50 protein-coding genes and 1 riboswitch (2 of these 51 running past the window's edge) are annotated in these 57,671 nt (G+C 46.2%); of the genes, 35 read left to right on the forward strand and 15 right to left on the reverse strand.

What is annotated here, in order from left to right:
- The 15 genes from iolB to MKZ16_RS01875 all read left to right on the forward strand — a co-directional run.
- On the forward strand, window positions 1–694 hold the 3' portion of the coding sequence (iolB, locus tag MKZ16_RS01805) for a 5-deoxy-glucuronate isomerase (RefSeq protein WP_038568337.1). 137 nt of this gene lie to the left of the window's left edge; the window shows 694 of its 831 coding nt (coding positions 138–831); its start codon lies beyond the left edge, outside the window; its stop codon occupies window positions 692–694.
- 185 nt (window positions 695–879) lie between these two features.
- Entirely contained in the window at window positions 880–1,890 is a 1,011-nt protein-coding gene (locus tag MKZ16_RS01810; RefSeq protein ID WP_076101202.1) for a LacI family DNA-binding transcriptional regulator, read from the forward strand.
- 262 nt (window positions 1,891–2,152) lie between these two features.
- Window positions 2,153–3,163, forward strand: a complete 1,011-nt coding sequence (gene iolC / locus MKZ16_RS01815) for a 5-dehydro-2-deoxygluconokinase (protein WP_076107390.1) — start codon at window positions 2,153–2,155, stop codon at window positions 3,161–3,163.
- Between the two features lie 109 nt (window positions 3,164–3,272).
- Window positions 3,273–4,733 carry a CoA-acylating methylmalonate-semialdehyde dehydrogenase gene (locus MKZ16_RS01820; RefSeq protein ID WP_076107392.1) on the forward strand — a complete coding sequence of 487 codons (1,461 nt, stop codon included), beginning with the start codon at window positions 3,273–3,275 and terminating at the stop codon, window positions 4,731–4,733.
- Between the two features lie 26 nt (window positions 4,734–4,759).
- Window positions 4,760–6,715 carry a 3D-(3,5/4)-trihydroxycyclohexane-1,2-dione acylhydrolase (decyclizing) gene (iolD, locus tag MKZ16_RS01825; RefSeq protein ID WP_076107394.1) on the forward strand — a complete coding sequence of 652 codons (1,956 nt, stop codon included), beginning with the start codon at window positions 4,760–4,762 and terminating at the stop codon, window positions 6,713–6,715.
- Between the two features lie 39 nt (window positions 6,716–6,754).
- Complete coding sequence (iolE, locus tag MKZ16_RS01830; protein ID WP_076101267.1) at window positions 6,755–7,651, forward strand: myo-inosose-2 dehydratase; 897 nt, start codon at window positions 6,755–6,757, stop codon at window positions 7,649–7,651.
- 281 nt (window positions 7,652–7,932) lie between these two features.
- Window positions 7,933–10,182 (forward strand): helix-turn-helix domain-containing protein, encoded by a 2,250-nt coding sequence (locus MKZ16_RS01835; protein WP_038568352.1) that lies wholly within the window; start codon window positions 7,933–7,935, stop codon window positions 10,180–10,182.
- Window positions 10,183–10,561: 379 nt separating this feature from the next.
- A complete protein-coding gene (locus MKZ16_RS01840) occupies window positions 10,562–12,172 on the forward strand; it encodes an extracellular solute-binding protein (protein WP_038574040.1) in 1,611 nt (536 codons plus the stop codon).
- Between the two features lie 76 nt (window positions 12,173–12,248).
- Window positions 12,249–13,151: an ABC transporter permease subunit gene (locus tag MKZ16_RS01845; protein ID WP_038568353.1), complete on the forward strand. Its 903-nt coding sequence runs from the start codon at window positions 12,249–12,251 to the stop codon at window positions 13,149–13,151.
- Window positions 13,152–13,176: 25 nt separating this feature from the next.
- The gene (locus MKZ16_RS01850) at window positions 13,177–14,049 is read left to right on the forward strand and encodes a carbohydrate ABC transporter permease (protein WP_076101211.1); all 873 of its coding nucleotides are present in this window, start codon (window positions 13,177–13,179) and stop codon (window positions 14,047–14,049) included.
- A gap of 34 nt (window positions 14,050–14,083) precedes the next feature.
- Window positions 14,084–15,034 carry a TIM barrel protein gene (locus MKZ16_RS01855; RefSeq protein ID WP_076107395.1) on the forward strand — a complete coding sequence of 317 codons (951 nt, stop codon included), beginning with the start codon at window positions 14,084–14,086 and terminating at the stop codon, window positions 15,032–15,034.
- Window positions 15,034–15,720 carry a hypothetical protein gene (locus tag MKZ16_RS01860; protein ID WP_038568362.1) on the forward strand — a complete coding sequence of 229 codons (687 nt, stop codon included), beginning with the start codon at window positions 15,034–15,036 and terminating at the stop codon, window positions 15,718–15,720. The genes MKZ16_RS01855 and MKZ16_RS01860 overlap by 1 nt, the downstream gene beginning before the upstream one ends.
- 28 nt (window positions 15,721–15,748) lie before the next feature.
- The gene (locus MKZ16_RS01865; RefSeq protein ID WP_076107397.1) at window positions 15,749–17,497 is read left to right on the forward strand and encodes a hypothetical protein; all 1,749 of its coding nucleotides are present in this window, start codon (window positions 15,749–15,751) and stop codon (window positions 17,495–17,497) included.
- 365 nt (window positions 17,498–17,862) lie between these two features.
- Complete coding sequence (locus MKZ16_RS01870; RefSeq protein WP_339815276.1) at window positions 17,863–18,432, forward strand: RNA polymerase sigma factor; 570 nt, start codon at window positions 17,863–17,865, stop codon at window positions 18,430–18,432.
- Window positions 18,393–19,355 carry a hypothetical protein gene (locus MKZ16_RS01875; protein WP_076107399.1) on the forward strand — a complete coding sequence of 321 codons (963 nt, stop codon included), beginning with the start codon at window positions 18,393–18,395 and terminating at the stop codon, window positions 19,353–19,355. Before MKZ16_RS01870 ends, MKZ16_RS01875 begins: the two co-directional genes overlap by 40 nt.
- A 403-nt stretch (window positions 19,356–19,758) precedes the next feature.
- Here MKZ16_RS01875 and odhB read toward each other — a convergent pair whose 3' ends face one another.
- Together odhB and MKZ16_RS01885 are read right to left on the reverse strand one after the other, a co-directional pair.
- On the reverse strand, window positions 19,759–21,045 hold the full coding sequence (gene odhB / locus MKZ16_RS01880) for a 2-oxoglutarate dehydrogenase complex dihydrolipoyllysine-residue succinyltransferase (RefSeq protein ID WP_076107400.1): 1,287 nt from the start codon (window positions 21,043–21,045) through the stop codon (window positions 19,759–19,761).
- A gap of 52 nt (window positions 21,046–21,097) precedes the next feature.
- Window positions 21,098–23,965 (reverse strand): 2-oxoglutarate dehydrogenase E1 component, encoded by a 2,868-nt coding sequence (locus tag MKZ16_RS01885; protein WP_076107402.1) that lies wholly within the window; start codon window positions 23,963–23,965, stop codon window positions 21,098–21,100.
- Between the two features lie 470 nt (window positions 23,966–24,435).
- A riboswitch (cyclic di-GMP riboswitch) is annotated at window positions 24,436–24,520 on the forward strand.
- A gap of 27 nt (window positions 24,521–24,547) precedes the next feature.
- On the opposite strand from MKZ16_RS01885, the gene MKZ16_RS01890 reads away from it, so the two are divergent.
- A complete protein-coding gene (locus MKZ16_RS01890) occupies window positions 24,548–24,703 on the forward strand; it encodes an anti-repressor SinI family protein (protein WP_232061118.1) in 156 nt (51 codons plus the stop codon).
- A gap of 107 nt (window positions 24,704–24,810) precedes the next feature.
- Here the strand turns inward: MKZ16_RS01890 and MKZ16_RS01895 are convergent, their stop codons facing one another.
- The 8 genes from MKZ16_RS01895 to MKZ16_RS01930 all read right to left on the reverse strand — a co-directional run bounded on the left by MKZ16_RS01895 (window position 24,811) and on the right by MKZ16_RS01930 (window position 31,580).
- The gene (locus MKZ16_RS01895) at window positions 24,811–25,140 is read right to left on the reverse strand and encodes a helix-turn-helix domain-containing protein (protein WP_036682795.1); all 330 of its coding nucleotides are present in this window, start codon (window positions 25,138–25,140) and stop codon (window positions 24,811–24,813) included.
- A 169-nt stretch (window positions 25,141–25,309) separates the two neighbouring features.
- Window positions 25,310–25,918 carry a TasA family protein gene (locus MKZ16_RS01900; protein ID WP_036682781.1) on the reverse strand — a complete coding sequence of 203 codons (609 nt, stop codon included), beginning with the start codon at window positions 25,916–25,918 and terminating at the stop codon, window positions 25,310–25,312.
- A gap of 90 nt (window positions 25,919–26,008) precedes the next feature.
- Window positions 26,009–26,599 (reverse strand): signal peptidase I, encoded by a 591-nt coding sequence (locus MKZ16_RS01905; protein WP_076107404.1) that lies wholly within the window; start codon window positions 26,597–26,599, stop codon window positions 26,009–26,011.
- A 1-nt stretch (window position 26,600) separates the two neighbouring features.
- Window positions 26,601–27,773 carry a hypothetical protein gene (locus tag MKZ16_RS01910; protein ID WP_076107405.1) on the reverse strand — a complete coding sequence of 391 codons (1,173 nt, stop codon included), beginning with the start codon at window positions 27,771–27,773 and terminating at the stop codon, window positions 26,601–26,603.
- A gap of 379 nt (window positions 27,774–28,152) precedes the next feature.
- Window positions 28,153–29,130 carry an aldo/keto reductase gene (locus tag MKZ16_RS01915; RefSeq protein ID WP_036682775.1) on the reverse strand — a complete coding sequence of 326 codons (978 nt, stop codon included), beginning with the start codon at window positions 29,128–29,130 and terminating at the stop codon, window positions 28,153–28,155.
- A 52-nt stretch (window positions 29,131–29,182) separates the two neighbouring features.
- Complete coding sequence (locus MKZ16_RS01920; RefSeq protein ID WP_051491260.1) at window positions 29,183–29,398, reverse strand: hypothetical protein; 216 nt, start codon at window positions 29,396–29,398, stop codon at window positions 29,183–29,185.
- Window positions 29,399–29,487: 89 nt separating this feature from the next.
- Window positions 29,488–30,048 carry a PadR family transcriptional regulator gene (locus MKZ16_RS01925; protein ID WP_254848742.1) on the reverse strand — a complete coding sequence of 187 codons (561 nt, stop codon included), beginning with the start codon at window positions 30,046–30,048 and terminating at the stop codon, window positions 29,488–29,490.
- An 11-nt stretch (window positions 30,049–30,059) separates the two neighbouring features.
- Entirely contained in the window at window positions 30,060–31,580 is a 1,521-nt protein-coding gene (locus tag MKZ16_RS01930; RefSeq protein ID WP_076107407.1) for an MDR family MFS transporter, read from the reverse strand.
- Between the two features lie 259 nt (window positions 31,581–31,839).
- On the opposite strand from MKZ16_RS01930, the gene MKZ16_RS01935 reads away from it, so the two are divergent.
- The 9 genes from MKZ16_RS01935 to MKZ16_RS01975 all read left to right on the forward strand — a co-directional run bounded on the left by MKZ16_RS01935 (window position 31,840) and on the right by MKZ16_RS01975 (window position 39,595).
- On the forward strand, window positions 31,840–32,187 hold the full coding sequence (locus tag MKZ16_RS01935; RefSeq protein WP_051491259.1) for a metal-sensitive transcriptional regulator: 348 nt from the start codon (window positions 31,840–31,842) through the stop codon (window positions 32,185–32,187).
- 53 nt (window positions 32,188–32,240) lie between these two features.
- Window positions 32,241–32,441, forward strand: a complete 201-nt coding sequence (locus MKZ16_RS01940) for a copper ion binding protein (protein ID WP_076107409.1) — start codon at window positions 32,241–32,243, stop codon at window positions 32,439–32,441.
- Between the two features lie 113 nt (window positions 32,442–32,554).
- Window positions 32,555–35,017 carry a heavy metal translocating P-type ATPase gene (locus MKZ16_RS01945; RefSeq protein WP_076107410.1) on the forward strand — a complete coding sequence of 821 codons (2,463 nt, stop codon included), beginning with the start codon at window positions 32,555–32,557 and terminating at the stop codon, window positions 35,015–35,017.
- A gap of 31 nt (window positions 35,018–35,048) precedes the next feature.
- Window positions 35,049–35,801, forward strand: a complete 753-nt coding sequence (gene nfsA / locus MKZ16_RS01950; RefSeq protein ID WP_076101226.1) for an oxygen-insensitive NADPH nitroreductase — start codon at window positions 35,049–35,051, stop codon at window positions 35,799–35,801.
- 195 nt (window positions 35,802–35,996) lie between these two features.
- Window positions 35,997–36,905 carry an ABC transporter ATP-binding protein gene (locus MKZ16_RS01955; RefSeq protein WP_076107412.1) on the forward strand — a complete coding sequence of 303 codons (909 nt, stop codon included), beginning with the start codon at window positions 35,997–35,999 and terminating at the stop codon, window positions 36,903–36,905.
- Window positions 36,906–36,907: 2 nt separating this feature from the next.
- Window positions 36,908–37,642 (forward strand): ABC transporter permease, encoded by a 735-nt coding sequence (locus MKZ16_RS01960; protein WP_036682760.1) that lies wholly within the window; start codon window positions 36,908–36,910, stop codon window positions 37,640–37,642.
- 4 nt (window positions 37,643–37,646) lie between these two features.
- A complete protein-coding gene (locus MKZ16_RS01965) occupies window positions 37,647–38,801 on the forward strand; it encodes a sensor histidine kinase (RefSeq protein WP_036682757.1) in 1,155 nt (384 codons plus the stop codon).
- A complete protein-coding gene (locus tag MKZ16_RS01970) occupies window positions 38,798–39,400 on the forward strand; it encodes a response regulator transcription factor (RefSeq protein WP_036682756.1) in 603 nt (200 codons plus the stop codon). Before MKZ16_RS01965 ends, MKZ16_RS01970 begins: the two co-directional genes overlap by 4 nt.
- A gap of 18 nt (window positions 39,401–39,418) precedes the next feature.
- Window positions 39,419–39,595 carry a histidine phosphatase family protein gene (locus MKZ16_RS01975; RefSeq protein ID WP_143758693.1) on the forward strand — a complete coding sequence of 59 codons (177 nt, stop codon included), beginning with the start codon at window positions 39,419–39,421 and terminating at the stop codon, window positions 39,593–39,595.
- A 533-nt stretch (window positions 39,596–40,128) separates the two neighbouring features.
- Here the strand turns inward: MKZ16_RS01975 and infC are convergent.
- Together infC and MKZ16_RS01985 are read right to left on the reverse strand one after the other, a co-directional pair.
- Entirely contained in the window at window positions 40,129–40,647 is a 519-nt protein-coding gene (gene infC, locus MKZ16_RS01980; RefSeq protein ID WP_076107414.1) for a translation initiation factor IF-3, read from the reverse strand.
- 61 nt (window positions 40,648–40,708) lie between these two features.
- Complete coding sequence (locus tag MKZ16_RS01985) at window positions 40,709–41,614, reverse strand: LysR family transcriptional regulator (protein WP_036682751.1); 906 nt, start codon at window positions 41,612–41,614, stop codon at window positions 40,709–40,711.
- Window positions 41,615–41,724: 110 nt separating this feature from the next.
- Between MKZ16_RS01985 and MKZ16_RS01990 the strand changes: the two genes are divergently transcribed.
- The 6 genes from MKZ16_RS01990 to MKZ16_RS02015 all read left to right on the forward strand — a co-directional run bounded on the left by MKZ16_RS01990 (window position 41,725) and on the right by MKZ16_RS02015 (window position 47,855).
- Complete coding sequence (locus tag MKZ16_RS01990) at window positions 41,725–42,129, forward strand: tautomerase family protein (RefSeq protein ID WP_038568393.1); 405 nt, start codon at window positions 41,725–41,727, stop codon at window positions 42,127–42,129.
- 1 nt (window position 42,130) lies between these two features.
- The gene (locus tag MKZ16_RS01995) at window positions 42,131–42,460 is read left to right on the forward strand and encodes a carboxymuconolactone decarboxylase family protein (RefSeq protein ID WP_036682746.1); all 330 of its coding nucleotides are present in this window, start codon (window positions 42,131–42,133) and stop codon (window positions 42,458–42,460) included.
- 85 nt (window positions 42,461–42,545) lie between these two features.
- Complete coding sequence (locus tag MKZ16_RS02000; protein WP_256715562.1) at window positions 42,546–42,713, forward strand: helix-turn-helix domain-containing protein; 168 nt, start codon at window positions 42,546–42,548, stop codon at window positions 42,711–42,713.
- Window positions 42,710–44,119, forward strand: coding sequence for a sigma-70 family RNA polymerase sigma factor (locus MKZ16_RS02005; protein WP_256715563.1), 1,410 nt, complete (start codon window positions 42,710–42,712; stop codon window positions 44,117–44,119). Before MKZ16_RS02000 ends, MKZ16_RS02005 begins: the two co-directional genes overlap by 4 nt.
- A 265-nt stretch (window positions 44,120–44,384) precedes the next feature.
- Window positions 44,385–46,775, forward strand: a complete 2,391-nt coding sequence (locus MKZ16_RS02010; protein ID WP_076107416.1) for an ABC transporter permease — start codon at window positions 44,385–44,387, stop codon at window positions 46,773–46,775.
- Window positions 46,776–46,877: 102 nt separating this feature from the next.
- Window positions 46,878–47,855 carry a phosphotransferase gene (locus MKZ16_RS02015; RefSeq protein ID WP_076107418.1) on the forward strand — a complete coding sequence of 326 codons (978 nt, stop codon included), beginning with the start codon at window positions 46,878–46,880 and terminating at the stop codon, window positions 47,853–47,855.
- A 47-nt stretch (window positions 47,856–47,902) separates the two neighbouring features.
- Here the strand turns inward: MKZ16_RS02015 and MKZ16_RS02020 are convergent, their stop codons facing one another.
- On the reverse strand, window positions 47,903–48,796 hold the full coding sequence (locus MKZ16_RS02020; RefSeq protein ID WP_076107420.1) for a helix-turn-helix transcriptional regulator: 894 nt from the start codon (window positions 48,794–48,796) through the stop codon (window positions 47,903–47,905).
- Between the two features lie 145 nt (window positions 48,797–48,941).
- Between MKZ16_RS02020 and MKZ16_RS02025 the strand changes: the two genes are divergently transcribed.
- From MKZ16_RS02025 to MKZ16_RS02035, 3 genes are all read left to right on the forward strand, one after another.
- Window positions 48,942–51,194, forward strand: a complete 2,253-nt coding sequence (locus MKZ16_RS02025; RefSeq protein ID WP_076107422.1) for a glycoside hydrolase family 127 protein — start codon at window positions 48,942–48,944, stop codon at window positions 51,192–51,194.
- A 306-nt stretch (window positions 51,195–51,500) separates the two neighbouring features.
- Window positions 51,501–53,216 (forward strand): ABC transporter ATP-binding protein, encoded by a 1,716-nt coding sequence (locus MKZ16_RS02030; protein WP_076107423.1) that lies wholly within the window; start codon window positions 51,501–51,503, stop codon window positions 53,214–53,216.
- Window positions 53,217–53,252: 36 nt separating this feature from the next.
- Window positions 53,253–53,735 carry an NUDIX hydrolase gene (locus tag MKZ16_RS02035; RefSeq protein ID WP_076101239.1) on the forward strand — a complete coding sequence of 161 codons (483 nt, stop codon included), beginning with the start codon at window positions 53,253–53,255 and terminating at the stop codon, window positions 53,733–53,735.
- A 65-nt stretch (window positions 53,736–53,800) separates the two neighbouring features.
- Here the strand turns inward: MKZ16_RS02035 and MKZ16_RS02040 are convergent, their stop codons facing one another.
- Window positions 53,801–54,697: a LysR family transcriptional regulator gene (locus MKZ16_RS02040; RefSeq protein WP_076107425.1), complete on the reverse strand. Its 897-nt coding sequence runs from the start codon at window positions 54,695–54,697 to the stop codon at window positions 53,801–53,803.
- 228 nt (window positions 54,698–54,925) lie between these two features.
- On the opposite strand from MKZ16_RS02040, the gene MKZ16_RS02045 reads away from it, so the two are divergent.
- Window positions 54,926–55,597 carry an O-methyltransferase gene (locus MKZ16_RS02045; protein WP_076107427.1) on the forward strand — a complete coding sequence of 224 codons (672 nt, stop codon included), beginning with the start codon at window positions 54,926–54,928 and terminating at the stop codon, window positions 55,595–55,597.
- Between the two features lie 164 nt (window positions 55,598–55,761).
- Here MKZ16_RS02045 and MKZ16_RS02050 read toward each other — a convergent pair whose 3' ends face one another.
- On the reverse strand, window positions 55,762–57,671 hold the 3' portion of the coding sequence (locus MKZ16_RS02050; RefSeq protein ID WP_038568418.1) for an ABC transporter permease. It continues 37 nt past the right edge of the window; the window shows 1,910 of its 1,947 coding nt (coding positions 38–1,947); its start codon lies beyond the right edge, outside the window — the gene reads right to left on this strand; its stop codon occupies window positions 55,762–55,764.

The raw sequence follows: 57,671 nt of genomic DNA on the forward strand, positions 1-57,671 counted from the left end.
CGCGGAAGGGAATGAAATCTGTCTGGTGCTGCTGGCGGGCAAGGCGGATGTGAGAGCAGGCGCCCAGTTGTTCGCCGGGATCGGTGAACGTATGTCTGTATTTGAGGATTTGCCGCCGTATGCGGTGTATATTCCGGCGGGAGGGCATTATGAAGTTACGGCCTTGACGGAGCTGGAACTTGCGGTTTGCCTTGCACCAGGAACGGGCAAATATGCGCCACGTTTGATCACTCCGTGCGATACTGTAGCCGAAGCCCGCGGTTCTGGCAGCATGTCACGGCGAGTGGTCAACATTTTGCCTGAGCAGAGTGAAGCCGAGAGCCTGCTGGTCGTGGAAGTGCGTACGGGTGGCGGCAATTGGTCCAGCTATCCTCCGCACAAGCATGACTGTGACAATCTACCTGCTGAGTCTTATCTGGAAGAGACATACTACCACCGGGTTAACCCGGCTCATGGTTTTGTAGTGCAGCGGGTGTATAATGATGACCGCAGCCTCGATGAGACGATGGCGGTGTCTGACCGCAGTATTGTATTGGTTCCGGAGGGCTATCATCCTGTATCGGCACCGCCGGGTTATGATTCTTATTATCTCAATGTGATGGCAGGTCCGGTCCGCACATGGGTTTTTCATAATGATCCGGAACATGAATGGCTGTTCGAGATGCAGCAACACCAGAAGGATAAGAAGGAATAGTGTAGCAGCACGCACGAAAAGGGGGCTTCCGCAAGGCGGAGGCTCCTTCTTTGTGTCGATGTATTGACCAAATGTTCGCCACAGTAACAGAGTCCCTTGCACCGCTTAATAGACACTGTCAGAAGAGTTCCTTATAATCTAGGTATAGGATTGATTGTACGAACGTAAAGGCGGGCTCACTAACGATGAAACCTACGATATATGATGTGGCACGGGAAGCGGGAGTCTCCATCGCTACGGTGTCCAAGGTGTTGAACAAGAACGGGAGAATTAGCGATAAGACACGGGAGAAGGTTCATCGGATCATGGAGGAGCTGAATTACCAGCCGAGTCTGGTGGCCTCTGCGCTGACGAGTCGCCGAACGGGAACAATCGGGTTGATGATTCCCGATATTTCCAACCCCTTTTTTGCTGAGGCGGCCCGAGGTATTGAGGATTATGCTCAGGAGCAGGGAAGCGACTTAATTGTATGCAGTACAGACCGGGATGATGAGAAGGCGGCCCGGTATATCTCACTGCTCCTGCGCAAACGGGTGGACGGTATAATCATTGCTTCTCATACAGGGAATCCGGATATGGTCCGCCGCCTGCTGGCTGATCACGTGCCGCTTGTGTTATTTTCGGCTGATATCCGGATGATGGAGAGCAACAGCGTCACGGTGGATGACTATAAGGGAGGCTATCAGGCGACAGAATATCTGTTGTCCTTGGGCCATCGCAGGCTCGGCGTTATCTCTGACAATTTACCGGGGAGTAAGCTGCGCGTGGAAGGCTTTATGGATGCGCTCAAGGCAGCAGGTGTTGGCTTTGACAATCCGGCTAATCTCACGCATACCTCAGCCACGCTGGAGAACGGCCGCAAAGCGGCTGCCGCGATGCTGGCTCAGGCGCAGGAAGACCGGCCGACCGCGATATTCGCTTGCAACGATCTGCTCGCGATTGGGATATTGAAGGAGGCGCGCAGCGCAGGCTTGTCAATTCCCCGTGATCTGTCCGTAGTGGGTTTTGACAATACAATGCTGGCTGAAATTTGCCATCCTACCTTGACCAGCATTGCTCAGCCTCTGCGTGAGATGACGGAACAGGCGATGATTCTGCTGAACGAATCTATCGACAATCCCGATAGTCCTAAGCGCAAGATCATGCTGATGCCGGAACTGATAGTCCGCCATTCCACTGGACCGGCACCGCATTAGGAAGACACAAACTCTACAAACGGAGTAAGAACGCCGACTCCTATCTGAAGACCTGTACTTCGCTTAGCGGCGAGGAACAGGTCTTTTCTTTGTTTTTTTCTGGTACATGAGTTCAGATCCCAACTTCGTTTAAGTTCAGGATTGCCAAACTCCAATTTCTAAACTATACTAATGGAAATTAGGTTAAGCGCTTAACCCACCCCCGATGATTGTTGTATCTCATTAATCCATTTCACTGAAGTTTTCTCAAGGAGGCGTCATAATGAACGGTTTACAGTTCGATCCTGCACGACCGCTGGATTTAATCGCTGTCGGTCGGCTCTGTATTGACTTGAACGCTAATGAAACCGGAAGACCCATGGAAGAGACACTGACCTTTACCAAATATGTTGGCGGCTCTCCTGCCAATATCATAATTGGAGCAGCACGGCTAGGGATGCGCACTGGCTTTATCGGTAAGATATCCGATGATCAGATGGGCCGTTTTATCCGAACTTATCTGCAAAGGAATGGCATTGACGATAGCCAGGTGAGTGTTGACCAGACTGGTGCAGTGACTGGGCTTGCTTTTACTGAAATAAAGAGCCCTCAGGAGTGCAGCATTCTGATGTACCGGGATCATGTGGCTGATTTGCTGCTGAGTACGGAGGAGATCTCGGAAGAGTATATTCGGAAGTCCAAGGCACTGCTGATCTCAGGTACTGCACTGGCACAAAGTCCGTCCCGTGAGGCTGTGTTTGTCGCTTTGGAGTTCGCCCGCAAGCACAATGTCACTGTATTTTTTGATCTCGATTACCGCCCCTATACGTGGAAGTCAGCCGCAGAAACAGCGGTTTATTATAATCTGGCAGCTGAGAAATGCGATTGTATCATCGGTACCCGTGAGGAATTTAATATGATGGAGAGCCTGTACAATGTAACAGATGCAGATGACGAAGCAACAGTTAACCGCTGGTTCTCGCACCAAGCAAAGCTGGTCGTTATCAAGCATGGCGGGAGTGGTTCAATCTCCTACACGGCGGATGGGCAGAAGCATCGGAGTGGTATTTTTCCCGCTAAAGTATTGAAGACATTTGGAGCCGGGGATTCCTACGCCTCAGCCTTTATTCACAGTCTAATGCGGGGTGAAAGCGTCGGTGAGGCCATGCGCCGCGGCAGCGCGTCGGCATCCATTGTCATCTCCCGCCACAGCTGTTCGGATGCCATGCCAACCTTGGATGAATTGGAAGCGTTTTTATTGTCTAACGAGGAAATCATTTCAGGTGCAGAGTAAGTAGCCGGAGGTTGGAGAGGACACAACTCAAACAACCCCAGATCGAATAGTTATGCAAGATTAGATTACATTCGCAGGATCGCATTAATGAGATGAAGGAGTGAGTAGAATGGCACAGCAAACCGTGCAAGTGCTGAACAACTATATTGACGGGCAGTGGGTAGAGGCGGCTACGGAGCACTTAGAAACGGTATACAATCCAGCGTCTGGTGAGGAGATGGCAAGGGTTCCGCTGTCCAGCAGAGTCGATGTTGATCGGGCAGTGGCGGCGGCAAAGGCGGCTTTTGCAGGCTGGTCCAAGACACCGGTGCCGCGCAGAGCACGGATCTTGTTCAAATATCAGCAGCTGCTGGTGGAGCATTGGGATGAACTGGCGAAGACGATCACGCTGGAGAATGGAAAAAGCTTCAAAGAGGCCTACGGAGAGGTGCAGCGCGGCATTGAGTGTGTGGAATTTGCGGCAGGTGCGCCGACGCTGATGATGGGCCGGCAGCTGCCCGACATCGCGACAGGCATCGAGTCTGGGATGTATCGCTATCCCATCGGTGTAGTCGCCGGGATCACACCGTTTAATTTCCCGATGATGGTGCCTTGCTGGATGTTCCCGTTGGCTATCGCCTGTGGGAATACCTTTGTGCTGAAGCCCTCCGAACGCACACCGCTGCTGGCAGCGCGTTTGGTTGAATTGCTAGAGGAAGCCGGGCTTCCGAAAGGTGTGCTCAATCTGGTTAACGGTGCGCATGAGGTGGTAAACGGCCTGCTGGAGCATCCTGATGTGAAGGCGATTTCCTTCGTTGGCTCACAGCCAGTGGCCGAATATGTCTACAAGAAGGGTACGGCGTGTTTGAAGCGGGTTCAGGCGTTGGCAGGGGCGAAAAATCACTCTATTGTGTTGGCCGACGCGAATCTTGAGGCTTCAGCAACACAGATTGTCAACGCAGCCTTCGGCTCGGCGGGAGAGCGCTGTATGGCTTGCTCCGTGGTAACGGTGCAGGAAGAGGCTGCTGATGAGCTGATCTCCATCCTCCTGCGTGAATGTGAGCAGATGAACATCGGCGATGGCTTGGACGACGACACGTTTCTTGGGCCAGTTATCCGCCAAAGTCATAAAGACAAAACGGTCGCTTATATTGAACAAGGCGTGGCTGAGGGTGCTAAGCTGCTAAGAGACGGCCGGGCGGATGCTGCGGTGCAGGGACAGGGTTATTTTATCGGCCCAACGTTGTTTGATGGAGTGACCCGGGAAATGAAAATCTGGCAGGAGGAAATTTTCGCGCCTGTCCTGGCAGTGATCCGCGTCAAGGATGTAGAAGAGGCGATTGAAATTGCCAATGCCTCTCGTTTTGCCAACGGGGCTTGTATTTTTACGAATGACGGCGGGAAAGTGCGTTATTTCCGGGAAAATATCGAGTCAGGCATGTTGGGTGTCAATGTCGGAGTGCCAGCACCGATGGCCTTTTTCCCTTTCTCCGGCTGGAAGGATTCCTTCTATGGCGATCTGCATGCGAATGGAAGCGACGGGGTTGAATTTTATACACGCAAAAAAGTCGTCACTGCCCGCTGGCAGTAACAAAAACGGCGAAAGGGAGGCTTCACGTGGATACGATTAGATTAACGACGGCGCAGGCGCTGGTGAAATTTCTGAACCAGCAATATGTGGAATTTGGCAATGGACCGGAGCGTTTTGTACACGGTATATTCACCGTTTTCGGCCATGGCAATGTACTTGGACTGGGGCAGGCACTTCAGGAAGCGCCGGGTGAGATGACGGTCTATCAGGGGAGGAATGAGCAAGGAATGGTGCATGCGGCGACTGCCTTTGCCAAGCAGAGCCGCAGACGGCGAATCATGGCCTGCACCGCTTCGGTAGGGCCGGGTTCAGCCAATATGCTGACAGCCGCTGCCACTGCGACGGCGAATCAGATTCCCGTGCTGCTGCTCCCCGGCGATACCTTTGCCACCCGTCAACCGGACCCGGTACTTCAGCAAATGGAGCACACCTACAATCTGTCGATAACGGTCAACGATGCCTTCAAAGCGGTGAGCAAATACTGGGACCGGATTTATCGGCCAGAGCAGCTGATGACAGCATTGCTGAACGCGATGCGTGTGCTGACTGATCAGGCAGACACCGGGGCAGTCACGATTGCGCTGCCGCAGGATGTGCAAGGGGAGGCCTGGGACTATCCACTTGAGTTCTTCCGCAAGCGCATCCATCGGATCGTTTCCCGTACTCCGCATCCGGATGAGCTTGCTGCGGCAGCTGATCTTATTGCCAGCAAACAGCGACCTCTGCTGGTCTGTGGGGGTGGAGTCCGGTATGCAGATGCAGGGATGGAATTACGTGCATTTGCAGAGAAATTCGCCATCCCATTCGGTGAGACGCAAGCCGGAAAAAGTGCCGTGGCAAGCGACTGTGCCTACAATCTCGGTGGCATAGGAGTTACCGGGAATGGCTGTGCTAATACGTTGGCCGCAGAAGCGGATCTGGTGATCGGTGTGGGTACCCGGTTTACGGACTTCACGACAGGTTCGAAGAGTTTGTTCGCCCATCCCGAGGTGGAGTTCCTGACAATTAACGCTTCCCTCTACCATGCCTCCAAGCTGGATGCGCTGGCTGTGGTCTGCGATGCTGCCGAAGGTCTTAGAGCGCTGTCTGCCACGTTGGAGGAGCGTGGTTACCGCACCGCTTATACAGATGAAATTGTAGTGGCAAAAAAGGCATGGGAAGTGGAAAGAAAGCGTCTATCTGACGTGGAGTATACGGTGAATCAGGAGGCAGATCGTTCTTCAGTTTCCTTCGTGCCGGAGGTTGCCGGACATCTTGACGAGAAGCTATCTGAATATGCGGCGAAGTTGAACACTTCGCTGGCGCAAACACAGGTACTCGGGATCCTCAATGAATATCTTCCGAAAGACGCCATTGTGATAGGAGCCGCAGGCAGCTTACCGGGCGACATGCAGCGGATGTGGAATTCCACTGTGCCGGATACTTACCATATGGAATATGGCTTTTCGTGTATGGGGTATGAAATCTCCGGTGCACTCGGTGTGAAATTGGCGGAGCCGGACCGGGAGGTATATGCATTGGTGGGCGATGGCAGCTATCAAATGCTGCATTCAGAACTAGTGACGAGCCTTCAGGAGAACAAGAAGATCAACGTCATTCTGCTAGATAACATGGGGTTTGGCTGCATTAACAACCTGCAGATGGAGCAAGGACTGGATAGCATGGCGACTGAATTCCGCTACCGGGGCCCGGAAGGTCAGCTGAGCGGCGAACTGATAGGCATAGATTATGCAGCAAGTGCCGCGGGATATGGAGTGAAGACCTTCCGTGCGTCAACGGCTGAGCAGCTGCGTGACGCTTTGAGGGAGGCTCAGCTGCAGGATCGTTCCACCCTAATCGACATTAAGGTGCTGCCCAAGACAATGACACATGGTTACGGAGCCTGGTGGAATGTTGGTGTTCCAGAAGTGTCCGGCAGTGAGGCCGTTCGGGCTGCCCACGAGCAGAAGCTTGAACAGCTTGGAAAGGCCCGCAGTTATTAGTATTAGTAATACTGTGAAACGGAAGGGGTAGAATCGATGATGTTCAAAGAACATGCGGTCAAGCTGGCGATTGCTCCTATCGCTTGGACTAATGATGATATGCCTGAACTGGGAAAAGACAATACCTTTGAACAGTGCATTAGCGAAATGGCGCTTGCCGGGTTTCAGGGAAGCGAGGTGGGCAACAAGTATCCACGCTCTCCGGAACGGCTGCGCCGGGCACTGGAGCTTCGTGGACTTGAGATTGCCAGCGCTTGGTTCAGCGCGTATCTGACTGTGCGGCCATATGAGGAGACAGCGGAGGCTTTTTGCGCGCATCGTGATTTTTTATATGAGATGGGTGCGAAGGTGATTGTCGTCTCAGAGCAAGGGCGGAGTATTCAGGGACAAATGGATACGCCGCTATTTGCTAATAAACCTGTATTCACAGAAGCGGAGTGGGCCGCACTTGCCGATGGACTGGGTGGGCTTGGCCGACTGGCTGCTGAAAAAGGTATGGCGCTTGTATACCATCATCATATGGGGACAGGGGTGCAGACTGGGGGCGAAATTGCTAGGCTAATGGAGCTCACGGAACCGGAAGAGGTGTCCCTGCTGTTCGATACCGGTCATCTAGCTTTTGCCGGTGAGAATCCCTTAGAAGTGCTGCACATCCATTTACCTCGAATTAAACATGTCCATTTGAAGGATATACGTCCGGAGGTTGTTCAGCGTGTGCTGCGGGATCAGCTCAGTTTTCTCCAGGCTGTAAAAGTGGGCGCATTCACCGTACCTGGCGATGGATGTATATCCTTTGCGGAGATTTTCACCGAATTGGCAAGTTACTCTTATACGGGATGGTTTGTAGTGGAAGCGGAGCAGGATCCGGCACTTGCCGATCCACTGGAATATGCGATCAAGGCGCGCCGTTATATCAGAGATCTGAGTGGTTTATAGGCCAAGGAGGGCTACCACTTGGTGCTTGGCGGCTGCTCGGACAGATTTATATGCGGGGGTTCACGGCTATGGCTGTGCGCACCTCGCCTTTTTAATGAGCAGGTGTAAAATACGAATGGCTTCGTTGGTCGGGTTCATGTTGTATGTGTTATAATGGCAGCAAATTAGGCGGAAGAGTTTCCATTTCCATGATGGTGCAGCCAAATATCTATGAACTACTCGTGCATTAACGGCTAAACCGTGGCCGGGTATCCTAACGGTTGTACAGAGGGGGTTATCTATTGTTCCGTTCCTGGTATCGCCGATTACTGCTGTCCTACTTTCCTATTTTTTTGCTTACTGTGACGATACTGATTTTTGCCTCTTTTGTATTTATTAATGATATTTCACGAATGGAAACCAAAAAAGCGGACCGTATCACCGCCAGCTATCTTATGGATAATGTGGACCGAACGATCAAGGAAGCTGAATTGTCAGTGCTGGAGGCTGCTGAACGCAGCGATGCTTATAAACGTTATTTTAACAATCAAGGCCAGATTGATATGGCGACCGTCTACGCTGTTGCCCAGAATCTACGCAGCTTGACGCGTGAATCGCCCTATATTCAGTCCATCTATCTTTATGACAAGAGAAATGAAAGCGTTTTAACAGAAACTGGATTAAAGGACCTTTCAGGATTTGTAGACGAGGATTGGATTGGCCGCATCACCTCCGGCTCTTTATCGGAAGGCTGGCAGCCTGTTAGGGAATACAAAGATGAATTTCAGCGTACGTCTATACGTGTGCTTACCATAAATAAAGGTATGCCGCTGCCCTTCGGCTCGGAGGGAGTGCTCGTAATCAATCTCAAGATGAGCGGAATGGAACAGATCGTCGACGGTATGGTCAACGAACAGTTGTCCTTTCTGACCATCTTTGGCGCAGATGGACAGGTGGTCTATCAGGCCCATTCGGACAGTGAAGGTGCCAAGAATGGGAAGCAGTTGAACACTTTATATATGGAAAGGCTTGGCTGGACGTTTTCCAGCGGGATCAAAACGGGCAGTCTATTCAGCTGGGTGTCGGTGATTTCTTACCTTTGGGTAGCTATTGCCTTAGGTACGGTTGTGTGCGCGATTTTTTACCTGATCTATGTTACGCGGCGGAACTATAAACCAATTCAGGTGATTATGAACCGGATTGAAGGCCATCAAATTCGCAAGCTGGACCAATCCAACGACAGACCGGACGAAATGATGCTCATTGACGGGGTGCTGGAAGATCTAATCAACCATATGACGGATTATGATAAGAAAAGCAGAGAGAATCTGCTGTTACAGCGCAGCAAGCTTTTCAACGATCTCTTGCAAAGCGAACGGTTGGACAATGTCGTCCAGCGGATGGAAGAGCTGTCGCCGCTCTCCGGAGCTCATTCCACATCCCGCTTTATGGTTGTGCTAAGCGAAATCAACCGCTACGACAAGGTTTTTCAAGATCGGTATACAAGGGGCGATCAGAACACGCTTAAATTTGCCCTGATGAATGTCTTTCAAGAATTGGCGCGGAGTGCGGAATTGCAGGCTTGGGCGGAGTGGATTGGGACTGACCGGGCGGCAATTCTCTTCCTGACCACAGGAAGTGATGAAGAGATGGCAGAGAAAATCCGTGTATTCGCTGAGGACTGCCGCACCTGGGTGGAGCAGAATTTGCGCCTCTCCCTAAGCTTCGCTATCGGGCCAGTGGCGGCTGGGCCAGGGGAGATTCGCGATTCCTATGCGGCAGCGGAGAATGTGATGCAGCACAAGCTTTTAATGTACGAAGACATCGCTTTAACGGAATTTGGAGAAACGCGCCAGCCGCTTCTTGAGACATTCAAGTATCTACAAATGATTGCTGAGTTTGTTAAGCAGTTCCGGATGTCGAGCGGCCAATGGCGGGAACTGCTGGAAGGTGTTTTTGATGGTTTTAAACAGGATTATTTACAAGATGATGATATTCGCTCTCTAATTCAGGCCATGCTACAGATGCTGAGCCGGGAAGTGGCTGTCATGTCTGAGCAGCTGCAGGATGAGCTGTCAGCGGAAAATGCGGAGAAGCAGCTGAAGCGGCTGGAAGAGGCAGAATCCATAGATGAAATGAAGGGGATTTTGTTTGAGTATTTGACTGATTTATTCCGCACTTATGTTTCTGTCAGTGAGACTAAAAGCTACCGGGCGATGGTAACCGAGATGAAGAACTATATAGAAGAGAATTTTACAAATCCCGATCTCTCCTTAAAGCATTTGAGCGACCGGTTTCAGGTATCCGGCAAATATGCCAGCTATCTATTTAAAACAGAATTTAAAATGAAATTTGTTGATTTTCTAACAGAGCTACGCATGAAGGAAGCCGAAAAGCTTTTAGTGGAAACGGAATGTTCGCTGCAGGATATTGCACTCCAGGTGGGGTATGCGAATGCAATTACATTCGGCAGGGTATTCAAACGAGTATTAGGAATCACGCCGGGTGACTACCGTTCTTTAAAGCGCGGGCGCGGGACCTCCAGACTATAGGCTGCCGACTTTATTAATCCAATAGCAAGTGAACAATAGTTTTTTATAACCGCATCTGTGCACGCCAACCTCTATGATGGGGGCGCGAACACCGATGCGGTCTTTATTTTCACACTTTTGAAAGCGGTTTATTCTACGAAAATGGTTTGTATGGATAAACCGGAAGTCCGATTTTGCTGGGATATGAGCATCCGAAAGAGGTTTATTGTCAGACTGCCGAAATTCGTGAAATACTGTGGGCATCCAGAACAACAAGCGACCCAGTAGCACGGCAGTAAAAAGCATCACGAGCTATGGATTCCGCTGGGGATGGATAGAGTTAAGGCTAGGGGATCATAAATACACCATTAAAGCCTGCAAGGGCGAAGGGGATGGAAAAATGACAGTGAACGTACATCAAGGAGTTCTGAAGAAAGCAATCGGGATCGGATTAACCGCAATAATGGGCGTTTCTCTGCTAGCAGGCTGTTCCAATGATTCTAAAAACAACACAGCATCCGAGGGTGCCGCAGCCGGCGAAAGTGCCAAGCGCGTTACATTAAAGGTGGAAGTGTTTGATCGCGGCAACAGCCCAGCCCCTCATACCATTACCAATAACTACTTAACTAAACTAGTGCAGGAAAAGTTCGGAGATCCGAATAACATTGATGTGGAATTTGTACCTATCCAACGTTCTGAGGAAGTTACCAAGCTGAATGTTTTGATGGCGAGCAATACGGATGTGCCCGATATCGTATTTACGTATGATTCCAGTGTGTTTTATCGGTATGCCCAGCAAGGTGGCTTGACTGATGTCGGAGAAATTCTCGATGAATATGGCCCGAATCTGAAAAAGTTTATTGGCGAGGATACGCTGGCGTTCGGCCAGCTTGAAGGCCAACAGTATGCGATCCCTGGTAAACGGGCGATCACAGGCCGTTATAGCTCCTACATCCGTCAGGATTGGTTAGATAAATTAGGATTGCCTGTGCCAACGACGACCGATGAGCTGTACACCACTTTGAAAGCGTTTAAAGAAAAGGATCCGGGCAATCTCGGCAGCAAAAACATCCCGATGGGCATGGCACTGGCACCAGCCCAATTCGAGACGTTGATTTTCTCTTTCATGAAGCCGATCAGCGGCGATCTGACCTACAGCCAACGTTATGAGCTGCCGCTGCATGAGGGCTTTAAGGATGCCCTGCAATTTCTTAATAAGCTCTACAATGAAGGGATGATCAGTAAGGACTTCAGTCTGGACGAGGATAAAACACAGTTGGCCAAGGATATCCAGAACGGCAATGTAGGCTACTGGTCGGAGGATGTGGATGTCTTGTTCTATGCCGATGGTACCCTGGATAATCTCTACAAAAATGTAGAGGGAAGCAAGGTGCTGCCGGTAGACGTCTTAACCAACGCCAACGTTGATAACAAGCACATTAAATCCCGGTATGCCTCCAACGGCATGTACATCATGATTCCGAAGAGTAGTAAACGCGCCGTGGAAGCCGTTAAGTATCTCGATTGGATGGCTTCGGATAATAATCTGATTGATATCCAAAATGGCGTTGAAGGTGAAAACTACGATCTGGTAGACGGTATTCCAGTGGCTAAAACAGATGTTTCCCAGGAGTTCGCCGATCGTCTGTTTAACGCGGGTGACATGGCCATTATCTCCAACGGCAAAAACATTGGTGATCAGGCCACTAATGAAAAAGCATGGGCGCTGGGCTTCCCGGAACGTAACCGGGAGATGCTGACTCAATCAATCGCTATCGCCAACGCTGACACGGTGGGTCCGCTCGTCTTCGGCAAGCCGATAGAAGCGGAATCCCAATATGGCACAACGCTTAAAGATAAGCTCAACGTAATTATTGTAAAGACGGCAATGGCCAAACCAGAGCAGTTTGAAGCAGTTTACGAGCAGGAAATGAAAGATTACATGACTTTGGGCGGAACCAAACTGAAAGAGGAACTGGAGAAGTCGTTTAAGGAACTTTCGGCTCAATAAACAAATATATAGTGAAAACCGGGGGGGGAGATGGTGCTGCGCTCCACCCGGTTTTTCTCCTTAGGAGGAAAACGACTTGAGCAAAGCGACATACTTTAGACGGTATTGGCAATTGTACGCGCTGCTTTCGCTGCCTATTATTTATTTTCTGATCTTCCGCTATGGTCCGATGTATGGTGTGCAGATTGCTTTTAAGGATTTCAATTTGTTTCAAGGGATTGGAGGCAGCGAGTGGATCGGCTTTGATGCGTTCCGCGAGGTTTTTGGAATGAGAGAGTTCTATACCACCTTGCGCAATACCTTTATGCTGAATTTTCTGGATTTGCTGGTCTCTTTTCCGGCTCCGATTATCTTGGCGATTATGCTGTTCGAAATTCGTTCGGTGTGGTTCAAGAAAATATCGCAGACGATTTTGTATATCCCCCACTTTATTTCCTGGGTGATCATCGGGGGGATTGTGTATCAATTATTCGGCAACCAGTCCGGTATGGTGAACGGTGTGCTGGAGAGCTTAGGCCTTACTCCCATTCCGTTTCTGACTGAAAAAAATCCGTGGCTGATCACTTACTTATTCACAGGCGTCTGGCAAAGTGCCGGTTGGGGGACTATCCTTTATCTGGCGGCGTTAACCGGTGTCAACCGAGAGCTGTTTGAAGCTGCTGAAGTGGATGGAGCGACAAGGCTGAAGAAAATCCGCTACATTACGCTTCCCAGCATAAAACCAACCATCGTGACGCTGCTTATCCTCAATCTGGGAAAGATGGTCAGCATCGGCTTTGACCGTCCTTACATTATCGGTAACACTGCTGTGCGTGAGTATTCTGATGTGCTCAGTACCTTTGTGTACCGGGTGGGTCTAGAATCCGGACAATATACGTTGGCTACTGTAGTCGGATTGTTCCAAGCCGTGGTGGGACTGGTGTTTATTTTTGGCTCCAACTATATTTCGAAAAAAGTGACCGGAGACGGTATTTTATGATAAAGAAAGAAGGAGGCGGAGTGCTATGAGTGAACGTACCTCAAACCGGGTATTCGATATCGTCAATATAACGTTTGTTGCCTTGTTCGTTTTGTTCTGCTTGGCTCCATTTTTGCATGTGATTGCCGTGTCGCTTAGTTCCAACCGGGCAATTACTTCTGGAGAAGTAACGATTTTCCCCATTGAATTGAACTGGAATGCATACATTAATGTTTTTTCCAATAATGCGATGATCCGCTCTCTTGTCTTTACGGTTATTCTGACGTTTGCCACAACGGTGCTGTGTATGCTTTTCACTGTCGCAGCAGCTTATCCGCTGACCAAAAGAAAATTGAAGGGCCGCAAATTTTTTATGTATCTGATCGTTATCACCATGTTTTTCAGCGGTGGTATTATTCCTGAATATTTGTTGATCCGTGATTTACATTTGATTAATTCGGTCTGGTCGCTTATTCTGCCAGGTCTGGTCAGCCCCTTTAACCTGATTATCCTGATCTCCTTTTTCAATAACATTCCTGCCAGCCTGGAGGAATCCGCCGAGATCGATGGCAGTTCCCATCTTCGTACACTGATGAGTATTATATTGCCGCTATCCATGCCGGTTATGGCCACGTTGGCTCTTTTCTACGCAGTGGGAAGGTGGAACGGCTTTCAGGATTCTTTGATGTATATCAATAATCCGGATTTGTATCCGCTCCAGCTTAAGCTGTTCCAGATGGTGCAGAACAACATGGTATCCGAACTGACACAAATGGAAGGTGCCAACCGGACCCCGCTGACACCAGAGAGCCTAAAAGCGGCCACCGTTATCTTTGCAACAGTACCGATCCTTGCCGTATATCCGTGGCTGCAGAAATATTTTGTCAGCGGGGTAATGCTTGGTGCCGTAAAAGGTTGAACCGTAAGCTGTAACAAGGGAGGAAAACATAATTATGGAGGACAAAGGCATATTTTCGTTCTCAACTTGCTGGAACATTAAACGCCACACTGCCGGTGACGCCATGCTGCGGGAAATCCGCGATCTCGGCTTTCAGCGGGTGGAGCTGAACTATAATGTGACTAAGGAAATGCTGGAAACGATCGAGCCGATGCTTGAGCGGGGGGAGATGGGGGTCTCCAGTGTCCACAACACCTTCCCGCATGTGCAGGACTCCGATTATGGCACAGATTCCGTGCTGCTAGGTTTTGAGGATAAGGAGAAGCGGCAGCGGGCGATTGAGCTGCTGATTGGCTCGGCTAAGTACGCTCAGCGTTACGGAGGAGAAGCCGTTGTTGTGCATCCCGGTGAGGTACCCTTTCCAAATGATATCAGTAAAGAGCTGGAGCAAATTTATAACGGAGAGGGTAGAGATTCTAACGCTTATCGCAGCAAATGGGCGGAACTGATGGAGCGGCGGGAAGCTTACAGCGCCGGCTATGTGCAGAAAATTATTGAAAGCCTAGATGAAGTATGTAACCGGGCAGTTTCTGAGGGGCTAAACGTCCGCTTTGGTATCGAAACACGTTCCAAACCGCAGCAGATTCCGACGCTTGCGGAAGCCAAAACGATTATTAAGGCGCTAAAGGGAGCGCCTGTGGGCATATGGTATGACACCGGGCATGCCATTATGATGGACCGTTTGGGTTTGTACGACAGTGTGGGGGAAATGGAAGGTCTGATGGATGATATTGTAGGTGTTCACATTCATGAGACCATCGGTCTGTCTGACCACTGGTGCCCTTATGTAAACAGCGGGAATATGGAATTCTATGATGCGTATCTGCCGATGATTGAACGGGCGCAGGTCAAAGTGTATGAGCTGAAGGCAGCTTGCCAGCCGGAAGAAATTGATGAAAGTCATCGGCTGCTTATGGCCAAATTGGCGCGTAGAGGGCAGGTCTGATGTTGAACGATGAAGACCGTAGGTTAGCTATGAAGTATGCTCCGCGCTTATTTTTCGATCAGAACGAGCCGTTTTTTCCGGTACGTCTCGGTATAACGGTGATGCGGCAGGAGGAGGAGTCTCCTTCCTTCCGGCGCCGTCTAGCTGTGAAGCATCCGGATGTGCAGTTCGTTGTGGAATACGCGATTTATTACGATTATGATATTCAGCATTTATATGATCTGGAGCATGTGTGGGTTTACATCGGTAGAAACGGGGAAGTGGTGGATGCCGAAGCGAGCTTTCACGGGAAATTTCTTAAAGCGCTGCTGCGCGGGGGCAGCAATCTAAGCGGAACACGGGTGGACCTCTATGTCCAACCCGGCAAGCATGCCCTCGCCCCGTTCCCTGAAGTCTTTGAGCTGTTACCAGGATTCGCATCCAGTACACAGGATGGGGCAGGTGCGGAGGGTCTGATTTATGGTGACTTTTTCCGCGATATACTGGCATCGGATGAAGAAACTGACCGTCTTGTCCACCGTTATCTGCAAACCTGCCGGTTCACGCCTTCCCTGTCCTATTCGATCTGGGAATATGCGGACCGGGAGGAATTGTTCGTTTCTTGGATTCAACTGTTCACGGAAATTCCTGAACGTATCCGACAAGAGCTGGTGCGGCTTCAGCTCCTGTTACCACCCAGACATTGAGCAGATTGTTAACATGGAGGGAAGTATAATGTACAAGCAACTGGTAGCCAGTAATGATAGAGCGTCAGTGCAGGGATTATCCCGGCAGGTACTTGATCCGACGAGCCGCTATTACGGAGGGACAATAGATCCGGGTACTGGCGTTGCCTGGGTTAATCATACGACCGGCACACCAACCGATATGTGTTATTGGGGAGCGGCTCTGGTTAACCCGGGTTCCGCATTCTACCGTGATGAGCTGCTTCTGGCCCGCCTGCTGCTGGCGACGGAGTTCGTGCTGCGTGCACAACATGAGGATGGCTCGATCTCTCCGGGCTGGACGAACTATCATTCTCCCCCGGACACAGCCTTTGTCATCGTCGGCTACGCTCAGCTATACCAACTGTTGGCGTCGCAGGATTGGGCACCACTGCAACAGGTGCTTGATAATATGCTTCTGTTTCTTAAGCGAACTATTCCCGTCATGCTTACAGGGGGCTGTCACACGCCGAATCACCGTTGGGTATTGTGTGCAGCACTGGGATTTCTGCATGAACTGTTCGGACTGGAGGAGGCTGTCCAGCGGGCGGATCAGTGGTTGGCGGAAGGGATGGATATTACACCTGATGGAGAATGGACGGAACGCAGCAACGGTATTTATAGTGCGGTCAGCGACATCATGCTGATTCATGCCGCTCGTCTGCTGGATCGGCCCCAGTTGCTGGAGCCAGTTCGTCTGAATTTACACATGATGGTCTATTTGGTGCATCCTAAGGGCGAAGTTGTGACCGATTATTCTGGGCGCCAGGATCTGGGGAGCTTTCACGACCTGTCTCCATATTATTTACCGTACGCTATTCTGGCCCGTTTCGATAAGGAGCCATTGTTTGCGGGGATGGCCGAATGGGCAGGCAGTGCACTGGAAAATCCGGGGGTCTGCTCTGTCAACGTACTTGTACGGATGCTGCTGGAGCCGGAGCTTCAGCAACCTTTTGAAGATTCGGCAGCTCTGCCTGTAAAATATGAGAAAATACTGAACGGCGATTTTCCGCGACACGGCTATCTGCAGGGTATGGAGAAGTCCGGCCATCAAGGGCGAATTTACCACAGCCGGCTGCATACTGATTTCGGAGCACCGGTTGCGCGCTACAGGGACGGGAACACTAGCGTGACCTTAATTACGGAGACGCCGTCTTTTTTTGCACTCCGTCACGGTGCCGTCAGGCTGCTTGCAGTGCAGCTGGCTTCTTACTTTTCTCCGGGATATGTACCGATGCAAAAAATGATCAAATTGCCGGAAGGATACCACCTGTCAGGAGAACAAAAGAAGGGGTATTACGGTCCTGTCGAAGGCGAACTGCTTCCGCAAACATCTGCGGAGCCGGTAAGCCCTTGGTATCTGCTCCCGCACCAGAGCCGCGCACTTACGCATGAACAGACATTCCGTGTGGAGACGGAGGTTCAGCGTACGGACAGAGGGTGGACCCTCCGGTTGCATGCTGAGGAGCCTAGAGAGGTTATGACACAGTTGTCTTTCGTTTTTGGACGGGAAGGATGTTTCACTTCGGGCGAATTGCAGGCTGTCGGAGAGGACCATTATCTCTGGAACGGCGGTAACCTCCGCTATAGTTGTGAAGAGGACTGGATTGAACTGACAGGGGGCGAGCTTGGCCATCTGGCGGCTACGGTGCGTGAGGCGAAGCTGCAGGATAACTGCAAGGCGGTGTTGGTCAATTTTATGACCCCGTTCGATAAGACGATTACGATCACTCTATCTCCTTCCATGATAAGAGAGTAGCCTTTGTACAATTTACAATCTAGTAGGCTTTGAAGTTACACCTCAGTCTTAGAATAATGAAGCCTTATTAAAAAACCTTCCATTAGAAGCAAACCTGGAGTTATCAGGTCTAATGGGAGGTTTTGTTATGCATCTGCTAAGCATAGACTCACCAGATTTTAACCGTGCATAATGGTATAAGTAAGAAATCCGGGCACACCAGCCGTCAGAAATTCAAATATTCTCCGAAGCTGTGATTATCACCTTTTATAAAATTTCCTTTAGTTTGGTTTACATAGGCACTTTTTTCGGCAGTCAAGTGTTATAGAGATATAAAGGTTAAGGAGGTGCTTACATCGCCACAGGATTCGCTAGACTCGACAGAGTTGGAAGAGCTAATCGTTAGGATTCAGGAGGGGGATTCCGAGCAGTATGCTTTAATTGTCAGAGCATTCCAAAAGCCGATCTATCGCTATTGCTATCGTTTGTTAGAAAACAAGCAGGATGCGGAGGACGCGGTTCAGGATATTTTGGTAAAGGGTTATCAATCTATCCAGCAATACAAATCGCAAATGCATTTCTCGGCTTGGCTCTATCGTATCGCATATCATCATTGCTTAAATCTGCTGCGCAGGCGTCGTCTGCACAAGCAAGTCATGCGTATTTTTCGTCCGGAAGTACTGTCTGCAAGCCCTGAACAGGAGCTGGATGCTCGGTTGTATAGTCCTTCATTGTCTGCAGCTTTAGCGCGATTGTCGCTTGAGGAGAGAAACATGCTTATTCTGCGGGTGTTTGAGGAACAAACTTATGCAGAGATAAGTGAGATTCTAGGGGTCAGTCCCAATGCGCTAACTAAAAGAATGAATCGGATCAAGCTAAAGGTTCAGGAAGCTATGAAGTCGGAGGAGGAGATCACATGGAAAGAAACAAAATCAGCAATGAATACCAAGATATAATTTATGCCTCGGCTGGCAATGAACTTTTGGATGAGGTAGATGTAGAAGATAAGGTCATGGGGCGTATTACTGGCATAACAGGTCGAAAGCGATGGTTCTCGCTGAGGGTGATGAATAAAACAACGGCAGTGGCTAGCATGTTAACGCTGTTTCTGCTGATCTCTGTGACTGCGTATGCTGCATCTGAATATATCCAAATCCGCAATAGTGAAGGAGTAGTGAAGGTTCAACATGTTGCGCCGACCGAATCTGCAGAGAGGTCTTCTTATGATAAATATGCGCAGCAAGCAGAACAGTTCGCTAAACCGGGTGAATTGATCGGCTATCTTGTGAAAAATAAAGCAGGTGCAGCAGGCTTGGCGACAGAATTGCAGTTTAAGTATAAAGAGCAGCGGATAGATGCGTATTCTGACTTTATAAAAGAAATCAAAAGAACAGGGGCGCCAATGCTTCCCGAAACGGCAGCGGGGTACGCTTTTAAATATGGTGTAATCCATCCTAATTCTCCGACTACGGATACAGCTAAGCTAGGTTCTCTGTATAAGGAAACATTAAATGATCTTACCGCTCAGGCATATAAGGATAAGGGGACGCGCAATTTGTTTATGAAGGCTATACCGTGGTCCGAGCCAGGGGGGCTAAGTGTAACTTATTCGAAGAACAATGCTTTTATAGGGATCTCAGCAACGCTCATGCATGGCGGCAAGGTTTTCGTGGAACAAACATCTGAGAATCAAGCTAATAAGCTCACAGTCGCAGGCACAGAAGTTATCTATAACAAGGTAGTAAGGGAAGAAGTCAGCTATGATTATCTGAATTGGTATAACGAGAAGCAGGACGCGTATTATACACTCACCAGCTATGGAGATGAGATTTTGACCATGGAGCAATTTTTACAGCTGGCTGAGGAGCTATTGAAGTAGAGTTTTGAAGTTTGAGGTTTGAGGTTTGAGGTTTGAAGTTAGTAGTTAGTAGTTAGTAGTTAGTAGTTAGTAGTTAGTAGTTTGTAGGTGCATGCGCTAAGTTAGTTGTATTATGTGCAATTAAAGTTCACTAATATTCTGTATATAGGTCCTTTAGTTGTATTTGATGCAGCTATTACTGGTTAGATTAGTGGGAATAGACGTTTTTACGGATTTTAGTTGTAGAGAATGCAATTAGAGAAGAGGATATGAGCGGATCAGAAAGATATAAGTGTATAAAATACAGTTAAATCGTATGCAGGGAAGGCAGCAAGTCGATCCAGATATAAAAGAAGGTATCCCCAAAGCGAGAGCGTAGGGATACCTTCTTTATATTCTTATGTCGGCGAAAAGTCGAAGAGCGTTAGCCTTCTAACAACAGTGCTTCTGGATCTTCCAGCAATTCCTTCACTTTGACGAGGAAGCTTACCGCTTCAGAGCCGTCTACGATCCGGTGATCATAGGAAAGGGCAATGTACATCATTGGACGGTTTACGGTTCTTTCTTCGTCCAGCGCGATCGGACGCAGTTGAATCTTATGCATCCCTAGAATACCCACCTGTGGTGTATTCAGAATCGGTGTGGATAACAAGGAGCCGAATACGCCACCGTTGGTGATGGTGAATGTTCCGCCTTGCAGCTCGGAGAGGCTGAGCGTATTGGCGCGTGCTTTGGAAGCGAGCTCGCCAATCTGGCGCTCGATTTCCGGGAAGCTGAGCCGATCCGCATCACGGACTACTGGAACTACAAGTCCTTCTTTCGCTGCAACAGCAATACCGATGTCGTAGAATTTCTTAACGACCAGATCTTCACCGTCGATCTCGGCGTTCAGCAGTGGATAGGTTTTAAGCGCACCGATCACGGCTTTGGTGAAGAAGGACATGAAGCCTAGTCCAACTTCATGTTTCTCTTTAAATGCATCCTTGCGGCGCTTGCGGATGTCGAGGATCGCTGTCATGTCCACCTCGTTGAAGGTGGTAAGCATGGCCGCGGTCTGCTGCGCTTCGACCAAGCGGCTGGCAATCGTGAGCCGTCTGCGCGACATGCGCTTGCGCTCCACGTTTTTGCCCTCGTCCGGCGTGGCTTTGCTCGCTGCCGGCTTCGCTGGCTCCGGCTTGCCTTGCGGCGCCGGAGCTACCGGTGCAGCGGACTGCGGCGCTGCTGCACCATGACCGGACACATCGGCCTGACCAATCCGGCCGATAGGATCACGGGCGCTAACCTCGCCGAGGTCGATGCCGCGCTCCCGTGCCAGCTTGCGTGCGCCCGGCGATGCCAATGCAGCGTGGCTGTCGCCACCTGCTGCAGGCACTTCGGGCGCGGCTACAGGCGCGGCGGCTGCTACTGCGTTGCCGCCTGCCGGTGCCGCTTTAGGCGCTTCGGCTTCGCTTTCAGCGGCCCGCGGCGTACTGCCGCTTGCGGCTCCAATGATGCCGATGGCTTCGCCAACGGCTACGTTCTCGCCCGCTTGACGCAGGATGGTGGAGATGACACCCTCCACCTCTGCACTAATTTCTAGATTGACTTTATCCGTTTCCAGCTCAGCGAGCACATCGCCTTGACCTACCGTGTCGCCTTCTTTAACCAGCCATTTGTAGATGGTTCCTTCGGATATGGATTCTCCCAGATCGGGTACTAAGATTTCTGACACAGGCCGTTTCCTCCCCAAACATAATGGTTTACGCTATTGTGATACCGTCCTCTTAAGAGGACGGTACAGCCGCTTGTACGTTCGAATTTGATTTTAGGGCTTCTGTTACAATTCTACGTTGTTCGAAGCTATGCACATCTGCATAACCACTGGCCGGGCTGGAACGTTCCGGACGGCCGATATATCTTACGCCGGCATTCTTTGGTGCGATGGCGCGTAACCGAGGCTCACTATAGCTCCAGCCGCCCATATTTTTCGGCTCTTCTTGCACCCAGACAATTTCCTGAAGGGAGCTGAAGGAGTTTAAATGTTCGCTTAACTCTTGTTCCGGGAACGGATAAAGCTGCTCTAGGCGAAGAACATGCAGCCATGACCAATCCTTATCCTGTGCTGCTTCCAGTTCTGTTTGGATGTCGATAGCCACTTTACCGCTGCAGACTACGAGCCGTTTAACTTCACTTGGTTTCTGGCCAAGCAAAGATTCAGCTAATACAGGCTTGAATTGTCCTGAAGCCAGCTCGGTTCCGGCAGAAGTGCTGCGCGTATTCCGAATGAGACTTTTCGGCGTCATAATGACTAGCGGTCTAGCATCTTCCTGCCCGCATAACGCTGCTTGGCGCCGCAGCAGATGGAAATATTGCGAAGCGGTAGTCAGATTAGCGACTGTCCAGTTCTCCTCAGCGGATAGCTGCAAGAACCGTTCCAGCCTACCGCTGGAGTGCTCAGGTCCCTGTCCTTCGTAGCCATGCGGCAGCATGATGACGAGATTGCTGCGCTGTGTCCATTTGGCGCGTCCAGCCGCAATGAACTGGTCAAAAATAACCTGACCCGCATTGGCGAAATCACCATACTGTGCTTCCCAGATTACGAAGGTTTCCGGTGCGAACACATTATAACCATATTCAAAGCCTAATACTGATGCCTCTGACAATGGACTGTTGTATACGCCAAAGGAGGCACGGGAATCGCTTAGCTGATGTAGCGGAGAGAATAAATCTCCTGTTTTACTGTCGTGCAGCACCAGATGGCGATGTGCGAAGGTTCCGCGTTGGGCATCTTGACCGCTCAGTCGGATGGGCGTCCCATTTTTCAAAATGGTAGCGAAGGCTAACGTTTCAGCCAGTGCCCAGTCGACCTTTTCACCCTCATTCAGTGCATCTTTACGACGTTGTAAAATGCGCTCCAGCTTCGGATAAACCTGGAATCCAGCTGGAACCGTCAACAGTTCACGATTGATCTCCTGCAGGCTGGAGATGGATACCGCTGTAGTGTTTGCCGCTGCGCGGTCCGTTTGTAGAGGAATGAAGGCTTTGGGTTCTTTTTTCTTATGATTGCCTTCCTTCATATTATCGTACGCACGCTGCAATACGCTTTCTGCTTCAGCATTCATCTTTTGTACGTCTTCGGCGGTAAGAACCTTTTCGTTTTTCAGTCTCTCTGCATAAACCTTGTAGACGGTTGGATGATTGCGAACCTTGCCGTAGACAATAGGTTGTGTGGTTTCAGGATCATCCATTTCGTTGTGACCATGACGGCGGTAGCCGATGAGATCAATTACGAAATCTTTTTTGAATTGATGGCGGTATGCGCTAGCTAAACGTACGGCTGCTACGCAGGCCTCTGGGTCATCAGCGTTGACATGGACTATCGGGATTTCATACCCTTTGGCGATGTCACTCGCATAATGCGTAGAACGGGAATCTTCACTTTCAGTCGTAAAACCAATTCGGTTATTAACAATGATATGGATCGTCCCACCATTTTGATAACCTTGAAGTTTGCCGATATTAAGCGTTTCTGCAACAATTCCTTCACCTGGAAAAGCAGCATCGCCATGCATCAGCACCGCCATAGCTTTACTGGTATCAATCTTCGGCAGTCCTGCAGTGCTCCGATCTTCTTGTGCGGCACGAGTGAAACCTTCCACGACAGGATTGACGAATTCCAAGTGACTTGGGTTATTCGCTAGTGTTATTCTTGTGCGTACGGTTTCTCCTTCACGGACAGCACGGTCTGCACCGAGATGGTATTTCACATCACCTGTCCAGCCATAGTTAATGCCTGTAGAGCCTTCGGAAGGGAAAAGCTCCTTGTTCGGAGAATGATGAAACTCTGAAAATATGATATCATATGGTTTGCCCAAAATATGTGCAAGAACGTTGAGGCGGCCGCGATGCGCCATGCCCATCAAAATATGCTCCGCACCGTCATGTGCAGCAGCACGTACGATTTCATCTAACATCGGTACAAGAGCATCATTGCCTTCAAGACTGAAACGCTTCTGACCTACAAAAGTCTTGTGGAGGAAGGTTTCAAATTGCTCTACCTGAATCAGGCGGTTCAGGAGCTCTTTGCGTTCTGTATTATTTAGGGGTGCTGGTGAGCTGGTGGATTCTGCCTGTCTATTTAGCCATTGCAGTTCTTTTTCTTCATGCACATGCCCGAACTCATAGGCGATGGTCTTGGTGTATGCCTGACGCATACGTTGCACGGCATCCCATCCGGTATGCACATCATTCGGCGCATTTTCCCATATAAGCGTGGCAGGCAGTGCGATCAGGTCTTCGCGGGTCAGCCCATAGGTTTCAAGCTCAAGATATTTTGCCATGGGATTCTGATCGCGTACCAGCGGATCAATTTCAGCGGCCATATGGCCATATATACGAATATTGGCGATTAGCTTGGAAGCTCTTACTGCTTTTCTAAGCCATTCGGTGTCTCCCGAGATGCGCGGCTGAGGAGCCGGTTCGCTATCTGGAGTTAGGGGAGGAGGTCCCGAATTTGTAAAAAGCTCGCGATAATTATTTTCTACGGTGGAGGGATCTTTCACAAACTGTTCATATCTTTCTTGAATGTAGCCTAAATTGGGTCCGTAATACTTACTCCAAATGGATTCGTTATAGGGCTCTTTGGCTGCCATGAATACATCCTCCTTAACGGATGAACTCCATACGTGACATTTTGTGTCAACGCTTACTGGAGCTGTGATGATTGCGGTTTCATTTCTCATCTTATTGTGCTACTTTCAGCCACTGTAATCAATTCATTCTTTCGTCCAATACGTTCGCAAAATGGTATAGGTTAGCTTGTTCTAATGAAAAGAAGGGTGTTTCTTCTCATTACCCATTCTAAAGGCCTATTAAAATGATTCTATTATCCTTATTTTTAACTATTAGGTCAGTAAATATTTATTTTGCTAGTACAATTTATTTTATGTAACGGACGAGTATCGTGATAATCGGACAAGATCTTTGAAAAAAAATCTTTTATTTTTCGTTTTTAAAATAGAAAGTAACCAGGAATCGACACACTTTTCCGCTTTCTTTTTGTATAATGTTATTGCAGATAGTAATTTTATAGTTTTTTAAGCAGATCCTTTCGTGAAAAGGGTCCAGTAAAAGGTAAACTTGCCGAAAGGCAGGGGCACAAAGTCGCGGGTCTAAGGTAGAGATACTATGACAGCCGGATTGCCTGGGGACGTAAAATCTTAGGGGGAGATTTTTTGGAAAAGTCCAACCAGGGTAGCAACAGAGAACAGCAGTTTATTGATCTGGATCAAGAGTGGGTACATTTATTATTAGCAGCTAAGAAGGCTGGCATTAAGGCAGATGAAATCCGCCAGTTCTTTCATGAGAAAACTGTGCAGATCGTGCAGTAATACATTAGAGGGGTTACATATCGAAAAAGGGCACAGCGGTTCTTCGCTGTGTCCTTTTTCGATATGATTTAGTAGAAGTGAGGATCGTACCAGATTAGTAGGAAGTATTAATCCTTTTGATCGAGCTTCCATTTCTGATAGTCCAGAAATTCTTTGAATTCGCGTTTGCTAATGCCTGAGTCCATAGCTTCCTGCACCAATCGGAACCATTCCGAATCTAAATGTGATTCCTCTGCATCATTTGGTTCTCCATAGAGTAGGGCATGAATGGATACCTGAAGCGCGTCAGCGATCTTTTCGATAAACTGGATGGATGGATTGGATTGGATGTTTCTCTCCACGTTGCTAAGATACGACTTAGCCACATCTGCTCTGTCCGCAAGCTCAGATAGGGAGAAACCCTTGTCTAGGCGGAGCTGCTGGATACGTTGGCCCATATTCTGTGGCACTATGCTGACGCCCCTCCGTAATTTTTGTTATTAGTATAGCAAATATCAATAAATCGGACAAAGTTTATTGTAAAGAGAAGAGCAGCAATCTGCTTATCCGTGGCCGGATTCAGGATCTGCTGCTCTTCGAGTATTTTATTAAATTACTTTATTGATCTTAGTAGTCTTTTTTCGCACCTTGTTTAGCTACGAAATCCCAAGTCAGTGTTAAGCTATCGCCTTGGAAAATATTTTGATCTTGGTTATTTTCCACAAATTCGAATTGGACGGAGAAGCTGTCATTGGTACCGGCTTTAATACCGGATGCTTCGGTAAAGAGTTGATCCCAACCTGTATTTTTTACGAGATCCGGATGCTGACTTTTTAAAGCAGCAAGTGTAGTCTCATAAACTACATTTTCAGGAGAGACGATAGGTACCCCTTTATCATTATTTCTAAGGAATTTAACTTTAATGAACTCGGCTAAATCCAGGTAGTTATCTCCTTTAGCATCCGTGATTTGAGTCGATGTATTCAGAATGATAGATCCGATATCGAGCGAACCATCGTTTTTCAATTTGAAGGATTTAGTTACAGTATCACCTGGTTTCAGGTTAGGAATATTAACGATGACAGAAGGGTCGGAGTTCAGATCGAGTGTACCCGCTGCGAATGTAGCTGTGCTTTGCGCAGTGTCGCTAAAGTATGCGAAGGTTCCTCCGCCGATTAATGATAAACCCAGTGCTGCAGATGCTACGCCAAGACCCAATGTTTTCTTGATACCCATAATAAAATTCCTCCTCAAATTTGTGTTTGAATTTTTTATAAAATTTATATATTGTATCTTCCGGTTCGTAAGCGGAAGTGGACAATCAACTTAGGGCTGTGTTTCTGTTGGGGACGGTGAGGCTGGCAGTAGGGCAGCATTTTTCTTTTCTAATGCAGCTACAGCCTTCCAAGAGGTATACAGAGCATAGAGCAGAAGCATCAAGCCAGGCACGATCATGAGGACTACACTTCCAGCTTTGGAAACCGCGAAATTCATAGCGTAACCGACATAGGGTACAGTGACCCCGGTATACTGAGCTACAACATTCGCAGAACTGGTAGGGTTCATGTCGGGTGCGTCGTTGTTATCGCCTTTAGTGCGATAAACAGCTTCACCCGTAGCGTTATTGACGGTCGCTTCTACAATCCGGTGAGTAATGAGCAGATTATCTTCGTTCCTAAAGGTGATGACATCGCCTGGTTTGAAACGATTCATATCCCCTCCGGGTTTTAATGCGACAATTGAGCCTGTCTGAATTCCTGGTTCCATCGATCCTGAGAGTACGGTTTTGATCTCATATCCGAAGAAAGCAGGTTCACCACCGGAGGCCTTGGATAACACTACGGCTGCCACCAGCAGAATAAAGATCATAAGCATTAAGCTCGATAGGGTATTATTGATAAATTTTTTAATCCGCATCTTATTCTCCACCTTTCTCAGGTTGAGGGTCCGAAGGAGCTTGGGTTGCTACCGGCGGGGAAGTCGTACTGTCTTCCGCCTTTGCCGTCTCTTGTGGAACCTCTTGCTGAGGGACATCTTTTGGAATTGTGAGCTCTTCGCCAATTTCCGGGTTAACCGGGTCAGTGGGTGGGGCTTCAGGTTGTTCTTTATTTGGGGCTTCCGGAGCAGCTTCACCTGACGTTGGAGGGGTTGCCTCAGCTTTCGCTTTATCCTCGGCTTCTTGTTGCTTTTTCTCCTCAGCCAAACGTTCTTCTTCTTTCTTCGCTTCTTCTTCTTTCTTTGCTTGCTCCTCTAGCCGAGCTTTTTCAAGCTCTTCTAGTTTTTGCTCGCGAGTCTGACTGATCATTTGGAGTTTATCTTGAAGGGTAGTGATACCTGAGGTTGCCGATTCTTTAAGGTTAGTCAATTCGGTATTTAGAGCTTCATAAGTGGAGGTGAGGTCGCTAGAGATCACGCCGTCTGGTTGAGTGAAGGTAATCAGGAATGGCAGTGGCTGTGGAAACTCTCCTTCGCGTAATTCAAGTTGTCCATAAACATCACTGGTAACTACCGAAGCGAATGGAAGACCGACATCGTGTATGGAGGTTAGGTAACTAATAACTCCATTTAAGGAAGCATTCAAGGATTCAGAGATCACACCGCTTTGATTCAGGCTGCTTTGTAAATCTCTGAAAAATTGCTCATCCTTGATTTCTAGACAATTGGAATCTAGAGAAGTCATATATCCTCCTATCTGGAAGAGTAAGGCTGCTGCTGCACTTAGCTCATTGTGGATTTGATTCCAAATTTGGCTGTTAGCCGCCAGTTGCTCGTTAACGCTATCTATTTGGGATTGAAGCGCCGCTATTTGCGAAGAAATCTCTTGTGCAGCGACATCAAGCTCTTCCAGCGACATCCCTTCTATTCCCGAAACGTCCGAGTAGTTAGCTAATGAGGAAAAGGGTTGTAGTGATTCTTTTAAAGTGAGCGCTCGATTAACATGCTCTTTGAACTCTGTAAGCAGTGCCTTGATCGAATTCGGAAATACTTCGCAAAAGCTAATCGTGCTAGTGGTTTGCGCAGCAGCTCCAAAGCCTCCATAGGTACCACCAACTTGCTGCGAGGTATATAGAAATAAGACGGAGACAGCCATTCCTGATTGCAGTATACGTAAACCAATTTTCCTGTTTCTTCTAGGTCTTCTCCTTGCTGATCTGGGTCTCAGAGGAATACCTCCCCTCAATGTCTGTTTCTTTGGTTCGTTATTATCGTTCTTTATTAAGAACAACTTCTGTAATGAATCATACATGGAATAAAACAAAAAGAAAACTGCCAATAACGCGCATTTGTACTCTATAAAGAACAAAAATGATAATTTATCTCTAAATAACTCCATTTATCGCTCGATTACTAAATATATTCGCAATAAAGAACGATCTATTAGGGTGATTCGCATAAAAATACCCGGCTCGCAGTAAAAACGCGAGCCGGGTATAAGTGGAGTAATGAAGTTGAGAATATAAATGTATATGTTACGGAAGTTTTGAACCACGTGAACTAACATACAGGTCGTACCATTCCTTACGGCTAAGCTCCAGCTTGTCCGCATCGGCACAGGCAGTAATACGCTTCGGATTCACAGTTCCAATAACAGGCTGAATGGCAGCTGGATGTGTCATTAGCCAAGCCAATACAATAGCTTCGGGTGTTGTTCCTTTTTCATCTGCAAGCTGTTGGACCATAGCTGCTGTTTGGACGATATTCTCCGGTTGATCCTCTAATGAACGCCCGCTAAATAGACCTTGGGCGAGTGGCCCCCAGGCTTGAAGCTGAATGTTCTCCATTCGACAATGTTCAAGGGTTCCCTCAGGAAAGATAATATCCTTCCAGGGTTCACGATTTACACTGATTCCAGCATCCACCCAGCTGATCTTAGCCAAGCTCATATGCAGCTGGTTTACGATAAAAGGTTCATCGCAATAAGTCTGCAGCAGCTTGATCTGAGCGGCGCTCATATTGGAAACCCCGAAATGGCGAACCTTACCAGCGGCCTTCAGTTGATGTAATGCGGAGGCTACTTCCTCAGGATCCATTAAGGGATCGGGTCTATGCAATAGAAGAATATCAATGTATTCGGTCCCAAGTCGTGACAATATTCCATCCACGCTGTTCAGAATATGTTGGCCAGAGAAATCAAACGTATTAGTGCTGTCCCCAGGCTCCATTAGCTTAATTCCACATTTAGATTGAATTATAATTTCTTCACGTAGTCCTGGACGATCCTTAAAAATCTGACCGAATACCTTCTCCGCCTTGCCACGAGTGTAAATATCTGCATGATCAAACATGTTGATGCCGATGGAAAGTGCGGCATCGACCGCTTCATGCCCTTGTTTAACATTCTCCGCAGTAATCGGCTCATGGTCCCAGTCACCGCCTAGTCCCATGCAGCCTAAAGCAATGCGGCTTGCGGGAATCCCGCGCTTGTTTAAAGGTAACGCTTTCAACAATGTGATTCCTCCTTGGAAAATATGATTGCGTACTTGTAGTTATTGTACACTCTCAGAAGCCCGTATGGTATTTTTTGTCGCTGGAAGAGCGGTGTTTGGTCTCCTCTTTATTCTTTTCTTCTTGCTTTTCCAGTGTCAAATCTTCCATCGGAATCGGGTCTACATTCTGCTCACTTTCATGAAGATCGAATAGACTTTCTTTCTCTGTTGGATATTGTTCCGGGTGATCCCGTTTGTCACTATTCAGCTGATGTTTTTCTTGGGTCATTTTTACCGCCTCGCCTTCCTTTGAGATTTAATGGATATTGTGCTCGTTAATAAACGTATTTTGACTCCCTTAAACAGAAAAAGAGGCCATTAGGCCTCTAAATTCAACGGTGTCCCTATGTCTTTTAGCTTGCGTGCTACAACATCATCGTATAGGCGCTGCAGCCATTTCAGCTCAGTCAGGGTGTGCTCATATGTACCGTACATTAGATGCAGGGCAGAACGAGGCACGATGGAGATATGCTCCTCGTATACCTGATAAGCCAGATTAACCTGATGTTCTGTTTCCCGGAGACGTTCCTCGAGCAGCTTCTCAACCTTGCTCTGATCGATATGACGGGACATAGCAAGCGCCATATACATCGGATGATAGAAGGGTTCGTTTTTCTTAATTTGTTGCAGGATAAGTTGTTCGAATAAAGCTTTACCTTGCTCTGTTATGGCATAGATCGTTTTGTCCGGCCGATCACTGCTGCGGATGACCTCTAAAGCTTCTATATAACCATCTTGTGCAAGCTTATCCACAGCATAATAGAGTGATCCCATCTGCAGCTTGGTGATCCGGTCCATGGAACGTTCCTTCATCACTAATGTGATTTCATAGGGATGCATGTTCCGCTCCAGCAGTAAACCTAAAATGGCTAATTTCATGGACATAATGGTTACCTTTTGCCCTCTGACGCCTGAACAGCTTTAGCAGGAATGGTAAGACGGTCTTTTGGCATGAGCAGTACAAAGACTAGACCGAGCACTGCAGGAATCAAAGCCCACATAAAGGTTTGTGCAATAGAGGTGGATAACGCACTTGATATTTTCTCTAATATTTCAGCAGGGATCTTCGCTCTTGCTTCAGGTGTTAACGCAGCGCGTGGATCTCCGAAGGCTGCTGACTGTTCACTACCGCCAAAAGCATCGCTTAGACTGTTAGTAAAGCTATTCCGCTGAATAATCCCGAAGATCGTAATTCCCAGCGTCATTCCAAGGGAGCGCATGAAGGTACTGGTTGATGTTGCCGACCCCCGTTGGCGCATATCGAAATTATGGATAGCTGCCATGCTCAGCACGGAGAAGGAAAAGCCTACGCCGAACCCAGTCAGAGCCATAAATACATTAAGCATGAGGCGGGAGGTATCTGGTGATAAAGTGCTTAGGCTGTAGACCCCTGCGACAAAGCAGACTGCGGATAGGATCATAATGTTGCGGAAGCTGGTTTTTGTTGTAAGCAGCCCCCCGGTCTGACTGCCAACGACCGTACCGATCATCATCGGCATAAGGATCAGCCCTGAGTTCGTAGCTGAGCCGCCAAATACACCCTGCACAAAGATAGGGATATAAATAGTAGCTACAATAAAAGCAGAACCATAAAATAAGCTGGTCACGCTGCTTGTTGCAAACAACCGTTTGCGGAACATAGCGAACGAGATCACAGGTTCAGCAGCTACTCTCTCAATAAGGATAAACGCCAGCAAGAGAACAGCAAAACCTACGAATAAGCCAAGGATGACACTGGAATCCCAAGCATATTGATTACCACCAAGTTCCAGAGCGAACATTAGGCAGATAATCGCGCCAACCAGAGTGAAGGCTCCGCCCCAGTCAATGCGCTGTTTAGCGTGGGAGATCGACTCCTTATAAGAAGTTGCAATCAGGAACAGTGCAATAATTCCTAGCGGCAGGTTAATGTAGAATACCCACTGCCAACCAACATAGTCGGTAATATAGGCACCGAGTAAAGGTCCAAGTACACTGGAAATTCCGAAGACGGCTCCAAAGAGACCGGTCAATTTCCCTCTTTTTTCAGGCGGGTAAATGTCGAAAACGATGGTGAAGGCGATTGGCATTAGTGCACCGCCGCCGATCCCTTGAATGGCACGGTAAATGCTGAGCTGTGTGATACTGGTGGCAGTACCGCACAGAGCCGAGCCAATCAGGAATACAATCAATCCGAAAATGAAAAAACGTTTACGTCCGTACATATCAGAGAGCTTGCCGAAGATAGGGGTTCCGGCCATTACCATTACCATGTAAGCCGAGGTGACCCATACGATTTTATCCAGACCGCCGAGATCTGAGACTATCGTTCCCATAGCTGAAGCTACAATGGTATTGTCCATTGCGGACATAAGAATACCAAGCAGCAGGCCAACTACTACGAGTTTAAGATTACTTTCTTTAGTATGCATGCTTCGCAGCTCCTTCTTCTAAATAGTGATAGTTCTGTTCGAAAAATGTTCATAATTGGAAGCAAAATTTATTATATTCAAATTTGAATAGGGAGGCAATAGTTTTTTTGAAAAATAGAGATGTATAGCCAACCATAGAAGAATACGGCGGTAATAAAGGGACAAACTACCGGTGGAGATCATCTGTGGATGAATTAGGAATGCCTCTTGACATACCATACGGGGGTATATTATATTATAACCAAGGAGGCTGATTCTTATGTCTACTGCCAAGAAGGAGCAAGCTGCAGAATCCTGCGACATAAATTGTCATTCTTCATCATCAGGAGAACGAAAAAGTCATCATTCGGCAGAATTCAAGAATAACTTGAATACGCGCCTCAACCGGATTGAAGGCCAGATCCGCGGGGTAAAGGGTATGATTGAGCGGGATACCTATTGTGATGATGTGCTCAACCAGCTCGCAGCGGTACAGGCGGCGTTAAATGGTGTCGGTAAGTTGCTGCTAGAAGGGCATATGAAAAGTTGCATTGTTGAGCGAATCGAAGCTGGCGAACATGAGGTTATCGACGAGCTCCTAATTACGGTTAACAAATTAATGAAATAATAAGCTAATGCTTCTAGAGCATAGCTTCACAACATTTATTGGAGGTTATATTAATGTCAAACGCTACATTAAACGTTGAAGGAATGTCTTGTGGTCACTGTGTTAGCTCCGTAGAGAAAGCCGTAGGCAATCTTGGAGCCACAGCTAAAGTTGATCTTGCTGCTAAGAAAGTTTCCGTCGAGTATGATGAGAACAAAGTAAGCCTTGGTGCGATTAAAGAAGCAATTGTAGATCAAGGGTATGACGTAGTTTAATTTGAAGCACAGTAATAAGGCTTGGAGTGATATGGGGAAGCTACCCAAAGCTCCAATGCCTTTTCTTTTAGAAATTATCATACCCTATAGGGGTATGTGGAGGCGTGGAAATCATGGATAAAACCAAAACAACAGCTTTACCAACCGAACAGCAGGCAACTGTACAGATTACAGGTATGACCTGTTCCGCTTGTGCAACCCGAATTGAGAAGGGTTTGTCCCGGATGGACGGCGTATCTCGTGCGAATGTGAATCTAGCCTTGGAACAGGCTACTGTTGGATTTGATCCGACAGTATCAGGGTTGCCACAAATTGAAGATAAAATCCGTTCTCTTGGTTATGACACTATTAAAGAATCTGCGGATTTTGATATATCGGGGATGACCTGTGCTGCTTGTTCCTCACGGATTGAAAAAGTGTTGAGCCGTACACCGGGCATAGCAGCTGTTAATGTGAATTTGGCGCTGGAAACAGCACATGTAGAATATACACCCGGTAATATCAGTCCAAGGGAGATCATGGAGAAGGTAAGCAGTATCGGCTATAAAGCTTCTCTTAAAGAAGACCGCAAGGATCATGTGGATCGTCGTGGAAAAGAAATTCAGCATAAAAAGTGGAAATGGATCATTTCTGCAATTCTTTCGTTCCCATTGTTATGGGCGATGGCTGGTCATTTCTCCTTCACCGGCTGGATTCCAACACCGGATATATTTATGAATCCTTGGTTCCAGCTTGTTCTGGCTACCCCTGTGCAATTTATCATCGGTTGGCAGTTCTACGTCGGTGCTTATAAAGCCCTTCGTAACCGGAGTGCCAATATGGATGTGTTGGTCGTATTAGGGACGTCAGCAGCTTATTTCTACAGTCTTTATCTGACCATTGATTCCTTAAGCATGAAGGGAATGAATCATACTGTAGAAATGTATTATGAGACGAGTGCTGTACTCATTACCCTTATCCTCGTCGGTAAATGGTTTGAGGCGCTGGCGAAAGGCCGTTCCTCTGACGCAATCAAAAGCTTAATGGGTCTTCAGGCAAAAACCGCCCTCGTAATTCGGGATGGGCAAGAAATGAATATCCCGACAGATGAAGTCATTCCTGGCGATATTGTATTGGTGAAGCCCGGTACTAAGGTGCCTGTGGATGGCGAAGTTGTCGAGGGATCTTCTTCTGTGGATGAGTCGATGTTGACCGGAGAAAGTATTCCTGTGGAGAAAAAACCAGGGGATACCGTGATCGGTGCCACTATGAATAAGAATGGTATCTTGAGAATCAAAGCAAATAAAGTGGGTCGCGACACTGCGCTGGCTCAAATTATCCGAGTAGTGGAGGAAGCTCAAGGCTCCAAAGCTCCGATTCAACGGATTGCCGATGTAATCTCAGGGATTTTTGTGCCGATTGTTGTGGGTATTGCTGTGATAACGTTTCTGATCTGGTATTTCTGGGCAGCCCCTGGCCAGTTCGCTGATGCCCTCGAAAAAGCCATTGCAGTGCTCGTAATCGCTTGTCCATGTGCGCTAGGTCTGGCAACGCCAACCTCCATTATGGCAGGATCGGGCCGGGCAGCAGAGCTTGGAATCCTCTTCAAGGGTGGGGAGCATTTAGAGGGAGCGCAAGGGATCCAGACCGTTGTGCTAGATAAAACAGGTACAGTGACGAATGGTAAACCCGTGCTTACCGATGTTGTGACTACTACTGGAATTGCAGCTTATGGAAAAGAAAACGCGGAAAACCGTTTGTTAGCTTTAACTGCAGCCGCCGAAAAGCTATCAGAGCATCCACTTGCGGAGGCTATTGTTGCTGGCGCCGCTGATAGAGGTTTGGCTTTGCCTACTGCTGAGCAGTTTGATAATGTGCCCGGACGTGGAATTATGGCGGTTATCTCTGATCAGCAGGTTATGGTAGGCACACGGCGGATGATGGAAGATCATCAGCTCGATATCACAGAATGGACTCCAATTATGAAGAAGCTGGAGGAGTCGGGAAAGACAGCTATGCTAGTAGCGGTAGAGGGAGAAATCGCTGGAATTGTGGCCGTTGCTGATACGATTAAACCGACCTCAAAAGCGGCTGTAGCCGCGCTTCATGATATGGGTATTGAAGTCGTTATGATCACTGGTGACAATAAAATTACAGCTGAGGCTATTGCGAAGCAGGCAGGGATCGAAAAAGTGTTAGCAGAGGTTCTGCCAGAGGGCAAAGCTGAAGAGGTTCGCAAGCTCCAGCAAAATGGGACTAAGGTTGCCATGGTTGGGGATGGGATCAACGATGCTCCGGCACTGGCTACTGCCGATACGGGTATGGCGATTGGGACAGGAACGGATGTAGCTATGGAAGCAGCAGATATTACGCTGATGCGCGGGGATTTGAAGAGTATTCCTGATGCGATTATGATGAGCCGCAAAACGATGAGAAATATTAAACAAAATTTGTTCTGGGCGCTTGCTTACAATACAATAGGAATACCGATTGCTGCACTTGGGTTTCTAGCCCCATGGCTGGCAGGAGCTGCGATGGCATTTAGCTCCGTGTCTGTTGTCTTGAATGCACTTCGGCTACAGCGGGTAAAGCTGTAATATCACCATCACTATTTAGGGAGTGGCCACAGTGCAAGTAAATAACGATACAATTTCTCTGTTAATGAAACATGCATCTGTCCGCAAGTTTCAGGATAAGCCAGTAAGTGAAGATCAGCTTAGCGCTATTATTGGAGCAGCTCAGATGGCTTCAACCTCAAGCAATGTTCAGGCCTATAGTGTTATTGCAGTTACTGACCCGGCACTAAAGACGGAGCTTGCGGGATTAGCGGGCAATCAGGCTTATATAGAACAATGCCCAGTGTTTTTGGTCTGGTGCGCTGATCTGTATCGGCTGCGCGAGGTGACGAAACCTCATTTGCAGGGAGAGACTTCTTATGAAGATTCTGCTGAGAACCTGATTGTAGCTACCGTTGATGTTGCGCTTGCTGCACAGAATGCTGCAGTGGCTGCGGAATCACTAGGACTTGGAATTGTATATATCGGTGGAATCCGTAACCGGATCGCTGAGGTATCGGAATTGCTGGGACTGCCTGAATTGGTCTACCCGATATTTGGGATGTGTGTGGGTTATCCTGACGGAGCTTCGGGCCTGCGTCCGCGGCTTCCACTAGAGGCTGTTCTGCATCGTAATCGCTACAATGCGGAAACCACTGTGGAGCAGGTCAAAACTTACGATAAAGTCTCTTCAGACTATATGCGTGAGCGGACCCACGGTGCCAAAGACACCCCTTGGTCGGCCATTATGGCGGAGCGATTGGCACAGCCAGCACGGCTGCATATGAAGGAGTTCCTGCTGGAAAAAGGATTCCTTCGAAGATAACTAAACTTTCTTCACCTAAAGAGGCTGCCTTATTAGTAGTTCATTCTACTGATAGGGCAGCCTCTCTTTTTTATTCGGAGCCAGGAAGGTGACAGTTGTCATCTTAAAGAAATGACAGTCCATACTAATGTCATGTCTTCTTTTTCCATATGATTGAAATAGATCAAACGCATTCGGAAGCGGAGGGATTACGTTATGGATAATATTATAGAAATGCACGGGGTCAGCAAAATATATAAGGATAAAAAGGCCGTAGATAATATCAGCTTTAACATTGCTAAAGGTTCGATTACAGCTATTCTGGGACCGAACGGAGCGGGTAAAACAACGGCATTAGGCATGCTGCTGGGGCTAATAGAGCCTACCGAGGGTACAGTGGAGTTGTTCGGGCATCATCCGAAGGATAAAGTGGTACGAGAAAAGACAGGAGCGATGCTGCAGGAAGTAAGTGTAATGGATCGGCTAAAGGTGCGGGAGATCATTGATCTGATCCGCAGTTATTATCCAAAGCCTATGGATATGGAGTTTCTAATTAAGGCTACTGGACTTGCGCCAGCCGATTTGAATAGATACGCCGAGAAGCTCTCGGGCGGTCAAAAGCGTAGTTTGGGTTTTGCGCTAGCCCTCGCGGGTAATCCGGAGCTGATCTTTTTCGATGAACCTACAGTCGGACTTGATATTACTTCCCGGCGGCGGTTCTGGGAAACGGTTCGTGGACTTGCGGAGCAAGGAAAAACGATTGTGTTCACGACCCATTATTTGCAGGAAGCAGAAGATATCGCGGATCGTATTCTGTTATTCAGTAAAGGCCACTTAGTTGCGGACGGAAGTCCAGATGAGATTAAATCGCGGATTGTGAAGCGTTCCGTGTCCTTCCTGCCTGTGGGTGATCGCTCGCAATTGCGCAGAAACCTGCTAGAACTAGCTGCTATAGAGGATTGTTATGAAAAAGATGGCCGCATTCATGTGACCACAGAGGATACAGATGAGGCGCTTAAAGCGATTTTTGTGGCTGGACTTCCCGTGAAGGATGTTCGAATTGATCAGGGACGTTTGGATGAGGCTTTTGAACAATTGACCATGAACCAAGAGGAGGCTGTCTAACCATGAGACTAATTACTGTACAGTGTAAAGCAGAAATGCTGCGGATCATCCGTAATCCCTATTATGTGTTCTGGTCTTTGCTCATGCCCATCATGTTCTATTTCATCTTCACCCGGGTGGTCAATACAGGTAGCGATGACCTAACGTGGCGTGCTCATTATTTAATGTCTATGGCGACCTTCAGTGTAATGGGCTCAGCCATTATGACGCTTGGCATCCGGTTGGTGCAAGAGCGAACACAAGGCTGGACCACCTTTATTCGGATTACACCGCTGCCGGGTTCGATCTATTTTTTCGGAAAAATGTTCGGACAGACGATGATGCATCTGTTTTCAGTCATTTGTATTTTTATCGCAGGCTATTTAATCAATGGCGTCTCTTTATCCGCAGGTCAATGGGTACTTAGCGGGCTGTGGATCCTGATCGGTTCTCTACCATTTTTAGCGATTGGTACGCTTGTAGGTGCTATGAAACGGGTGGATACAGCCAGTGGAGTCAGCAACGTGATTTATATGGCTCTTGCTGTAGCAGGAGGCATGTGGATGCCGATTGAGATACTGCCACGATTAATGCAGCGGATTGGTCATTGGTTGCCTTCCTATAACTATGGGAATGGAGCCTGGGAGATCGTTCGTGGATCAGCTCCGACGTGGAGTAATGTCTTGATTTTGCTCGGATATTTGGTAGTTTTTATGTTACTATCGGTCTATATTCGAAAAAAACAGGAAGCGGTGTGAATGAATGGCTGAGCGTGCGAAGTTCCGGTTATTTCCACAAAAACAGGGTTTTTTCCCTTTTGTATGGGCTGTTTATCTGGTTTTGCCCATCCTGAATTTGCGCGGGGAGACTGGAATGAAGCTCATTCTGGGCGGGATTATGATAGCGGTATTTGCCCTCAGCTATCGCCAGCTGTATTGGGTGCGGGGTGGAGTGTTTAATGTTTGGTTAATTATTCAAATGTTGATCATCGTGGTGCTTAGTGTGTTCTATACCCCCTATAATCTGTACATGGGCTTTTTCACCGCAAATTTTATCGCATATTATACGGAGAATAAAGGTTTCAAAATTGCATTTACTTCTTTTGTGATCATGATCCTTTCGGTGCTGGTCTTAGTGGGTCGTGGGATGGAGTGGGGAAGTGTGATATTTTTAGCTCCGTTTATTGTTATTATGTTGATTAGTCCGTTCGGAGTGAGGTCCATGAATCGGAATCAGAAGCTGGAGAAAGAGCTGGATCAAGCGAATGAGGTAATTAAAGAGCTGGTGAAGCGTGAGGAACGAATGCGAATCGCCCGTGACCTGCATGATACCCTTGGCCATACCTTGTCCTTGATTACGTTAAAGAGCCAACTCGTAGAGAAGCTGGTGACGAAAAATACGGAGCGAGCCCAAGAGGAAGCGCGGGAAATCCAGCGCACTTCACGGGCTGCGCTCCGTCAAGTGCGTGAGCTAGTGTCGGAAATGCGTGCGGTCTCAGTAGCAGAGGAACTGGCTGAAGCTGGAGAGATGCTGCGGACGGCAGAGATCGCCTTAGAAGTGGAAGGGGATATCTCTCTGGAGGGGGTATCCGACCTGACGCAAAATATCCTCAGCCTCTGTATCAAAGAAGCGGTGACTAATATCGTGAAGCATAGCAGAGCGGATAAATGCTTCATAGGAGTGGCAAAGCTGGCTGGAGAAGTGCGAATTACCGTTAAAGATAACGGTATTGGCCTACAGCACGGGGAGAAAGGGAACGGCGGGCTTAACGATGGAAATGGCATGAAGGGGATGGCGGAGCGCCTATCCCTGATTGATGGCTCCCTGTCGCTAAGCTCAGCTGAGGGTCAGGGAGCTAAGCTGATCGTTGCCATCCCGCTAATCGTAAAAGATGCACAAGGGGGTGAGACTGCATGATAAGCATTGTTATAGCGGAGGATCAACGTCTGCTTCGGGGAGCGATGGCTTCTTTGCTGGATCTTGAAGACGATATCGAAGTAGTCGGAGAAGCTTGTGATGGGGCGGAGGCGTTAGCTTTAATCGACAAGCTTCAGCCGGATGTCTGTCTCATGGACATTGAAATGCCGTTCAAGAGCGGGCTGGAGGTTGCAGAAATATTGCGGAGTAAGGGGTGTCCGACCCGTATTATTATTTTGACTACCTTTGCCCGTCCGGGATATTTTGAGCGTGGAGTAAAGGCTGGTATTCAAGGGTATTTGTTGAAGGACGAGCCTGTAGATAAGCTAGCTGAATCTATTCGTCGTGTCATGGCTGGACATCGGGAGGTATCTCCGGAGTTAGTCTTTGGCAGTTTGCGGGAGGAGAATCCATTAACAGCACGGGAGCGAGAGATTTTAAAACTGGCTGGAGAAGGGCAAACCGCGAGCGAGATAGCCTTTTCGCTGCATCTGTCTTACGGCACTGTCCGCAATTACATCTCTGAAATACTCAACAAGCTGGAAGTGAAAAGCCGGATTGAGGCGGTACGGCTGGCGGAAGAAAAAGGCTGGATTTGAGGGGAGAAGGGTATTGTTATGCAAATATTTCTGATTCGTCATGGTGATCCGGACTATTCCATAGATAATCTAACGGAATTCGGGCATCAGGAAGCAGCAGCGGCATTGGGAAAACGCATGGCATCTATCGGTCTGGTTGAATTATATGCTTCACCATTGGGGTATGAACTATCGCCCAAGGGGATTAATGGGTAATCATGTTTAAGGTGACTGATTAAGAGCGAGCTAGGATATTGTCTATGAAGTGAAAGGCCATCCCGCAGAGGATGGCCTTTTTTTAAAATACAACAAGAACGTATAAGTTCGGCACGATACATTATCCTTCTATTTCTCGCATAAGCGCTTACCGTTCTTTAGGGACATCGAGGGCATTTTTGCTTGCATATAAGAATCGTGCCCCTTGCCCAGTTCCTGATTTCCACTTGCTATTGTACTAACGGACTTAGATGCAGCTATTTGTACATTTTAAGCCTTTTGGAGGAAGTTGTGGACTCGAGAGATCTTATTTTCCATAAATGGAGGGAATATCGTGCTATTTTAGTGATATAAAGTCTCTGAAGTCCGTTAGCATCCCAGAACAGCGAAATAGTTACGAATAAGGGCTGTGGTGTCCGAACGCAATTCTGAATTCTGCTCGCAATAAAGCTACATTGGCAGATAGCAGCAGCTTTTCATGAAATGGTCGACTCATTTTAGTTTTGAGCCTACTCTATCTGAAATTCCACTCTTCACCGTGGATTTAATTTCACCTGTGAACCTTTGCCGCCTGTCTGTATGCCCGTTTCCTTCGTTCCAACGTCCTTCAAGTCAGTCACTAGTCGCTCCAATACGGCCTTGGAGGCAGCAGCTTCCTTCGCACCGGATGCTTTGACAACTAATTGCACCGGCTTGCCGGAGCGGAGATGCTTCTCAGCCTGACGGAGCTTAGTATCGTAGTCGTGCTCTTCAATATGAGCAGTGAAGCGGAGCTCTTTGACCTTCTCTTTGCTGCCGCCCTTTGCAGCTGAACCCCCACTGGCCTTGCGTGCTGAGGCTGCCTCCTTCTGCGCGGCCGCTTTTGCTTTGCCTTTTGCAGTTAGGCTGCAGGGCGGTGGGCTGCTCATTAGCGAGGTGCATACCAGATCAGCACCTGCTGATCTGGCCATGGCCAGCGCCTCTTCCCGGGAGACGATACCCAGCTTCTCACCCCTAAGTCCTGTAAGGACTACTTCGGATGCTCTGATTTGTTCATTGATTAATACTGCCACTTCTATGAATCCTCCCCTGATAACGATGATAAAGCTATCATATATGGAACTAGCTTGAGGTTCAAATGTGGAGCGTAGGATTAGCGTTACTAATCCTCTCAATTTCTTCTTTTATGATTTTTAGGATTAGTTTTTTAGATGATGTTGCTAGATATTCTCGGTTGCGCCGCTGCAATATACCTACTTGTATGAACGGTTCGCTTAGTGCAACATCTATTTTTACGATATCTGTCATTAAAGCTGTCGAATCAAGCACTACCCCTACCCCAGGGTTCTTTCTTACAAAATGAGGAATAGCAGAAATTTGGCTTATGGTGGATAAAGTGGGCTTTGATTCGAATCTCGAAAATTGCTTAGCTAACCGAAGGTAATATAAGCAAGTGCGCCCTCCAGCTATAATTGGATATTCAAGAATTTCTCGAAATGAAATATCGTCTCGTCCGCTTAAAGGATGATTTTCATCTACTATAAAAGCGATTTTCTCGTGATAGAGCGGTTCGAAATAAATGAAAGACAGGTCGGACGGCTCACCGCAGATGGCGAAATCCAGCTCACTTTGGAGGACAAGCTGTGAGAGGGAATCAGTGTTACCCTGAATGAAGTTACATGCCATCTTTGGTTTTTGCTCCTGAAACTTTCGCAAGGCGTTCGGTAGGACGGATTCCATCATGGATTCAATGCCTCCGATATGAAGTGTGCCAATTTCGTCATGCTGTAAAGCTTTGGTGAGTTCTGATACATAGTTCCAGTGTTGAATAAGGTTATCGATTTCCGCTGCAAAAACTTGCCCAGCACTTGTCAGTTCTACTTCCCAGCCTCTGTGAAAGAGTTGTATGCCCAGTTCTTTTTCAAGTCGTTGAATTTGGTTGGTAATGGTAGACTGCGCATAATTCAACTTCTCGGCAGCGCGTGAGAAAGTGCCTTCTTGAAGAATGGTCTTAAAAGCCATCAGTTCTTTTAGATCCATCGATTGTCACCTCTATCGGTATAATTGATTAAGATTATTATCTTATTCAATTATATAAATCAAAATACTGAGAGTACAATAAAAGAATTCCAAAGAAGGAGTGAATTAAAATGCCTTTCATTAGAGTCAGTTATCTGGAGCAACAATACGACATTCATCAGCTAGAAGGAATATGCAGAGCGATTATGAGCGCGTTAATTCAGCATTTCCATGTACCGGAGGATGATATGTTTCAGGTTTTTCATGCGCATAAAGCGGGGGAATATTTTTATAGTAAAGATTATTTAAATATTGAACGAAGCGACGGACTGATATATATCCAAGTTACGCTAAAATCCGGAAGATCAACGGAACAGAAGAAAAGCTTTTACGCGAGGCTAGCCGAGGAATTATCGATGACGCTAAACATCAGAAAAGAAGATATATTCATTGTGCTCGTCGATACGGAATTCGAAGATTGGTCGTTTGGTAACGGTGTTGCTCAAATGCTACAACCTCCGGTTAGGGAGGCGTAATATGGCGCATCAGAAAATCGCCACAAATGTACGGGAATCGTTAGGCGAGTTCGCTCCGGCATTCGTCGAATACTCGGAAAATGTGTTGTTTGGGGACTTATGGAGACGTGAGCAATTATCACTTCGGGATCGTAGCATGATTACGATTTCTGCCTTGGTGATGGGGGGCATGACGGAACAACTCCCCTATCATCTGCGCTTGGCTTTAGAGAACGGCTTACAACTTGAAGAAATCGTGGAGGCTATCACCCACCTTTCTTTTTATGTAGGTTGGCCGCGAGCCTCTTCAGCTCTAGAGGTTGCAAAGGATGTAATAGGAAAAAATAAATAACGTCTAACTTTTCAATCCCATCCGTAACCTTTAGGAACTTCATTGGCACTTGTATATAATACGGAAGAAGGGAGCGGGGGAGAAAATGCTTCAGTATATCGAAGAGGCTAAACAAGGAGACCGACAAGCTTTTGAACAGATTGTTAGGCACTTTACACCGATGGCAATTGCAGTTGCGTCCGAAAAGCTGCGTGACTATCAATTAGCGGAAGATGCTGTGCAGGAAGCTTTCACAGAAGCCTTTTGCATTTGAATAAATTACGAGCAGTAGAGGCATTCCCGGGCTGGTTTAAAGCTATTGTGGTGCGGCAATGTTATCGCATCTTGCGAAGAAAGCAGCATCCTGCATTCCCCTACGATGAAGCTGCGCAAGCGACAGAATCTTCATTTTCTATAGCAGATATTATTGAGAAAAAGGAAACCCAGCGGCTGGTTCACGAGTCTATAGCTGCATTAACGTCCAATATGCGAATTGCTGTTCAATTATATTATTTTCAAGGATACTCACTACAAGAGATTGCTGACTTTCTGGGGACTTCGGTTTCGGTATTGAAGAAGCGACTTTTTGATGCCCGCCGCAAACTGAAAGGTGCATTACCTGTAGCAGATGTTCTTTCCGTATTCAACCATTTGTACGAAGGGGGAAAAGATGTGCTTCACATTGTAAATGGAGATGTAGTGGGAGAGAAGCTGCGGCAAGGAATCGTTAAAGGTGATGTACTGGTGTGGAGAGAGGTATATTCGCATGGGCCCGTATTTTTGGATCCTGCCGATGGAGATAACCGTGCAGTTCGAGCGCAATATTTGGAACAAACGATGGGAATTCCGCAGAGGGAATTTATTGAAAATAGTGAGAGGCAAGAGAAGATTTTAGCTGATTTTCATAAATATGAAGAAGTGGTGTTATGGTTCGAGCATGATCTTTTCGATCAGACGATGCTCAGTTATTTACTCCATTGGTTCTCGAAGCAGAAAATATTAACCACCAAGCTAAGCTTACTATGCATTGGAGAATATCCGGGAATAAAGTTATTTCGAGGACTTGGACAACTTTCTATAGAGCAGATGGAAACATTATCAGGCACATGGAAGCTAATCGGAGCCAAAGAACTAGAAGCAGGTCAAGCACTCTGGGAAGCCTATGTATCACCGAATCCAGAATTGCTGCAACAACGATTAACTACCGATACATCGGCTTTGCCCTTTGCACATGACGCTTTTCAGGCGCATTTATCGCGCTTTCCCTCTACTACAAACGGACTTGGTATCGTAGAACAACTCACGCTGGAGATGATCTATGAGGGAATAAAATCACCCTATGAGCTGTTCAAAAATGTGGGTAATAAGCTTCATATCTTGGGAATGGGCGACTTGCAATATTGGCATATTCTAAGAAAGCTGGTGCAAGGCCCGTACCCTTTGCTACAAACCCATGGATGCAATGAGTTCCCTGTTTATAACGATTCAGTAATGCAATTTAAAGACTGTGAGCTTGTATTAACAGAGCTAGGTAAGAGTGTAATAACTGGAAACGAAGACTGGGTGCAGAAGAATGGCAGCGATGAGTGGTTTGGAGGTGTACATCTGCAAGGATTGACTCCGCGCTGGCGGTGGAATCCGTTGGTCGGTGCGCTTCAGGATAGAAGTGCCGAGGCGTAATTTATTAATCTAAATGTTTGCTACACAAGGCATATTGAGCATAAAAAGACTTCCACTAACTTGGAGATACTCAAGCGCTCCAGAAGGGGAAGTCTTTTTTGTTGTATCCATATATTATATGAATAGTAAATATAGTATATATCATCTATTTAAAGGGTGATTGATCTTTGTTGGAGAATATTATCTATAGAATAAATAGTGAAAGTATTCACTTGTTGATGTGAAGGGAGGAATATTTGTTACACGATAGGAGGATGATGTATCAATGTCCATACAGAATAAAACAGTAATGATAAGAATTGCAAAAGCAAATTTAAAAGCGGAAAAAACCAAAAATTACTTTGTAGGCAGTGTAATAGCTTTAGCTGCATTTTTATTAACTGTTGTAATGACCTTTGGTTATAATTCTTTTACTAACCTACAAAATGAGTCGAATTTCCAAGCTTTATTCTATAACCTCAATAACAATGAAATCTCACGATTGAAAGAAATAGAGGAAATTAATAAAATCGGACTCTATAAGGAAATAGGCAGAGAGAAAAAAGAAGAACGTTTATTGTCCATTCTCTACACGGATCCAGCCATGATGGATTTATCAAATGCCAATATCGTTCTGGGGAAATTTCCTACAAAAGAAAATGAAATTGCAATAGAAAAAGACTTTCAGTTATCCGATGATCGAAGCCTGGGGCTTGGCGATTCTATTTCTTTGCAATTTAGAAACAACGCCAGCAAAGAATTTCAAACCAGCCAATTTGTGATTACTGGAATTCTGCAAACAACCGCATCAGGTAACGAGAATCGAATCGGTTACAATGCTCTGGTATCAAGCGCGTTCGTTGAGGCGGATCCGTTTCTTTCCAAAGAGGATTACTCCGCGGCAATTAGCATCAACAATAGCAGCAGTTATTCTAACGAGGAACTGAAGTCAAAAATCAAAGAAATAGGGCAGCGAATGGGTATCCCTGAGAGAAATATTCAGATCAATAATGTGAATGTGGATAGTAATAATCTGTCAGGAAGCACTGTGATAACCATCCTGTCTATCATGCTGATTATCGTACTGGCTTGTTGGCTTGTCATCTACAATATCTTTTATATTTCAATTACTAAGCGAATTAAACAATACGGACAACTTAGAGCAATCGGTGCAACAAAAAAGCAGATAAAACAGCTTGTTCTTTATGAAGGGAAAAATCTTTCAAGAAAATATATCCCTATTGGAGTTATCTTTGGATGTTTAATGAGCTGGATTTTAAGTGGCTTTCACTGGAATGCAGCTCCAAGTTTTTCACTTGCTTTTTTAGCAGGTTTGCTCACCAAAGTAACAGTTAGAGCTTCATTAAACGCACCATCTAAATTCGCATCAAGAATCTCCCCTATAACAGCGATTAGACATGTAGATGCCGATGTTAATACAAAAAAGGAGAAAAGAAACTCTAAAAGACTAACACCATTTTCTTTAGCTGCATTGAACTTATCAAGAAGCAGGAAAAAGACGGTGTTAACTTTGCTGTCTCTTTTTTTAAGCGGAACGCTATTTGTTTCCTTGGGGACATTGTTAAACTCGGTCGACCCAATCTCAAAAGCAGAGAAATATTTTCCAAATCATGGTCAGTTTGATATTCAAATTAATAATGATTTGTATTCTGAAACAACCTCATTAAGTGATCTTCAGACGGAAGGGCAACTATCTACTTCTTTAAAAAATAAAATCCTAGCTATAAATGAAGTTGAGGACGTAATCGAACATCAGTATATTGAAGCTGCTATCGAAGGAATAAAAACGGATGACGGGGCCGCGATAGTCAGTATTGAGAATATCCCTACGTTATACAACGAAAGATGGAGTAGTCATTTGGCTGAGGGGAAGATCCCGGATGTTGATTCATCGGATGCATCCTACATTCTCTTGAACAGCGCCAGTAGTGACTTAGATTATTACGGGGCTCATTACGCTGTCGGTGATCATATTTCATTCATAATTGCTAATGATCAGGAGAAGGCCAAACATGATTTTGAGATCATTGGAGATATTCCGGATAAGAATTCAGGAACTTCATTTTATCTTCCACCCAAAGTAATGCAAACTACAGCCCCTTTTAATAGCAATAAGAGCTACGAAGTTATTACTATGGATAAAGCGAATGAAGAGTTAATAAAGAGTGAGTTAGAGGGTATGATTCTCAATGAGGATACACTCAAATTATTGTCTTTTTCCGAAGTTGTGGAATCCAATAGAATTGCTTTTAGAACTATCACTATTTCAGTGTATAGTTTTATGGTTTTTATAGCAGTATTCAGTATGATCAATCTCTTGAACACCATAATCACCACTATTTCTGCAAGAAAAGGGGAGCTAGGCCTTATGCAAGCCATAGGAATGGGCCGAAAACAATTAATGGCTATGTTAACCTATGAAACAGGATTTTTAGTTGTCGGAAGCTTTACGATGGCTCTTGTTACGGGCAATCTAATGGGATACATGATAAGTAAGAGTGCGGGGAATATGGGGGGGCTTTCCTACATTCAATACCAATTCCCTTGGAGTGCTATTTTCCTGTATTTCTTGGTTATTTTACTTGTCCAGACTGGTATGGTTCAGTTTGTTAGACGAACAATATCGAAGCAGAGCATTATAGAGCAATTAAATTAACGATGCGGAAAGTTTAGCTATATTTAATAAATCCCTCGCCTTTATACGGGCCAAACGTGAAAATAAATAGTGAGTAGCAATTAACGTTGAAGGGTGATTTATATGCTGAAACTACCGGTGTATCATTCCGTTATTTCTTCCAATGCCTTAGTACCCGTAATTAATGATCTTTATGAAATCGGGGATGTTTTGGAGTGTAGTTTTTATGAGAACGGACTTAATGATACCTATTTACTAAAGACCTCTATTGATAAATACATTCTTAGGATCTATAAAGCTCATTGGCGAAATAAACATGAGATTGATTTTGAAGTGGAGTTATTGAATCACTTAAATAAGAAGAATATCCCTGTATCGGCTCCGGTAATCAGCAGGGATGGTGGTTACCTAATTGAGCTGGAGGCTCCTGAAGGAACACGTTACGCAGTTCTGTTTACTTTTGCAAAAGGCAATTATTCCGATGAAAAAACTAGCTGTGAATTATACGGTGAACAAGTGGCTAAGATGCATCTGGCTATGGATGATTTCGAATGTGGGCAGCAAAGATTTACGCTTAATCTGGATCATCTGCTTAAAGAACCGCTTCAATCGATTCGCAAGCCTTTATCCCACAGGCAAGAGGATATCGATTATCTAGAATCTTTGTCGGAAGTATTGGCAAATAACATAGCAGAAATCTCATCAGAGCTGGATTGGGGGGCATGTCATGGTGATCTTCATGGAGCGAACGTACATTTCTACGAGGATACCCTGACTCATTTCGACTTTGATTGCGGAGGTTTTGGCTGGAGGGCCTATGATGTTTCCGTGTTTTTGTGGTCAAGGGTTAGAGGGAAAGAACGAGAGCATTTTGACAATGAACAATGGACTGTTTTCCTGGAGTCATACCAAAAGCATAAAGTATTATCTGAGAACGATCTAAAGGCAATCCCTATATTTGTTGCTATCCGGGAGATATGGTTGATGGGTCTGCACACAGGGAACGCACAGGTTTGGAGTTGTGGGTGGCAAAACGATCATTACTTCAATACTAATCTGCAATTCCTACGTAATTGGTGTGAAGTTCATTCTATCCAATAGACAATACCCAAACAAGAAGCCACTCCATATTTAGGGGTGGCTTTACTTCAGTCATTATTCATAAACGTCTTATGATAAGCGTTACGATATTGGGTGGGCGTCATGTTTTCGTATTTTCGGAAGAGGCGCATGAAATATTTATCGTCGGTGAACCCCGTCTCTGTCGCGATGTCCCTCACGCTTAATGCGGTTCTGGTTAGTAGCTCCTTCGCTTTAGTCACACGTACTGAATGGATATATTCCAATGGCCCCATGGAGGTATGCTGTTTAAATAGCCGAGCTAAATAGTCCTTGTTGTAATTGAATTTATCCGCGATGATGGCCACGGTAAGGGGTTCGCTTGCATGAATCCTTGTCCACTCAGCTATTTTGACGAAGGTGACATCTTGCTGTGCGCGGATCAGCTTACTGGCGAACGGCTGAAGTGCATGCTCAGATAGCTCAATTAAAAGCGAGGTCAGCAAATAATTAACGCTGGAATAGGTTAAATACCCCGAATTGGCCACATGAAGGATTTGATTCGCCAGAATATGAATCCGGTCACTATGTTCGATTTTTATGATTTGGGGCAGATATAGATCATGTACGGACCATAAGCGCTGTGTGCGCGAAAAGATTTCTTCTGCCTCAGGCTTCATTTCCTCCTCACTCAGCAATAGCCCCTCGTTTGTCAGTTCGAAATGAAACCAATAAAACTTAACCCCGGGTCGTGACTCTCTATAGCCGACATGTGTGCGATTAGGCATGAGCAGAAGAGCTTCGTCAGGGCCTACTTCAAATTGTTTGTTTTCCTCACTCAAATATACTGTTTCGTTCACGCCAATGATTAGTTCGTAGTTCCCCATAACACGCTCCACATGCTTCCATGGTGTTTCTGAGATAAATTCACCTGCCGCTGTAAAATGAACAGGTACATCTGCATTTATTTTTAAATAGCTCATGCGGTCCTCCTAGCAATCAATAAGTCGGGTTTGTCCACTATTTGTACGACTGATCTACCGACAAATCAACGTTCCGGTGTTATCTTATGGATACAAATATACACTTGTCATCTAACCCTGACAAGATTGCGAGGGAGCGATTTCATTGAAGACGCAAGCTTTTGATCTACAGAACGTACGAATTGATTCAGGTCCACTTCTCCATGCGATGGAGTTAAATACTGATTATTTACTCAAGCTTGAGGCAGATCGGCTTCTGTCGCGTTTTCGCGAATATGCTGGCTTAGAGCCTAAGGCTGCTCACTACGAGGGCTGGGAATCTCAGGGCATTAGCGGCCATACGTTAGGCCATTATATTTCTGGATGTGCGTTAATGTATGCCTCTACGGGAAATGAAGAGCTGCTACAACGCGTGAATTATGTAGTAGATGAATTAGAGCAATGTCAGGATGCGCATGGCAATGGCTTTATTTCCGGCATTCCTCGTGGCAAGGAGTTATTTGAGGAAGTGAAGGCAGGCGACATTCGCTCACAGGGCTTTGACCTCAACGGAGGTTGGGTGCCACTTTACACGATGCATAAGCTGTTTGCAGGTCTTCGCGATGCTTATCGACTGGCCGGCAATCAGAAGGCGCTCGTTATTGAAACGAAGCTGGGCCTGTGGCTTGAGGATATTTTTGCAGGGCTGAGTAAAGATCAGATCCAAGAGGTGCTGCGTTGTGAGTTTGGCGGCATGAATGAAGCGCTGACGGATTTGGCAGAGGATTCCGGGGAAGAGCGTTTCCTCGCGTTAGCGGAAAGCTTTTATCATGGGGAAGTGCTTAATGATCTTGCTATAGAAAAAGATACCCTAGCTGGAAGACATGCTAATACACAGATTCCAAAAATCATCGGAGCTGCTAGACAATATGAGGTAACAGGGCAGGAGCATTATGCAGGTATTTCCCGCTTCTTCTGGGATCGGGTCGTGAATCATCATTCTTATGTGATCGGCGGCAACAGCTATAATGAGCATTTTGGTGAACCGGATAAGTTAAATGACCGATTGGGCGAAGGCTCCTGTGAGACATGCAACACGTACAACATGCTGAAGCTGACCAAGCATATGTTCCAATGGGATGCGTATGCAGCGTATGCGGATTACTACGAACGTGCGATGTATAACCACATCTTAGCCTCTCAGGAGCCGGTAGATGGCCGGGTATGTTACTTTGTATCTCTCGAGATGGGTGGACATAAATCATTTAATTCGCAGTTCGAAAGCTTTACGTGTTGTGTAGGCTCGGGAATGGAAAGCCATTCTATGTATGGCTCGGCGATATACTTCCATAGTGCAGATGAGCTTTATGTCAATCAGTACGTACCTTCTACAGTGGCTTGGAAAGAGCAAGGCATTAGCTTGCAGCAAGAGACCAAGTTCCCGGCAGAGGGACAAGGTGTACTGCGGATCAGTGCAGCACAGCCAACGAAATTCACATTAAAGCTAAGACATCCTTACTGGGCTGAGCAAGGGATGAGTGTTAGCGTAAATGGTGAAGATGTTCAAGTAAATGTAGGCAAATCTAACTACTTTACTTTGGATAGAGAGTGGCAGGATGGAGACGTTGTCGAATATGATATTCCGATGTCGGTGAGAATCGAGACGATGCCGGATAATCCCAACCGAGTTGCCTTCCTTTACGGTCCACTTGTGCTCGCAGGTGATTTTGGGCCTATAAATGCAGAGGCCAATAGCGATCGCGCCCTTGCTTCCGTATTAATCGGAGATCGGGACACACTGACGGACAACCTCATCCAATCTAATGTGAGCAAAAATGTGTTCCGGATGAAAGGTTTAGGGTATACAGGGGATCATGAGCTTCGTCCGTTCTACCCTATGCATGATCATCGTTATTCCGTATATTGGGATTTGTTCACACCGGAAGAGTGGAAGCTGGCAGAGGCTGAATATCACGAAGCTGTGGAGAATAACTTGCTGCTTGAGCAGTTAACTGTCGATTCGGTACAACCTGCTGAAATGCAGCCTGAACGCGATCATAATTTCACAGGTGAATTTGTAGGCCTAGGCAAAATCCACAATCGTAAGTATCGGGACAGCTGGATCAATGGCTGGTTCTCCTTCACGATGGAAGTTTTGCCGGATGAGCAAGTGGATCTGGTGGTCACGTATCTGAAGTCGAACGATACTTCGCTGGCATTCGATATTTTGGCGGATGGGGAGCAACTTGGTGTAGGCACTCTTGAGTCTGAGGAGATGAATAAGCTGGAGACGATTCGTTATGAACTCCCGCAACCGATCACGAGCGGCAAATCAGCGGTTACGATCAAGTTTGCTTCTCATGAAGGACATAAGGTTGGCCAAGTGGCCGGACTTCGTATCGTTAAACGTAATTCTTGAATTAAAAGGCTTACAGAATTATAATAGGGTCAATTCTTTTAATTGAGGTGAAATGGATGTCTTTCCGTACCGTTACAAGGAACTAGTTATCGGGCTGGGTGAAACGCGTACCAGCTATCAAGGGGGGAGTCTACCCTTTTGATTACAACTAACTAGAGCTTTGAACGGTGCCATAGGCAGCTGTTTTTGTAGAGCCAGGCACTTAACCTATTTAACTTAGAGAACCGTTTATTTGTGGATGGTTTTTTACAGTGGAATAGGGGTGCCTGGCTTTTTTGCATTCAATTAAAAGAGGGGATAAACGATATGTTAAAAAAGAGTCTAGCTCACCTAAAATGGTGGGTAGGTGGTTATATTTTATTGGGTTTTGCCATTCAGCTGTTAAGTAGTTTAGGTGTTGTTGTCTTTCAAAAAATATTAGATAAGGCCACGGTAATCAACAGTTTTGATGAAATAGCAACATTAATTATGGTGTATGGGGCCCTGCTGGCTGGGGTGGCGATCCTGAATTATATAGACGAATACCCGAGTGTGTTTTTATCGAACAGCATCACGGAGAGGTTAAAGATCATTGCACTGTCCAAAATATCAAAAATGGATTATCAAGCGTATCAGGATATGGGAACAGGGCAAATGATTAAGGTGATCGAGAACGGGGCAGCGGCTGGAAACAGTATTATTTTTTCTTTTTTTCTCAAAACACTACATGAGCTATTACCTACTCTTCTATTCAGTCTAGTCTTTATCAGCTTCTACGATCTAAGGATCATGTTAGTGATTGCAGCTGGCTACGTGGTCGTCTTTCTGATAACAAATCTGCTGTTGAAATTTCTGTATGCCATGAAGGCAACCATTCTCCAAGAGCAAGAAAAGATGTCCAGATTCTCTATCCGCGGGTTTATGGAATTGGTCGTCTTTAGAACCAACAAGAGATATGAGAAAGAGATCGAGAAATTAAGCCAGACCGCACGCACTATCATTCATAAAAATGCTCAGCTAAAAATGATCCATGAAGCTTTTTTTGCTATATTCGAGTTATTTGTCACGATCATTAAAGTTGTTGTCCTGATTTATGGTGTGAAAAGCATTGTCGCAGGCAAGACCTCACTTGGTATTGTGGTCGCATTGTTTATGTTCATCGATAAAATTTATACCCCAATTGCCATCTTCAATGTTTTATTTGTAGATTACAGACTGAATAAAGTGACTTACAGAAGATTCGAGGAATTTATTGCTGCCCCAGAAGATAAGAACTTGGAATCCGGAGAAGCCATCACTGAGCTCCAAGGTAATATTGACTTTAGGGAGGTGTCCTTTACTTATGGGAATGTGCAGATTCTGAATAACCTGTCATTTTCGCTTGCGCGAGGAACTTCCGTTGCTATTGTCGGATTAAGTGGAGGCGGGAAATCTACGCTGATTAAATTGATTGTGGGGTTATTAAAAAAGGGCGAAGGTGAACTCTTACTGGACGGTAAGGATATCGATGAGATTCGTTTGAATAGCTACTATGATCATATTTCCTATCTATCCCAAGACACGCCGATTTTCGATGCTACGATAAGAGATAATATTGTATTCGATGAGGATACTCTGTCCGATGAAGAGCTATATGAGATTTTGGAAAAAGTTCATTTGCAGGAAAAAGTAAGCCATTTGCCGGATCGCTTAGATACTTTGGTGGGCGAAAAAGGTCTAAAATTATCAGGAGGCGAAAGACAGCGATTAGCCTTTGCCAGAATCATTGCCCAAAAAAGAAATATTCTAATTCTGGATGAGCCGGTGTCAGCGCTTGATAATATCACTGAGCAGAGTCTTATGGAGACGATTTTGAATGAATTTAAGGACAAAACTATCATCATTGTGGCCCACAGGCTTAATTTTATAAAAGACGTTGATAAGATACTGGTAGTGGATCAAGGGTCAATTGTTGGGGAAGGGAAGTTTGATGATTTAATAGAACAGTGCGAAGCTTTTAAAGCGTTATGGAATAGAAAAATATCGTTTACAGATTATCGATAAATTGCTAGACTCTTCTAAAAAAAAGAGGTGCTATCGATGGCTTGGCCAACACATATTGTAGCGGTGGGTGGAATTGCAATAAATGAAGAGGGAGATATTCTTTTAGTAAAAACACATCATGGTGGGTGGGTATTTCCTGGAGGACAAGTGGAAGTTGGAGAAAACCTAATGGATGCACTAATTCGCGAGATTAAAGAGGAAAGTGGAATAGATGTCGTTGTTTCTCAATTGATTGGCGTGTATTCGAATACAGGTATGCATAAATGGTATGACGGTGAGACGGATGTTCCTACCAAGGTCATGTTAGACTTTATCTGCAAGCCCGTGGGAGGAGAATTAAGTACTTCGGAGGAAACATCTGAAGTGATGTGGGTAGCCAAGGAGAAGGTGCTGGATCTGATTTCTGCAGCGGCTATTCGTACCCGCTATCAAGCTTATTTGGATTTCGATGGAAATACTAGGTACATGGATTATGTAACTGGAGGTGCGTTTGAAGTTAAATTGGATCGGACGGTGTAAAAAAGAAACTTTGAGGCTTTCCCGAAAGGGAAGGCCTCTTTTGTTGGGAATGAGCGATCATTCCGCTATATCGTATAAGGATTGTGACGAATCATCTCAATTAAATTCACTGCGGCTGCTGATAAGAGCTCATTTTTACGTGTACAGATCGCAATGGTATTCTTCAGATGGATTCCTTCTACATATACTCGGCACAATTCTCCACGCTCTACATATTTGCGTACGACTAATGAAGAAACGAAGTTTGCGCCATATCCGGCGATAACGGCTTTGATGGCTTCATGTAGTCCATTAAATTGCAAAGAGATGATAGGAGCGGGTGTGTTGTATGTGCGGCATAAAGATAATAATCGCTCCCGCGTTGAACTTCCTTCTTCACGCATAACAAAGGGTTCCTTCATCATTTCGGATAGAGAAACTTGCTGATTGGCATAACGATGATCGGGTGCGACTACAAACCATAACTCGTCCTGAAATAACTCTTCTGTCTGGATTGTATCTGGATAAGCCTCGGCGATTCCTCCATAAATAGCTATATCCACGTCTACATTTAACAGCTGCTTGAGGGCATCACTTGAGTTGGTAGTGGTGATCATCATCTCCACTTGTTCATATTGTTGCTTAAACTTTGCAATCCAGGTAGGAATGAGAAAGTGAGCAGGCAAATACGTTGCGGCTAGACGGATACTTCCGTTAGTGCCGTTAACATAATCTTGAGCGAATTGTTCAATTTGTTGTTCTACGGCGAACAGTCGCTTGGCGAGTAGAGTAAGCTCTTCCCCAGCATCCGTTAAAGCGATTCCTCTGCCTTGAGGTTTAAATAGGGTAAAGGACAGTTCTTTTTCGAACTTCTTAATCTGCGCAGTGATGGCAGGCTGACTTATATTTAAAATTTCTGAAGCGCGTGTCACACTGCCTGTCGATGCGATTACATGGAATAAGCGTAAGGCATGTAGGTTCATGGTTAAACTCCCATTCTTCGATTTATATATTAAATATATAAATTAGACTTAAAGATATATTATATTTATGATTATAACTGATTTACAATACAGATATAAAGATGAACTTGGAAAGATGAGATTAGGGAAAGGAGTAATGGAGAGGAGGTTTGGAACTGTAGGAGCGTAGCGATCGCCTTTGTCTCCGGATTTCAACCATGAACAAATACTAAAGGAGAAGTGATAAATATGAATCAAACGACTACTTGGGATAAAGTCGATCAGTATATTACAGAGCGCCTGATTCCACAGGACTCTGTGTTGGAAGAAGTGTTGGTCACCAATCAACAGGCAGGGCTGCCGCCCTTTGATGTTTCGCCTAGTCAGGGGAAATTCCTGAATCTACTGGTGCAAATGAAAGGTGCACGCCGGATTTTGGAGATTGGCACCTTGGGCGGGTACAGTACGATTTGGATGGCAAGAGCCCTGCCGTCTGACGGACAGATAGTTACTTTGGAGCTGGATCCCATTCATGCGCAGGTAGCTAAAGCTAATCTTTCGCTTGCCGAGGTGGATCATCTGGTAGAGCTTCGTGTAGGGGATGCATTAGAGCAACTGTCTCAGATGAAACAAGAGGGCGTTGAACCCTTCGACTTTATTTTTATAGATGCCGATAAACCGAATAATCCTAACTATTTAAAGTGGGCGCTGCAATTCTCCCAGCCCGGAACGGTGATCCTTGGAGATAATGTGATTCGTGAAGGTGAGGTCATTAATGAGAATAGCGAAGACCCTCGTGTAGTAGGCGTACGGGAATTTTATGATCTGTTGGCTGAAGAGTCTAGAATTTCGGCTACTGCCATTCAGACGGTGGGAAGCAAAGGTTATGATGGATTTGTATTGGGGATTGTGAATAGCTGAGGGATTCCACAGGTCCTCTGAGCGTTACGGACCCCAGTGACGCTATTGCTTAGAAAGAGGTTCATCTGTGTTCGATAGATGCCGGTGCCTCCTACCTGTAAATGATATCAAATCAAACAAAGGTGTCCCTAAGCCATGATGGCTTTAGGAACACCTTCGTTATTTTAAAGCGCCTCTTTAATCACCTTTTTGTAATAGAAGACGGACAATATTGCAAAGATCGAATACAAAGCAGTGTATAACAGCATCACCAGAATCATCGGTGTCCAAAGCTCTGTGCCGAATAAGAACCAGCCGGATTTAACGGCGAAGTAGCTGTGAAGCAGACCTATGACTAATGGAATACCGAAATTGAACAATTGCTTCATCTGTATACCTCTGAGCAGATCGCCTTGCGTGAACCCAAGCTTTCTCAGAATGGTGTAGTTAGGTTTTTCATTTTCACTTTCATCCATTTGTTTAAAGTATAGAATACATCCGGAGGTAATCAAGAAGGTTAACCCCAGAAAAGCAACGATAAACATAATGAGTCCCATATTTTGTTTTTGACCTTTTATCGACTCTAATTGAGAGTCTTGTTTGTTATTCTCATCAAATTTTAAGGTCTTAAAAAGTTCATTTGCCTGTTCAACGCTGGCCCGGACTTTCATATCAATCCCGATATTAAGGGAGGATCCTCTTTGAAGGGCAGGATCTAAATCCTTTTTTAAGCGCTTAAAGATCGATTCGTCTACAACCGCAACCGGTAAGCCACCACCTGTGTAATACCCTGAAATGGGACTTTCGATATCTAATCTTTTATAATCCTGCGGAAAAACCTCATGTAACCCTTTGAGTTCAATCGCACCTTTATCTTTCATAGTAACAAAATTATCCAATGTACTGCTTGATTTCGTGAAATAAGCTTTATCTGGAGTTAGATCAACGTCTTCAAGTGCATTTTCACTTATGACCGCCAGGGTCATAATATTTGAAAACATATTGTCTCCGTCCGGTTTTTTAACAAGAATCTCTTCAACATCTACATCGACCTGAAGGACTTGGGTCCTTCTTTCTGTAAATACTAAATCATTTGCCGTTAGGATCTTTGTAAATTGTTCAGCCTCTTGGGCATTCGTGAATACAAAATCCGTTGGGACATATTGCTTGGAAGTTTTCTCAGCAGAGTAAAAGGAAATGTAGCTAAGGGATAATAAACCCAGGGCTAGTGCCGATACCGTTGTAATGATGGTTAATAATACGGCATTGGATTTCATGCGAAACATAATGGAGGAAAGAGATAGAACCTCTCTAATGTTCAGATAGCCGTTTTTCCGCTTACGAATGATATGAAAAATAAAACTTACCGAGCCTTTATAAAATAGATAGGTCCCAATAATGACGGATCCCAAAATAGTAATCATGGATATAGCCAATTGATTCATTGAGGTTACGTCTTCGGTAAGTAATTTAGAGGAGAGCACATAGCCCAGTAGGATTAGGCCAATTCCGACAATCCCTATGATCATTTCAAAGAAGGATAACTTTTTCACTGTACCTTCTGTTGTTGAGGTCACCCGGAACAAGGATAAAATACTTTGTCTTTTAATAAATCCATAATTCATCAGCATGATCAAAAGATAAATCACACAGAATACGATCAACGTCTGAATCAAAGCTTCGATAGAGAAATGAAGGGAGGCTATAGCATCGACCCCCATTATCTTAAATAAGATCATGAGGATTAATTTTGAGATAGAAAAGCCAACCAATATCCCCAGGACCAAGGAACCGAAATACAGAATAAAGTTCTCTGCCGAAAGAATGCGGAAGATTTTATTTTTGGTCATTCCAATTAACTGAAATAAGCCAATTTCTTTACCGCGTCGTTTGATGAAGATCGTATTAGCATATAACAGGAAAATAGAGACAATTACGACTAGTAAAATCGAGGCAGCCATGATTGCTGCGCCCCCTTTGATAGAGCTTTCCAGCTCATCCATCGAGGGATCATATTGCAAGGTGACAAAGGCGAAATATAAGGCCACACTAAAAACTAGCGCAAACACGTATAGGTAGTAATTTCGAATGTTTT

The organism is Paenibacillus sp. FSL R5-0928 (genome assembly GCF_037970385.1).
GTDB lineage: Bacteria > Bacillota > Bacilli > Paenibacillales > Paenibacillaceae > Paenibacillus_AQ > Paenibacillus_AQ odorifer.

What these genes read in the sequence shown, in the direction of transcription:
- MKZ16_RS01810 (WP_076101202.1), top strand. Translation starts at nt 880, where the DNA reads ATGAAACCTACGATATATGATGTGGCACGGGAAGCGGGAGTCTCCATC.
- iolC (WP_076107390.1), top strand. Translation starts at nt 2,153, where the DNA reads ATGAACGGTTTACAGTTCGATCCTGCACGACCGCTGGATTTAATCGCT.
- MKZ16_RS01820 (WP_076107392.1), top strand. Translation starts at nt 3,273, where the DNA reads ATGGCACAGCAAACCGTGCAAGTGCTGAACAACTATATTGACGGGCAG.
- iolE (WP_076101267.1), top strand. Translation starts at nt 6,755, where the DNA reads ATGTTCAAAGAACATGCGGTCAAGCTGGCGATTGCTCCTATCGCTTGG.
- MKZ16_RS01840 (WP_038574040.1), top strand. Translation starts at nt 10,562, where the DNA reads ATGACAGTGAACGTACATCAAGGAGTTCTGAAGAAAGCAATCGGGATC.
- MKZ16_RS01850 (WP_076101211.1), top strand. Translation starts at nt 13,177, where the DNA reads ATGAGTGAACGTACCTCAAACCGGGTATTCGATATCGTCAATATAACG.
- MKZ16_RS01855 (WP_076107395.1), top strand. Translation starts at nt 14,084, where the DNA reads ATGGAGGACAAAGGCATATTTTCGTTCTCAACTTGCTGGAACATTAAA.
- MKZ16_RS01860 (WP_038568362.1), top strand. Translation starts at nt 15,034, where the DNA reads ATGTTGAACGATGAAGACCGTAGGTTAGCTATGAAGTATGCTCCGCGC.
- MKZ16_RS01865 (WP_076107397.1), top strand. Translation starts at nt 15,749, where the DNA reads ATGTACAAGCAACTGGTAGCCAGTAATGATAGAGCGTCAGTGCAGGGA.
- MKZ16_RS01875 (WP_076107399.1), top strand. Translation starts at nt 18,393, where the DNA reads ATGGAAAGAAACAAAATCAGCAATGAATACCAAGATATAATTTATGCC.
- MKZ16_RS01885 (WP_076107402.1), bottom strand. Translation starts at nt 23,965, where the DNA reads ATGGCAGCCAAAGAGCCCTATAACGAATCCATTTGGAGTAAGTATTAC.
- MKZ16_RS01895 (WP_036682795.1), bottom strand. Translation starts at nt 25,140, where the DNA reads ATGGGCCAACGTATCCAGCAGCTCCGCCTAGACAAGGGTTTCTCCCTA.
- MKZ16_RS01900 (WP_036682781.1), bottom strand. Translation starts at nt 25,918, where the DNA reads ATGGGTATCAAGAAAACATTGGGTCTTGGCGTAGCATCTGCAGCACTG.
- MKZ16_RS01905 (WP_076107404.1), bottom strand. Translation starts at nt 26,599, where the DNA reads ATGCGGATTAAAAAATTTATCAATAATACCCTATCGAGCTTAATGCTT.
- MKZ16_RS01910 (WP_076107405.1), bottom strand. Translation starts at nt 27,773, where the DNA reads ATGGCTGTCTCCGTCTTATTTCTATATACCTCGCAGCAAGTTGGTGGT.
- MKZ16_RS01920 (WP_051491260.1), bottom strand. Translation starts at nt 29,398, where the DNA reads ATGACCCAAGAAAAACATCAGCTGAATAGTGACAAACGGGATCACCCG.
- MKZ16_RS01925 (WP_254848742.1), bottom strand. Translation starts at nt 30,048, where the DNA reads ATGAAATTAGCCATTTTAGGTTTACTGCTGGAGCGGAACATGCATCCC.
- MKZ16_RS01930 (WP_076107407.1), bottom strand. Translation starts at nt 31,580, where the DNA reads ATGCATACTAAAGAAAGTAATCTTAAACTCGTAGTAGTTGGCCTGCTG.
- MKZ16_RS01935 (WP_051491259.1), top strand. Translation starts at nt 31,840, where the DNA reads ATGTCTACTGCCAAGAAGGAGCAAGCTGCAGAATCCTGCGACATAAAT.
- MKZ16_RS01940 (WP_076107409.1), top strand. Translation starts at nt 32,241, where the DNA reads ATGTCAAACGCTACATTAAACGTTGAAGGAATGTCTTGTGGTCACTGT.
- MKZ16_RS01945 (WP_076107410.1), top strand. Translation starts at nt 32,555, where the DNA reads ATGGATAAAACCAAAACAACAGCTTTACCAACCGAACAGCAGGCAACT.
- MKZ16_RS01955 (WP_076107412.1), top strand. Translation starts at nt 35,997, where the DNA reads ATGGATAATATTATAGAAATGCACGGGGTCAGCAAAATATATAAGGAT.
- MKZ16_RS01960 (WP_036682760.1), top strand. Translation starts at nt 36,908, where the DNA reads ATGAGACTAATTACTGTACAGTGTAAAGCAGAAATGCTGCGGATCATC.
- MKZ16_RS01965 (WP_036682757.1), top strand. Translation starts at nt 37,647, where the DNA reads ATGGCTGAGCGTGCGAAGTTCCGGTTATTTCCACAAAAACAGGGTTTT.
- MKZ16_RS01970 (WP_036682756.1), top strand. Translation starts at nt 38,798, where the DNA reads ATGATAAGCATTGTTATAGCGGAGGATCAACGTCTGCTTCGGGGAGCG.
- MKZ16_RS01975 (WP_143758693.1), top strand. Translation starts at nt 39,419, where the DNA reads ATGCAAATATTTCTGATTCGTCATGGTGATCCGGACTATTCCATAGAT.
- MKZ16_RS01985 (WP_036682751.1), bottom strand. Translation starts at nt 41,614, where the DNA reads ATGGATCTAAAAGAACTGATGGCTTTTAAGACCATTCTTCAAGAAGGC.
- MKZ16_RS01990 (WP_038568393.1), top strand. Translation starts at nt 41,725, where the DNA reads ATGCCTTTCATTAGAGTCAGTTATCTGGAGCAACAATACGACATTCAT.
- MKZ16_RS01995 (WP_036682746.1), top strand. Translation starts at nt 42,131, where the DNA reads ATGGCGCATCAGAAAATCGCCACAAATGTACGGGAATCGTTAGGCGAG.
- MKZ16_RS02000 (WP_256715562.1), top strand. Translation starts at nt 42,546, where the DNA reads ATGCTTCAGTATATCGAAGAGGCTAAACAAGGAGACCGACAAGCTTTT.
- MKZ16_RS02010 (WP_076107416.1), top strand. Translation starts at nt 44,385, where the DNA reads ATGTCCATACAGAATAAAACAGTAATGATAAGAATTGCAAAAGCAAAT.
- MKZ16_RS02015 (WP_076107418.1), top strand. Translation starts at nt 46,878, where the DNA reads ATGCTGAAACTACCGGTGTATCATTCCGTTATTTCTTCCAATGCCTTA.
- MKZ16_RS02020 (WP_076107420.1), bottom strand. Translation starts at nt 48,796, where the DNA reads ATGAGCTATTTAAAAATAAATGCAGATGTACCTGTTCATTTTACAGCG.
- MKZ16_RS02030 (WP_076107423.1), top strand. Translation starts at nt 51,501, where the DNA reads ATGTTAAAAAAGAGTCTAGCTCACCTAAAATGGTGGGTAGGTGGTTAT.
- MKZ16_RS02035 (WP_076101239.1), top strand. Translation starts at nt 53,253, where the DNA reads ATGGCTTGGCCAACACATATTGTAGCGGTGGGTGGAATTGCAATAAAT.
- MKZ16_RS02040 (WP_076107425.1), bottom strand. Translation starts at nt 54,697, where the DNA reads ATGAACCTACATGCCTTACGCTTATTCCATGTAATCGCATCGACAGGC.
- MKZ16_RS02045 (WP_076107427.1), top strand. Translation starts at nt 54,926, where the DNA reads ATGAATCAAACGACTACTTGGGATAAAGTCGATCAGTATATTACAGAG.